At 64.3% G+C, this 41379-nt stretch carries 41 protein-coding genes; 23 read left to right on the forward strand and 18 right to left on the reverse strand.

The annotated features are described in order from the left end of the window. Positions 1 to 771: 771 nt before the first annotated feature. Entirely contained in the window at positions 772 to 1794 is a 1023-nt protein-coding gene (locus BLR85_RS18110; protein ID WP_093159915.1) for an aspartate-semialdehyde dehydrogenase, read from the forward strand. A gap of 65 nt (positions 1795 to 1859) precedes the next feature. Here the strand turns inward: BLR85_RS18110 and BLR85_RS18115 are convergent, their stop codons facing one another. After that, positions 1860 to 2543 carry a carbonic anhydrase gene (locus tag BLR85_RS18115; RefSeq protein ID WP_093159920.1) on the reverse strand — a complete coding sequence of 228 codons (684 nt, stop codon included), beginning with the start codon at positions 2541 to 2543 and terminating at the stop codon, positions 1860 to 1862. A 151-nt stretch (positions 2544 to 2694) separates the two neighbouring features. On the opposite strand from BLR85_RS18115, the gene BLR85_RS18120 reads away from it, so the two are divergent. The 3 genes from BLR85_RS18120 to BLR85_RS18130 all read left to right on the forward strand — a co-directional run bounded on the left by BLR85_RS18120 (position 2695) and on the right by BLR85_RS18130 (position 5350). After that, a complete protein-coding gene (locus tag BLR85_RS18120) occupies positions 2695 to 3075 on the forward strand; it encodes a hypothetical protein (protein WP_093159924.1) in 381 nt (126 codons plus the stop codon). A 68-nt stretch (positions 3076 to 3143) separates the two neighbouring features. Further along, positions 3144 to 4523 carry a leucyl aminopeptidase family protein gene (locus tag BLR85_RS18125; protein ID WP_093159930.1) on the forward strand — a complete coding sequence of 460 codons (1380 nt, stop codon included), beginning with the start codon at positions 3144 to 3146 and terminating at the stop codon, positions 4521 to 4523. After that, positions 4520 to 5350, forward strand: coding sequence for a C40 family peptidase (locus BLR85_RS18130; RefSeq protein WP_093159934.1), 831 nt, complete (start codon positions 4520 to 4522; stop codon positions 5348 to 5350). Before BLR85_RS18125 ends, BLR85_RS18130 begins: the two co-directional genes overlap by 4 nt. Positions 5351 to 5383: 33 nt before the next feature. Here the strand turns inward: BLR85_RS18130 and BLR85_RS18135 are convergent, their stop codons facing one another. Next, complete coding sequence (locus BLR85_RS18135) at positions 5384 to 5722, reverse strand: DUF2794 domain-containing protein (RefSeq protein ID WP_425284491.1); 339 nt, start codon at positions 5720 to 5722, stop codon at positions 5384 to 5386. A gap of 311 nt (positions 5723 to 6033) precedes the next feature. On the opposite strand from BLR85_RS18135, the gene truB reads away from it, so the two are divergent. The 7 genes from truB to BLR85_RS18170 all read left to right on the forward strand — a co-directional run bounded on the left by truB (position 6034) and on the right by BLR85_RS18170 (position 11936). Further along, the gene (gene truB, locus BLR85_RS18140; RefSeq protein ID WP_093159938.1) at positions 6034 to 6954 is read left to right on the forward strand and encodes a tRNA pseudouridine(55) synthase TruB; all 921 of its coding nucleotides are present in this window, start codon (positions 6034 to 6036) and stop codon (positions 6952 to 6954) included. Then, complete coding sequence (locus BLR85_RS18145) at positions 6951 to 7466, forward strand: DUF1643 domain-containing protein (RefSeq protein WP_093159942.1); 516 nt, start codon at positions 6951 to 6953, stop codon at positions 7464 to 7466. Before truB ends, BLR85_RS18145 begins: the two co-directional genes overlap by 4 nt. Before the next feature lie 192 nt (positions 7467 to 7658). Beyond that, on the forward strand, positions 7659 to 7928 hold the full coding sequence (gene rpsO, locus BLR85_RS18150) for a 30S ribosomal protein S15 (protein ID WP_068313150.1): 270 nt from the start codon (positions 7659 to 7661) through the stop codon (positions 7926 to 7928). Positions 7929 to 8046: 118 nt separating this feature from the next. Beyond that, positions 8047 to 9906 (forward strand): DNA mismatch repair endonuclease MutL, encoded by a 1860-nt coding sequence (mutL, locus tag BLR85_RS18155; RefSeq protein WP_093159946.1) that lies wholly within the window; start codon positions 8047 to 8049, stop codon positions 9904 to 9906. Next, positions 9903 to 11108 carry a DNA recombination protein RmuC gene (locus tag BLR85_RS18160; RefSeq protein WP_093159951.1) on the forward strand — a complete coding sequence of 402 codons (1206 nt, stop codon included), beginning with the start codon at positions 9903 to 9905 and terminating at the stop codon, positions 11106 to 11108. Before mutL ends, BLR85_RS18160 begins: the two co-directional genes overlap by 4 nt. Before the next feature lie 121 nt (positions 11109 to 11229). After that, a complete protein-coding gene (locus BLR85_RS18165) occupies positions 11230 to 11556 on the forward strand; it encodes a DUF3775 domain-containing protein (protein ID WP_093159956.1) in 327 nt (108 codons plus the stop codon). A 173-nt stretch (positions 11557 to 11729) separates the two neighbouring features. Continuing rightward, entirely contained in the window at positions 11730 to 11936 is a 207-nt protein-coding gene (locus tag BLR85_RS18170; protein ID WP_068313140.1) for a cold-shock protein, read from the forward strand. Between the two features lie 286 nt (positions 11937 to 12222). Here BLR85_RS18170 and BLR85_RS18175 read toward each other — a convergent pair whose 3' ends face one another. The 9 genes from BLR85_RS18175 to BLR85_RS18215 form a co-directional block, all read right to left on the reverse strand. Beyond that, positions 12223 to 13365 carry a saccharopine dehydrogenase C-terminal domain-containing protein gene (locus BLR85_RS18175; RefSeq protein WP_093159961.1) on the reverse strand — a complete coding sequence of 381 codons (1143 nt, stop codon included), beginning with the start codon at positions 13363 to 13365 and terminating at the stop codon, positions 12223 to 12225. An 11-nt stretch (positions 13366 to 13376) separates the two neighbouring features. Beyond that, entirely contained in the window at positions 13377 to 14432 is a 1056-nt protein-coding gene (locus BLR85_RS18180; RefSeq protein WP_093159965.1) for a saccharopine dehydrogenase, read from the reverse strand. A gap of 93 nt (positions 14433 to 14525) precedes the next feature. After that, positions 14526 to 15836, reverse strand: a complete 1311-nt coding sequence (locus BLR85_RS18185; protein ID WP_093160082.1) for a M16 family metallopeptidase — start codon at positions 15834 to 15836, stop codon at positions 14526 to 14528. Further along, positions 15836 to 17188: a M16 family metallopeptidase gene (locus BLR85_RS18190; protein WP_093159970.1), complete on the reverse strand. Its 1353-nt coding sequence runs from the start codon at positions 17186 to 17188 to the stop codon at positions 15836 to 15838. Before BLR85_RS18190 ends, BLR85_RS18185 begins: the two co-directional genes overlap by 1 nt. A gap of 89 nt (positions 17189 to 17277) precedes the next feature. After that, a complete protein-coding gene (locus BLR85_RS18195) occupies positions 17278 to 17817 on the reverse strand; it encodes a DUF3035 domain-containing protein (protein WP_093159975.1) in 540 nt (179 codons plus the stop codon). A 52-nt stretch (positions 17818 to 17869) separates the two neighbouring features. Next, positions 17870 to 18352, reverse strand: a complete 483-nt coding sequence (gene lspA / locus BLR85_RS18200) for a signal peptidase II (RefSeq protein ID WP_093159980.1) — start codon at positions 18350 to 18352, stop codon at positions 17870 to 17872. Between the two features lie 4 nt (positions 18353 to 18356). Continuing rightward, positions 18357 to 19946: a bifunctional phosphoribosylaminoimidazolecarboxamide formyltransferase/IMP cyclohydrolase gene (gene purH / locus BLR85_RS18205; RefSeq protein ID WP_093159985.1), complete on the reverse strand. Its 1590-nt coding sequence runs from the start codon at positions 19944 to 19946 to the stop codon at positions 18357 to 18359. Between the two features lie 11 nt (positions 19947 to 19957). After that, positions 19958 to 21727 carry a heparinase II/III family protein gene (locus BLR85_RS18210; protein ID WP_244520777.1) on the reverse strand — a complete coding sequence of 590 codons (1770 nt, stop codon included), beginning with the start codon at positions 21725 to 21727 and terminating at the stop codon, positions 19958 to 19960. 71 nt (positions 21728 to 21798) lie between these two features. Further along, complete coding sequence (locus BLR85_RS18215; protein ID WP_093159990.1) at positions 21799 to 23073, reverse strand: RsmB/NOP family class I SAM-dependent RNA methyltransferase; 1275 nt, start codon at positions 23071 to 23073, stop codon at positions 21799 to 21801. Between the two features lie 115 nt (positions 23074 to 23188). On the opposite strand from BLR85_RS18215, the gene BLR85_RS18220 reads away from it, so the two are divergent. Further along, positions 23189 to 23401, forward strand: coding sequence for a DUF1674 domain-containing protein (locus tag BLR85_RS18220; RefSeq protein WP_244520778.1), 213 nt, complete (start codon positions 23189 to 23191; stop codon positions 23399 to 23401). Here BLR85_RS18220 and BLR85_RS18225 read toward each other — a convergent pair. Beyond that, a complete protein-coding gene (locus BLR85_RS18225; protein WP_139188445.1) occupies positions 23398 to 24204 on the reverse strand; it encodes a GNAT family N-acetyltransferase in 807 nt (268 codons plus the stop codon). The genes BLR85_RS18220 and BLR85_RS18225 overlap by 4 nt on opposite strands. Further along, positions 24201 to 25010 carry a 4-hydroxy-tetrahydrodipicolinate reductase gene (gene dapB, locus BLR85_RS18230; protein WP_093159997.1) on the reverse strand — a complete coding sequence of 270 codons (810 nt, stop codon included), beginning with the start codon at positions 25008 to 25010 and terminating at the stop codon, positions 24201 to 24203. The genes BLR85_RS18225 and dapB overlap by 4 nt, the downstream gene beginning before the upstream one ends. A gap of 98 nt (positions 25011 to 25108) precedes the next feature. On the opposite strand from dapB, the gene rbfA reads away from it, so the two are divergent. Continuing rightward, the gene (gene rbfA, locus BLR85_RS18235) at positions 25109 to 25525 is read left to right on the forward strand and encodes a 30S ribosome-binding factor RbfA (RefSeq protein ID WP_093160000.1); all 417 of its coding nucleotides are present in this window, start codon (positions 25109 to 25111) and stop codon (positions 25523 to 25525) included. Next, complete coding sequence (locus BLR85_RS18240) at positions 25518 to 26276, forward strand: phosphodiester glycosidase family protein (protein ID WP_093160004.1); 759 nt, start codon at positions 25518 to 25520, stop codon at positions 26274 to 26276. The genes rbfA and BLR85_RS18240 overlap by 8 nt, the downstream gene beginning before the upstream one ends. A gap of 172 nt (positions 26277 to 26448) precedes the next feature. Here BLR85_RS18240 and BLR85_RS18245 read toward each other — a convergent pair whose 3' ends face one another. The 3 genes from BLR85_RS18245 to BLR85_RS18255 all read right to left on the reverse strand — a co-directional run bounded on the left by BLR85_RS18245 (position 26449) and on the right by BLR85_RS18255 (position 30911). Continuing rightward, the gene (locus BLR85_RS18245; protein ID WP_139188446.1) at positions 26449 to 27750 is read right to left on the reverse strand and encodes a glycosyl hydrolase; all 1302 of its coding nucleotides are present in this window, start codon (positions 27748 to 27750) and stop codon (positions 26449 to 26451) included. A gap of 249 nt (positions 27751 to 27999) precedes the next feature. Further along, positions 28000 to 29679: a Y-family DNA polymerase gene (locus tag BLR85_RS18250; RefSeq protein ID WP_093160014.1), complete on the reverse strand. Its 1680-nt coding sequence runs from the start codon at positions 29677 to 29679 to the stop codon at positions 28000 to 28002. A 188-nt stretch (positions 29680 to 29867) separates the two neighbouring features. Next, positions 29868 to 30911, reverse strand: a complete 1044-nt coding sequence (locus BLR85_RS18255) for an NAD(P)/FAD-dependent oxidoreductase (RefSeq protein WP_093160019.1) — start codon at positions 30909 to 30911, stop codon at positions 29868 to 29870. A 52-nt stretch (positions 30912 to 30963) separates the two neighbouring features. Here BLR85_RS18255 and mnmC2 point away from each other — a divergent pair, with 52 nt between their 5' ends. Together mnmC2 and BLR85_RS18265 are read left to right on the forward strand one after the other, a co-directional pair. Next, a complete protein-coding gene (mnmC2, locus tag BLR85_RS18260; RefSeq protein WP_093160025.1) occupies positions 30964 to 31638 on the forward strand; it encodes a tRNA (5-methylaminomethyl-2-thiouridine)(34)-methyltransferase MnmC2 in 675 nt (224 codons plus the stop codon). Continuing rightward, positions 31635 to 32504, forward strand: coding sequence for a DMT family transporter (locus BLR85_RS18265; RefSeq protein WP_093160030.1), 870 nt, complete (start codon positions 31635 to 31637; stop codon positions 32502 to 32504). Before mnmC2 ends, BLR85_RS18265 begins: the two co-directional genes overlap by 4 nt. A 116-nt stretch (positions 32505 to 32620) precedes the next feature. On the opposite strand, the gene BLR85_RS18270 is transcribed toward BLR85_RS18265, so the two are convergent. Then, entirely contained in the window at positions 32621 to 34561 is a 1941-nt protein-coding gene (locus BLR85_RS18270) for a lytic transglycosylase domain-containing protein (protein WP_093160035.1), read from the reverse strand. A 186-nt stretch (positions 34562 to 34747) separates the two neighbouring features. On the opposite strand from BLR85_RS18270, the gene dapA reads away from it, so the two are divergent. Next, positions 34748 to 35623 (forward strand): 4-hydroxy-tetrahydrodipicolinate synthase, encoded by an 876-nt coding sequence (gene dapA / locus BLR85_RS18275; RefSeq protein ID WP_093160039.1) that lies wholly within the window; start codon positions 34748 to 34750, stop codon positions 35621 to 35623. A 48-nt stretch (positions 35624 to 35671) separates the two neighbouring features. On the opposite strand, the gene BLR85_RS18280 is transcribed toward dapA, so the two are convergent. Beyond that, positions 35672 to 36610, reverse strand: coding sequence for a LysR family transcriptional regulator (locus BLR85_RS18280; RefSeq protein WP_093160044.1), 939 nt, complete (start codon positions 36608 to 36610; stop codon positions 35672 to 35674). A gap of 111 nt (positions 36611 to 36721) precedes the next feature. On the opposite strand from BLR85_RS18280, the gene BLR85_RS18285 reads away from it, so the two are divergent. The 6 genes from BLR85_RS18285 (at position 36722) to BLR85_RS18310 (ending at position 41292) form a co-directional block, all read left to right on the forward strand. Further along, positions 36722 to 37165, forward strand: a complete 444-nt coding sequence (locus BLR85_RS18285) for a cupin domain-containing protein (protein WP_093160049.1) — start codon at positions 36722 to 36724, stop codon at positions 37163 to 37165. 6 nt (positions 37166 to 37171) lie between these two features. After that, on the forward strand, positions 37172 to 37981 hold the full coding sequence (locus BLR85_RS18290; protein ID WP_093160054.1) for a glutathione S-transferase family protein: 810 nt from the start codon (positions 37172 to 37174) through the stop codon (positions 37979 to 37981). Between the two features lie 149 nt (positions 37982 to 38130). Then, on the forward strand, positions 38131 to 38604 hold the full coding sequence (gene smpB, locus BLR85_RS18295; RefSeq protein ID WP_093160059.1) for an SsrA-binding protein SmpB: 474 nt from the start codon (positions 38131 to 38133) through the stop codon (positions 38602 to 38604). 80 nt (positions 38605 to 38684) lie between these two features. Further along, positions 38685 to 39536 carry a 3-mercaptopyruvate sulfurtransferase gene (sseA, locus tag BLR85_RS18300; protein WP_093160063.1) on the forward strand — a complete coding sequence of 284 codons (852 nt, stop codon included), beginning with the start codon at positions 38685 to 38687 and terminating at the stop codon, positions 39534 to 39536. After that, positions 39533 to 40099 carry a GNAT family N-acetyltransferase gene (locus tag BLR85_RS18305; RefSeq protein WP_093160068.1) on the forward strand — a complete coding sequence of 189 codons (567 nt, stop codon included), beginning with the start codon at positions 39533 to 39535 and terminating at the stop codon, positions 40097 to 40099. Before sseA ends, BLR85_RS18305 begins: the two co-directional genes overlap by 4 nt. A gap of 8 nt (positions 40100 to 40107) precedes the next feature. Then, positions 40108 to 41292 carry an amino acid aminotransferase gene (locus BLR85_RS18310; RefSeq protein WP_093160073.1) on the forward strand — a complete coding sequence of 395 codons (1185 nt, stop codon included), beginning with the start codon at positions 40108 to 40110 and terminating at the stop codon, positions 41290 to 41292. The last annotated feature ends 87 nt before the right edge of the window (positions 41293 to 41379 follow it).

The raw sequence follows: 41379 nt of genomic DNA on the forward strand, positions 1-41379 counted from the left end.
CCGTCTCTGTTTGATGTGCTCCAGGTTTCATCAGAAACCAGAAGCCGCCAAACAGTGAAGCTGACACTCTATCATCGGGGCGAACCCGTAAGAGCGTTGGATTTGATGTGCAGTGTTGATCCATCGAATGAACCAAACCGCCCACAAATCTCTTCAGTCACCAGCAATGTCAAAGAGCAGAGAAAACAAAGCCAACCGTTGCGCCCAATCTTACTCAAGCGCGCCAGCCTGCCCATCCTATCTATGTTATTTCCACTTCGCTCATCGGCCTCTCAACCGCCCCGCTCCGTGTCCCGCCGTGCGCCTCAGCGCCGCCGGTGCAGGGGTTCTACGGATACCAACGGGGGGTCGCAAGTGCTTTTTCAAGAGAATTGCGAAATTTTTGGAAAAGTGAATAAAAACAAGCCATTAGCGGTCAAAAAAGTTTCTCTTCTGCCGATAATCCTGCCTCCGACACCGATATCAGGCCCGGATTCGCCCGTTTTTGCGTCAGATTCGGATTCGGATCCCTCCAGAATCCACGGAATCGCAGCGATGACTCGCCACTCTGTCCCGCGCCAAAGGTCGGAATCCCCGCCTCCCTACGGACGTCGATACGAACCCATCTCTGCAGGTGCTATATATAAGTAGTGTGACAGCGCGACTCAGCGTTCCGGATTCTGTGTTCCCCAGGCGCGCCACCGCAAAAGACATGGCGCCATGCAGAATCCTCCCTTCCCCCGCGTCGACCTCGCTGATATGAGGCCCGCGCACATAATAGGAGAAGGACCGATGGGTTATCGTGTCGTTGTCGCTGGTGCCACGGGAAATGTGGGCCGCGAAATGCTGAATATCCTGGCCGAGCGCCAGTTCCCCGTTGACGAGATCGTGGCTCTTGCCAGCCGAAAGTCTCTCGGCACTGAAGTCAGCTTTGGCGACAAGACTCTCAAGACCAAGGATCTCGACACGTTCGATTTCACTGGCTGGGACATGGCGCTCTTTGCTGTCGGCTCCTCCGCGACCAAGACCTACGCACCTAAGGCGGCCAAGGCAGGCTGCGTCGTGATCGACAACAGCTCGCTCTACCGCTACGAGCCGGATATTCCGCTGATCGTTCCCGAATGTAACCCCGATGCGATCGAGGGTTACAAGAACCGGAACATCATCGCGAACCCGAACTGCTCGACGGCGCAGATGGTCGTGGCGCTCAAGCCGCTGCATGACCGCGCCCGCATCAAGCGCGTCGTCGTTTCGACTTACCAATCCGTTTCCGGCGCCGGCAAGGCCGGCATCGACGAACTCTGGAACCAGACCAAGGGCATGTATGTCCCCGGCCAGGAAGTCGAGCCGTCCAAGTTTCAGAAGCAGATCGCCTTCAACGTCATTCCGCATATCGACGTCTTCATGGATGACGGCTCGACCAAGGAAGAGTGGAAGATGGTTGCCGAGACCAAGAAGATCGTCGACCCGTCCATAAAGGTCACCGCGACCTGCGTGCGCGTGCCGGTCTTCGTTGGCCACTCGGAGGCGATCAATATCGAGTTCGAAGACTTCCTCGACGAGGACGAGGCCCGCGATATCCTGCGCGAAGCGCCCGGTATCATGGTCGTCGACAAGCGCGAGGATGGCGGCTACGTCACGCCGGTTGAGTCGGTTGGCGAATTTGCGACTTATATCAGCCGGATCCGTCAAGATTCGACTATCGAGAACGGCCTGAACCTGTGGTGCGTTTCGGACAACTTGCGCAAGGGTGCGGCACTAAACGCGGTGCAGATCGCCGAACTCTTCGGCAATCGGATCCTCAAGAAGGGCTAAACCCTTCCAAGGGAATGCAATTACGGATCGGGCGGGTTTCCCCGCCCGTTTTCATTTCCGGCATCTCAAACCGGGGTGAACTCTCCCAGCTCGGGCAGATAATGCTCCAATGTCCCCGCGCCGATATCGACCCACAACCCGTGCAGCGACAGCCGCCCCGCTTCCACCGCTTCACGCACGAAAGGAAAATCCCAGAGGTTTTCAAGCGAGACTACGACGGTCTCTTTCTCCAGGGCGCGCAGCAGCTCTTCTTCTTCCTTGATATGGGCCACACGCTCGTGTCCGGGCCGCAGGATCTCGAGCCAGCGGCCGACGAAGCTTTCCTTGGACTCCAGTTCCGGCGCATGGCCCGAGCACATGTCGTGGCAGCCCTTGACGCCTCCACAATCCGAATGGCCGATCACGATCACATGTGCCACCCGCAGCACGCTGACCGCATATTCCAACGCCGCCGACGTGCCGTGCGGATCCCCGTCCGGCAGATAGGGCGGGACGACATTCGCAATGTTGCGGTGCAGGAAGATATCGCCCGTTTCGGCGCTGAAGATACCATTCACATTCACCCGGCTGTCGCAGCAGGCAATGGCCATGATGCGCGGATTCTGCCCGTCCTCGGCGAGCCGGCGATACCAGACCTTGTTCTCGGTATACTCCGTCGCGCGCCAGCCATTGTAGCGCGTGGCCAGGTAAGGCGGCAATGCGGCCGCGTGAACAGCGCTGTTGGGCTTCTTTTCACTCTCTTCGGTCATGACGTCTCTTCCTGTTGCTTCACCCTTCCTAGGGTGGGATTTTACGAAATTCGAGTGCAAATTTGGGTTCGATCCTAACCGAATGTTCAATCACGGCGCCGATGCTGCTGCCCGACCGTGGGGGCGGCGCAAACATGATGAGAGGTGTCCGGTGGCCAATTACGCGAAACTTGATCACGACGAACCCATCCGGCTCGATCCCGACAGTCTCGAAGCACTCTATCTCGAACTCGGGCCGGCCGGCGCAGAGAACGTGGTTTGCCGCGCGATGGAAGAACTCGCCCTACGGCTTTCGGACCTGCCGAAACTTCACCGCGCGGGTCGATGGGACAAGCTTTCCCGCATTGCGCGCAGCATGATCGCCATTGCCCGGCAGGTCGGGCTGACCGGCTTTGCCCGTGTCGCGGGCGACGTCGCCAAATGCGCCGTGACGGGCGACCCGATTGCGCTGAGCGCCACGCTCTCACGGCTGGAGCGTATCGGGGAGCGGTCGCTCACGGCGGTCTGGGATCTTCAGGATCCTCCGATCTGATACCCCTTGCGGGGAGACCCGGAAACGCTACCTTTCCTCCGCCCGTATACGGTCCGAGGACAACTATCATGACGCTTCGTTTTGCCGACGAATCCGCTCCATCAACGCCGCTTCATCTCGTTTCTCAAAACGAATTGGAAAGCTGGCGGGAGACGCTGGACAAAACGGCGAGCGGCTGGCTCGACCGTCTCGCCTTCGGCGCCGCGCTCGGCGAGACGGCGCTTCTGCCAACCGGCGACGGCGCGATCGCGGTAGCGGGCTACGGGACGGAGCAGGCCCGCCGGCGCGACCGGTTCCACATCGCGACGGTCGCCGGCAAATTGCCCGCCGGAACATACGAACTGTGCACGTCAATGCCACAAACCGTCTTGGAGGAATGCGCCCTGGGCTGGCTCCTCGCAGGATACAGCTTCGAGCGCTACAAGGCGAAGCCCGCACCGCAGGCCTGGTTGAAGGCCCCGACCGGCATCGACGCCACCCGCACTGAAGCCATCGCGAATGGCGAAGCGCTGACACGCGACCTGATCAACACGCCCTCCAACGACATGGGGCCGGAGGAGTTGGAACAAGCCGCCCGAGCGCTGGCCGAAATCCACGGCGCGCGCGTCTCCGTGACCTGTGGCGACGACCTGCTCTCCGAAGGCTTCCCCCTGATCCACGCCGTCGGGCGCGCCTCGCCCCGTGCGCCTCGCCTGATCGATCTCACGCATGGAACCGAAGGCCCAAGCCTCACGCTGGTCGGCAAAGGTGTCTGCTTCGACACGGGCGGACTGAACCTCAAGCCGGGCGCCTCCATGGGGCTGATGAAGAAAGATATGGGCGGGGCGGCGACCGTGCTGGGCCTCGCCAGCATGATCCTGTCGCTCGGACTGAAACTGCGGCTCCGCGTGCTGATTCCGGCGGTGGAAAACAGCGTTTCCGGCAATGCCTTCCGCCCGCAGGACGTGCTCCCCTCGCGCAAGGGGCTGAGCGTGGAGATCAACAACACCGATGCCGAAGGCCGCCTCGTTCTGGCCGACGCGCTGGCCCTGGCTTGCGAGGAGGACCCCGACTGCCTGATCTCCATGGCCACGCTCACCGGCGCCGCCCGAGTCGCCGTCGGGCCGGACATCGCACCCTTCTACTCGACCGACGAGCGCTTCGCCTCCGCGCTGGCGGCCTCTGCGGCACGCGTGGCCGATCCCGTCTGGCGGCTGCCCTTCTATGAGCCCTACGAAGCGATGATCGAGCCGGCAGTCGCCGATCTGGACAATGCGCCCAAGGGGGGCATGGCCGGTTCCATCACAGCTGCGCTCTTCCTGCGCCGCTTTGCCGAAGGGGCCCGCAGCTACAACCATTTCGACATTTATGGCTGGCAGCCCACCGCCGCCCCCGCCCGACCGGTTGGCGGCGTGGGTCAGGGCGCGCGCGCCATCCTGGAAGCCCTGCCGGAGATTCTCGGCCTATGACCGATCGCCGGCTCCTACCCGCCAACACCCGAGTCGCCGCAACGGAGCTTGTGGGCAAGCACGAAGCTCCCCGTTTCGTAGATGGCGAATGGCACCGCATCGCCCCGTCTGTCGTGGACCTCCTGACAGCGCCCGACGGCAAGCGCGAACGCCAACTCCTGCATGGCCAACGCGTTCGAGTGTTCGACATCCACGAAAGTCATGCGTTTCTGCAATCCGGGCGCGACGGCTATGTCGGCTATTGCCGCGCCGATGCGCTGACCGTCGATGCTGCACCGACACACCATGTCGCCGCCCCCGCAACCCATCTCTATTCCGCGCCCGATCTGAAATCACCGGAGACCTGCTGGCTCTCCCATGGCAGCCAGCTCACCATTGCCGGGCAAACGGGCGACTGGTCGGAGACGGATTCGGGTGGCTTCGTCTTCACTCGCCATCTCGTCGCTCAAGGGGCCGCCCCGGTCGATCCGGTCGAGACGGCGCGACTCTACTTGGGAACGCCTTATCTCTGGGGCGGCAATTCCCGTGACGGGATCGATTGCTCCGGCCTCGTTCAGGCGGCGCTTCTCTCGGCCGGCATTGCCTGCCCGGGCGACAGCGACCTGCAACAGGAGACCGTTGGGAGCTTCCTGCCGGTCGGAACACCTGCGCAACGCGGTGACCTGTTCTTCTGGAAGGGACACGTGGCCATGGCGGCCGACGCCGAAACACTCATCCACGCCAATGCGCATCACATGGCCGTCGCGCTCGAACCTCTGCACGAAGCACTCACCCGTATCGCCGCTCGCGAATTTGGCGAGTTGTTGGCGCACAAGCGCCTGGACTGAGCTTTGCCGCGTTTCGGGGAGCCCCGAAACGCCTTATTCCACCGCGCGGATCAGCTTGCGTTCCAGCACGCGCAGCACGGCCTTCAGGTCTTGCCCGCGTTTCAGGATCTGCCCATCCATGCCGATCACGCAGTACATCCCCTGTTTGTGCCGCAGCTTGGGGCGTTTCTCGATCTTGTAGAGCGGCGATTCTGCGGTACGGCGAAAGATCGAGAAGACAGCGACTTCTCTCAGGCAGGAAATGCCATAGTCGCGCCATTCCCCCGCTGCCACCATCCGCCCGTAGAGGGTAAGGATTACACCCAATTCCTTGCGATCGAAGGCCACCTGCTCGGGCAGGTGGCCGGGACGAAATGGGGTCGTGGTTTCCATGTTCATGTCGCAACCATGAATCAGTGCAGCTATCCAAATCAACCCCCGCCGCATTTCAGCCACAAAAAGACCGCGAGTCCTTCACCGTTTGCCCGCATCCGCGCCAAAAGTCGGAGTCAATCTATCCACATGTAGAGAGCTTTGGCTCAGTCCGGTGCCGCGGAGCAACAGCCCCCACCCAGTTCGCGGCACCGGAACTACATCCCTCCCCAACAATCCGAATGCAGAGGCAGTGCACGCAATGGCTCCGCCATTGACAGCAGCCCACTCCGCGCGATACCCCGCCGCCCTTAACGCACGAGAGGCATTCCATGGCACGTAGGCGCAAGGGGCGCGATATTTCCGGTTGGGTGATCGTGGACAAGCCGTCCGGCCCGACCTCCACGGCGGTCGTCAACAAGGTCCGCTGGGCTTTCGACGCAAAGAAAGCCGGTCACGCCGGCACGCTGGACCCTGCCGCGACCGGCCTTCTCGCCATCGCGCTCGGCGAAGCGACCAAGACCGTTCCCTATGTCACCGATGCGCTGAAGGCCTATCGCTTCACCATCCGGCTCGGCCAGGCCACCAATACCGACGATGCCGAGGGCGAAGTTATCGCCGAAAGCGATGCCCGCCCCTCCGATGACGCGATCCGCGCCGCGCTACCGCCATTTATCGGCGACATCATGCAGGTACCGCCGAAATACTCCGCCGTGAAGATCGACGGCGAGCGCGCCTATGCGCTGGCCCGCGACGAGGAAGATTTCGAGATCGCCGCCCGCCCGCTCTATGTTGACAGCCTCGAGATGATCTCCCGGCCCGATGCGGATCACGCCGTGCTGGAGATGGTCTGTGGAAAAGGCGGCTACGTGCGCTCCATCGCACGCGATCTCGGCGAGGCGCTTGGCTGCCGCGCCCATGTAACCGAACTACGCCGCGTCTGGTCCGGCCCGTTCGAAACCGAGGGCGCGCTGAGCTGGGAAGAACTGGAAGAAAAGGCGCGCACACCCGAACTGGACGCCCATCTGCGCCCCCTGCAGGATGGGTTGGTGGATCTGCCCATGCTCCCTTGCACGCCGGAAGGCGCCAGCCGGATGCGTAATGGCAACCCGGGCATGGTGATGGCCGCAGCCGATGTCGAATATGGCGACACCGCCTGGGCCAGCTACCAGGGCAAGCCGGTCGCCATCGGCATTTATCGCAGCGGCGAGCTGCATCCGGCCCGCGTGTTCAATCTGCCGGACGAGGCATGATCGCCCGCTCACACGTGAAAGGCGACGCACCATCCACGGCGCTCTATTCCGATTGCGAGCTCTATCGCTACGCCCTGACCCGCTGCTGGGATCAAGGCGGCAAGCGGCTGCTTTACATCATGTTGAACCCGTCCAAGGCGACGGAAGTCGCCAATGACCCGACAATCGAGCGCTGCGAACGCCGGGCCCGCGCGCTCGGTTATGGCGCCTTCCGGGCCTGCAACATCTTCGCCCTGCGCGAGACCGACCCGGCCGCCTTGCGCCGGGCTGCGGATCCGGACGGCCCTGAGAACGATGGGATCCTTGTCGAAAGCGTGAGTTGGGCTGATGATATTCTCTGCGCCTGGGGCGCCCACGGGGAACATCGCGACCGTGGTACAGAGGTTTCAGAGCTGCTTCGTCAAACCGGCCGCCCGTTGCTGTGCCTCGGACAGACCCGCGCCGGCCACCCGCGTCACCCGCTCTATATCTCCTATGGAACAAGGCCTGAGCCTTGGCCGACCGCGGTCTGACCAGCATCTCCCCGCAAGATCCAGATCCGTAACGCGGCGATTGCGGCCGTTCCATACGACCCCTTCCATTTTCCGGAATTTTCCATTACACGCGCCCATCCTTGCTCCGAATCCGGGCAAGGAGCTTCTCCAAGGGCTCTGCTGGACGACATCCCGGCTTGCGCCATGAACACCAACCAATAGGAGACCCCGATGTCGATTACTGTTGAAGAAAAGAACCGCGTCATTGCCGAATACGCAACCAAGGAAGGCGACACCGGTTCGCCCGAAGTTCAGGTTGCGATTCTGACCTCGCGGATCAACACCCTGACCGAGCACTTCAAGACCCACAAGAAGGACAACCACTCCCGCCGTGGTCTTCTGAAGCTCGTCGCCCAGCGTCGTAAGCTGCTGGACTACCTCAAGGGCAAGGAAGAGAGCCGTTACCAGGATCTCATCCAGCGCCTCGGCATCCGCCGCTAAGTTTCCCGATCCCCAAAGGTCGGACAACGCCCGTTCCGCAAGGAGCGGGCGTTTTGCTTTGCAGGACAGGCTGCATATCCTGTGGCCGAATCCCCGAGGCCATGCTAGCTCTTGTGGCATGAATGCAACCCGCCCCAACATAGGCCAAGATCGCCAACTTCCGATCATCCGGCAACTTGATGAGACGGTCATCAACCGGATCGCTGCTGGCGAAGTGGTTGAACGCCCCGCCTCCGCCGTGAAGGAACTGGTGGAGAACGCGCTCGATGCCGGTGCCACCCGAATCGAGGTGGCCTATGCCGATGGCGGGAAACGGATCATCCGGGTGAGCGACGATGGCTGCGGGATGTCCGCCAGCGACCTGCCGCTTGCGCTTTCCCGCCACGCCACCTCCAAGATCGATGGCTCCGACCTGCTCGATATCCGGTCCTTCGGCTTCCGCGGCGAGGCGTTGGCCTCGCTCGGCGCGGTCGGACGGCTCACCGTTACCAGCCGCCTGCGCCACAGTGCCGAAGCCGCACGCATTGTCGTCACCGGCGGTGCGATGGGGTCTGTTACACCCGCCGCGCTGGCGCGAGGAACGGTGGTAGAACTGCGCGACCTGTTCTACGCCACGCCGGCACGTCTCAAATTCATGCGCACTGACCGGGCCGAGGCGCAGGCGATCACCGACGTGATCAAGCGGCTGGCCATGGCCGAACCCGCAGTCTCCTTCACCTTGCGCGACATCACCGCCGATGGCGAAGGACGCATCACCTTTCGCGCCGATTCCGAGACGGGCGACCTGTTCGACGCGCTACGGGGGCGACTTTCGCGCATCCTTGGGTCCGAGTTCACCGAGAACGCGATCGTGATAGATACCGAGCGCGACGGGCTGCGACTCACCGGTTTCGCCGCGCTGCCGACCTACTCGCGTGGCTCCGCCATTGCGCAATATCTTTTCGTCAATGGCCGCCCTGTGCGGGACAAGCTGCTCACCGGCGCACTGCGCGCCGCCTACATGGATTTCCTCAGCCGGGACCGGCATCCCGCCGCGGCCCTGTTTATCGACTGTGACCCGCAGCTGGTGGATGTGAACGTCCACCCCGCCAAGGCCGAAGTGCGATTCCGCGAGCCGGGCACGGCGCGCGGGCTTATCGTCTCCGGGCTTCGCCACGCGATTGCCGATGCCGGCCATCGCGCCTCGAGCACCGTTGCCGGCGCAACGCTCGGCGCCTTTCGGCCCGAACCGAGCGGTCCACCGCGGGTCTACCAGATGGACCGGCCAAGCCCTGGCGCCCTGCGCAGCGCCTACGCGGCACAGGCCCCCCTGGTCGAACCCGAAGGCTTTGCCGAGGCCGCCTCACCCTCGGCCCGAATCGAACCGGCGCCAGAGCCTGCGCAATCCCCGGTACAGGATCTGCCGCTTGGCGCGGCCCGGGCACAGGTGCACGAGAACTATGTTATCGCCCAGACACGGGACGGCATCATCATCGTCGACCAGCATGCGGCGCATGAACGCCTCGTCTATGAACGGCTCAAGCGACAGATGGCGGAGAACGGCGTCGCGGCACAGGCGCTGCTCATTCCCGAGATCGTCGAACTGGGTGAAGGCGATTGCGCGCGGCTGATGGCTGTCTCCGACGAGTTGCGTCAACTGGGACTGACCATCGAGCCCTTCGGCGGTGGCGCCGTCGCCGTGCGCGAAACGCCGGCGATTCTCGGCGAGGTGAATGCAAAGGCACTGCTTTCCGACATTCTCGACGAAATCGCCGATCTCGGAAACTCCACCGCGCTCGGCGCCCGAATCGACGCCGTCCTGAGCCGCGTTGCCTGCCATGGCTCGATCCGCTCCGGCCGGCAGATGCGCGCCGAGGAGATGAACGCGCTCCTGCGCGAAATGGAAGCCACCCCGCATTCGGGCCAGTGCAACCACGGCCGGCCGACCTATGTCGAACTGAAGCTGGCCGATATCGAGAGGCTTTTCGGCCGGACATGATCACGATTGGCGAGACGACATTTGCGCTGGACGACCCAGCGGTGATCGCAGCGCTGCTGACGCTTTCGGTGCTGCTGTTGCTGTTCGTGCTGCTGGTGTCGGCTGTCCGCCGCGCCGGGCGGGCCGCCGATATGGCACAGCCGATGCTTCAGCATATGGACACGCTTACGGGCCGGATCCAGTTGCTGTCGGACGGCCAGCATCAGCTCGCCGGTGGCCTAACCCATGTTTCCGAGGCACAGGCGCAATCGCAGGTGCAAATGTTGCAGCTCATGGAAACCCGGCTGGCCGAAGTGACATCCAAGATGGGCGAGAGCCTGCAGGGTTCCTCCACCCGCACCGCACGTTCCCTCGGCGAGTTGCACCAGCGGCTGGAAACCATCGACCGTGCCCAGGCCAATATCGAGAAACTCTCCGGCGACGTTCTCTCGCTGCAGGACATCCTGTCGAACAAGCAGACCCGCGGTGCATTTGGCGAGATCCAACTCAAGGATATCGTCTCCAAGGCGCTTCCGGCGGACAGCTACGAATGGCAGGCGACGCTCTCCAACGGCAGGCGCGCCGATTGCCTGATCCGCCTGCCGAACCCGCCGGGGCCAATCGTGATCGACAGCAAGTTTCCGCTGGAAGCCTATGAAGCGCTGCGCAATGCCAACACGCAATGGGAACAGGCCGAGGCGACCAAGGCGATGCGCGTCGCGGTCAAGGCGCATATCAAGGCAATCTCGACCAAGTACATCATCGAGGGCGAAACCGCCGACGGCGCGTTGATGTTCCTGCCCTCAGAGGCGGTCTATGCCGAGTTGCACGCCAATTTCGGCGAACTCGTGCGTGAGGGCTTTGCCGCCCGCGTCTGGATCGTTTCACCGACGACCTGCATGGCCACACTCAACACTATGCGCGCGATTCTCAAGGACGCCCGAATGCGCGAACAGGCGGGGGCCATCCGCAAGGAACTCGGCCTGCTGCATGCCGATGTCGAACGGCTGGAGGCGCGCGTCGGCAATCTCGACAAGCATTTCTCCCAGGCCGCCAAGGATATCGGCGAAATTCGCATCAGCGCAGAGAAGGCCGGAAAACGCGCCCGCCGGTTGGACAGTTTCGATTTCGAGGAACTCGCGCCGGAAGTGGCGCCTGCACCAGTGCCGGGGCGCAGCCCGGTCCAGATTCTGCGACCCGGGCAGGAGAGCCCGGCAGACTGACCGGCCGAAGGAAATACGCCCCCAGCGGCAAGATGTTTACGGTCTCCGCTACGCTTTCTCTTGCAGTTGTCGCCCGGGCGCGTGAAAAATAAGAAAACAACATGTGAAAAGGGGGAGGGCCATGCTGGAAATCAGCACCGGAAAATTGGTGAGGATTATTGCACTGGCACGTGAATACGGCCCCGAAAACGCGCATCTGCGCGACTATATCTCCGGGTTGAACGTGGACGAGCAGGTGAACCTCGTGGCGCTTGTCTGGATTGGCCGTGACAGCTTCTCCGCAGACGAGTTGGAAGACGCGCTCGACACCGCGCGACGCGAACGCTCCGCGCCGACCGAGGACTATCTTGGCGGCATGCCGGACCTGGCGAATTTTATCGAAGATGGTATGGAAGCGCTCGGAATGAATGTCGCCCACGAGGAAGACCATCTGCGCGAACGGGACTAGCGGGCGATGCGCAAAGCCAGTTGACCGAATCTCGATTTTGGGGCATAGCCCCGCTCGCTACGTTATAAGCTATCGATCTGCATTCTCCTTCCCGGCGACTGGCATTCGATCTTGCCTGACGACGCCGAGCTGTCGCATTCTGCGGGCAGTGATACTTTTAAGGAGAACACGGAATGGCCACTGGCACCGTAAAATGGTTCAACTCCACCAAGGGCTACGGCTTCATTGCCCCGGATTCCGGCGGGAAGGACGTTTTCGTCCATATTTCTGCTGTCGAACGTTCGGGCCTGACCGGCCTCGCCGACAACCAGAAGGTCACCTACGACCTCGAATCCGGTCGGGACGGGCGCGAGAGCGCAAAGAATATCAGCCTCGCCTGATTTTCCACGATACTTTTTTCGAGAGGGGCGCGCTGCGGTGCGCCCTTTTTCGTTTCGGGGCATTGTCAGCGAATCGATCCGGTTTCATCCGTTGAAGGGGGCGCTACCCCCGCGCCTAAAGGCGCTCCCCCGGGATATTTACAGTCAGAAGAAGCCCAGTTTGTTTCCGTCTTCTTCTGACTCCAAATATCCTGGGGGCTTTGGGGTGCCCCCCAAGGGCGGTGAGAGCCGATAACCGGTACCGTACGATTCTCGGGCGACACCTCATTTCGGCTTTTACGGCCAATCACACGAGGTGATCGACGACCATCATATGCTGCGCCTGTACATCCACCGCCTCGAGCCACCGCTCGACGAGGCGCGGATCGCTCGGGGCCGCGCTGACACCGGGTGGGATCTCGCGCGCCTTGGCCGATTCGACGGCCAGCGACACGGGCTGCGAAACGAGACGAGCCATGGCACTGCCGCGCGCGTCGCCCCAGGCATCGAGAAGATAGGTCTTGTGATAGCGGACCTCTCCCTGCTGACTGACCTTGAGGGCCACGCAGAGAATCACCCGGTCCGGCTCGTCTTCATCATAGGCATATTCGGCCCAGAGCTGGTCCGACATTTCCTTGAGGCGCGCATCGCCCTGTGGCCCTTCCAGCGTCTCGAACTCTGAGAAGATCCCCGCCCAGGCCTCCGTCCAGCCATTCAGACGTAGCGTTCCACGCACGAACTGGCGCACCTTCCAGCCGTCCTCGAAGCCGTATTGCTTCATGAAGGGGAGCGAGTCGCGGTTTGGATAGACCTCGAAGCTCTCCGGTTGCGGCAGCGGCGCGTCATAGCGCGATACGGCATCCCATGGCCGCGCAATGTCGAGCACCGAGTAGTCGCGGATAGACCGCGAGGGCGAACGCAGCGCCTTGAGAACCCCCAGTGGCGACCAGCTGAACTTGTAGCGGAAGGCGTTAGGCTCCTTCGGAACACCGCCGCAATAGGAGACGAATTCATACTCGGCATCGGGCCGCACATGGCCGCCCTTGCGCATATCGGCCACCAACCAATGGGCCATGAGGTGGTCGATCCCCGGATCCAGCCCCACCTCGTTGACAAGACACACCCCGGCCTCCTTCGCCGCGCCGTCCAGCGCGGCCATTTCGGGCGAGATGTAGGAGGAAGAGACGAAATGTGCCCGCTCTTCGATGCATGTCTTGGCCAGCGGCACATGCCAGTCACCGGGCAGCATCGAGACGACCACGTCACCGGGGTTCAGCGCCTCGCGCAGTGTCGGCAGGTCGAAGGGTTCGATCCAGTCTGTAAGGTCGCCCACCGTCTCATGCGCCTTGGCGACGGTGCGGTTCCAGACACAGACCTCGTTGTTGAATTCCAGCAGCCGGCGCAAGCCGGGAATGGCACTCAAACCGGTGCCGCACCAATGGATCGTCATTTGTCTTCCCCTCAAACTTCGGCGACGTGGCGATCGAATTCGGCCTTCGCACGTCCCCAGACCCCGGATTCGAGTTTGTCGAGGCCCATAAGCGAGGGCAAGAGTTGCGTGGCGAAATCTTCGGAGCTCTCTGCCGGCAGCATGGAGGGCAAGTTATCGATGGCGGTGACATCAAGCACCGGATCGTCATGGACGCGCAATGCGGGCGCGGCCCAGTCGGTCACCCGATCATAAACCTTGATCGGAGAGAAATCGCTCGACGGGTCACAGGAAATGTCGCCGATCACCGAAAGCCTGCGCGGATCGGTCTTCGCGGAAGCCGGCACGAACACCGGCGTTCCCGTGCGGGCGAGGATGCAGTTCAGGAACAACTCATGCGCGAGAATCTCCGGGAAGGGACCGCCATGGGCGGTTTCTTCCATGTCCCAAAGGGTCGTCGCCACGCCCATTGCCTCGCAGAGATCGGCCGCGCCGGTGCCCACGCGCCCCTTGGCGCCGATGATCAGGGCAGAGGGCCGCGATGCCCCCGTGGCATCAAGCTCGGATTCCAGCTCCTCCAGCAGCGCCGGCTGCCCGGAATAGACGCCGACCGGCCCGCAGACTTCGCCCCGTTGCTGCGCGGCCCAGCATTTCAACGACACTGCAGCCCCGGCATAGCCCGCCCAATAGCCGAAAGCCGCCACCCGGCGGCCGGACTCGTCGACGAGATATTCGAGGTCGTAAAGCGCCCCGCCACCGGCCTTGAAGAGTTTCAGCAACTCGCGCCCATCCGCCTGCCCCTTATAGGCATGGCCGAACATGATGTGGCGGTGTTTGAGGGGCTGTCCGTCCAGCGGCAGCTCCTTCAGGCCAAAGATGATCGCATCGTCTGGGGCCTGCCGCCAACTGCCGGCTTCGGCAATCCCGGCACCGGCAGCGAGATAAGGGTCGAGCGGCAGGGCGCGGACCGGGCTTTCTTCCACTGTCACCCGGAACCCTGCGGCCCGCAGCGCCTTCACCCCCTCGGCGAGAATGCCAACCCGCTCTTCATTCGGCCGTTCCTCGGCGCGCACCCACAGATGTGTCATTGCAAACCTTCGTCTTCTGCGTCCTCGTGTTGGCGCGCACAAAAGAGAGGTTCCGAGGGGATTGCAAGGGGCGCGGCAGACGGCCGCGATGGCTCAGTTCGTGGCCTCCAGCCCCTCGGGCTTGCCGACCACGACGAAGTGCAACTGCTCCGGATCCACAAGTTCGGCGGCCACGCGGCGGATATCCTCCACCGTCACCGCGTTGATCTTGTCATTGCGGGTGCGCAGGTAATCGGGCGTCAGCCCGTCCATCTGCATGCCGACAAGGATATTCGCGATCCGGCCATTGCCGTCGAAGCGCAAAGGATAGGCGCCTGTGAGGTAAGTTTGGGCACGATCCAGCTCTTCCTGGCTCACGCCTTCCTCGGCCAGCCGTTTCCACTCGTCTTGCACCACGGCCACGGTCTCTGCGGCACGGGCGTTGACGGTGGAGACCATGCCCATGAACATTTCCGAGAGGTCCATCGGGTAGATATAGGCAGCAACACCGTAGGTGAGGCCACGTTTCTCCCGGACTTCCTCCATCAGACGCGAGGAGAAGCCGCCACCGCCGAGGATCTGCGCCATGATATAGGCGGGGAAGAAATCCGGATCATGCCGCTTCATGCCACGCTGGGCAAAGATCATCACCGATTGCGGGGTGTCGAAATCGACGACCGTCACGCCGCCACCGAGCGTGTAGTCGATCCGGTCGGGCATGGGCGCCCCTTCGGCCGGCAGTTCGCCCAGCAGCGTATCCAACAGGTCTGACAACTCGTCGGACGTGATGTCGCCCACGGCAGATACATAGACACGGTCGCGGGCCAGAGCGGCCGCATGGGCGGCAACGATATCGTCCCGCGTCAGCGCCGAAACGCTTTCTTCGGTCCCATCCGAGGACGTGCCGTAAGGGTGATTGCCGAAAGCCAAGGCATGGAATGTCTGCGACGCGATGGCGTCGGGGTCCGTCTTGTCGGTGTCTATGGAGGCCAAGACCTGCCCGCGCACCCGCTCCACGGCATCACCGTCGAAACGCGGACTGACAAGCGCCTGCCGCAGCAGCTCCATGGCCTCTGCGCGGTTCTCGGTCAGCACCTTGGCCGAAACCGAGAGCGAATCGTCTTGGACACGGAAACTGAATTCGGCGGCGAGGCTCTCCACGGCAATCGCAAATTCCTGCGAGTCGCGCTCGCCCGCGCCCTCTTCGAGCAATGCCGCCATCAGGTTCGTGGCCCCGCGCTTGCCTGGGGCATCAAGGCTCGTGCCCCCGCGAAAGCGCAGTTCCAGCGCGACGAAGGGGATGGAATGTTCCTCGACTAGCCAGGCGTCGATGCCGCCTGGCGTCGAGACTTCCTGGATCTCGATCTCGGCCTGCGCCGGCAGGGAGGCCAGCACGGCAAAGGCAAATGCGATCAGCGCGCGCATCATTGGGTGACCTCCTCGGCCATGACCATATCCGTCTCTTGAAGATAGCCCGTCACTGCCTTGCGTTTGTCAAAGAGCCGCGCGGCGGCGGCCTCGACATCCTCGGGCGTTACCTGTTGCAGGATCTCCGGCCAGGCCTGCACATCCTCGACCGTCAGCCCCGAGGTCAGCGCTTCGCCATAGGCGCGCGCAAGCCCTTGCAACGAATCCTTGCGGAAAATCTCGGAGGCGCGGAGCTGCATCTTCAGCCGCTCGAAACTCGCCTCGTCCACACCCTCGGTCAGGAAGGTCTCGATCACGCGGTCCATGTCGGCCTCGGCTTCCGCAAGGCTCCGCCCCGGCACTGGCATGACCAGCACCTCAAAGGTCGTCGCGTCGAGAGAAACACCGTCATACATCGCCGTGGTGTAAAGGGCGGTCTTCTCGTCGAATTCCAGCGTCTGCCCCAACAACGACGAGGCGCTGGAGCCGCCGAGAAGCTCGGAAAGGTAGATCAGCGCGGCCGCCTCTTCCTGCGAACCGGCCTTGCGCTGCGGCGCGAGATAGCTGCGCCGGACATAGGGTTGGCCAACGCGCGGGTCGCTGTAGGAAAGGCGGCGCTCGGCTAGCTGCGGCGGCTCGGTCGGGCGGACCCGCTCCGGCAGGTCTGGATTGGCGGCGATCGGGCCGAAATGTTCCTCGGCCATCACGCGCACATCTGCCGGTGTCACATCTCCGGCCACGATCAGGATCGCGTTATTGGGCGCGTAATATTCGCTGTAGAAATCGAGCGCATCCTTTCCCGAAAGCGTCTCGATCTCGTGCTTCCAGCCGATGATCGGAATGCCGTAGGGGTGGTTGAGATACTGCGCCGCGCGTCTCTGCTCGCCGAACAATGCGCCGGCGCTGTTCTCGATCCGCTGGTTGCGCTCTTCAAGGATCACGTCGCGCTCGGGCAGCACCACCTCGTCGGTCAGCACCAGACCGGTCATCCGGTCCGCCTCCATCTCCATCATCAGGTCCAGCCGGTCGGCGGCCACCCGCTGGAAATAGCCGGTGTAATCCTGGCTGGTGAACGCGTTGTCGGAGCCGCCATTGAGTTCGACCGTGGCCGAGAACTCGCCCGGCTCCAGCGTGTCGGTACCCTTGAACATCAGGTGTTCGAGGAAATGGGCGATGCCGGACTTGCCCGCCGGCTCGTCGGCGGCACCGATGCGGTACCACACCATGTTCACGGCCACGGGCGCGCGGTGATCTTCGATCACCACCACGTCCATACCGTTTTCAAGCGTGAAACTCGTGACCTCCTCGGCCAGAGCCGGCAGGGCCAGGGCGAAACTCAAAAGAAGAGCGGGCGCAATGCGTCGATCCATGGAATCCTCGTGTTTCCTATCTGGGCAAAAATACGGTCAGGCGCGGCGCAATCAACCGACCCAACGAGGATGTGACCGACAGTGGCGGATTATTCTTCGGCTTCGGGATCCGGCGGGGCGGCCGAAGTCGGAACGCCCTTGGCGCGGTATTTCCACAACACGCCATGCTGGTCCATTTCCTGGCTCTCGTAGGCGCTGTAATAAGTCGGAACGTTCAGCCAGCGCTCCAACAGGCGCCCACGGTTCTTCTTGCGGTATTCGAGATCGGCAATGGCGAGCTCCTTGCGGATCTCCGGGGTGACGCCGTAGCGGGTTGCCTGGCTGATCAGCGCGCCATCCGCCCCCAGCTTGCCGTCGGTCTCGACACTATTCGGGTTTCCACCCAGTGCAGCGACGGCTTCCGCCTTCGGGTTCACGTCCGTACGGTTGCCTTCCAGCGGCGCCGGCGGCGGAAGGGCAGTGAGATCTTCCGGCATTTCCATCGGCTTGCTCGGCAGGATCGCAAACTCGTCCGGCGTCACCTGACCACGCTGTGGATACATCATCTGAGGAGCGTTGCGTGAGCAGCCCGCCGCCAGAACGCAAAGTGCAAGCAGGCCACCTGCCCTTGCTACACTCGCTACTCGCATCCTCGCCTCCTGCACCGGTTTTTTGTTTCTTTACCGCAAGCGTGCGCCTTCGTCACGAGGGCTTTTTGCTGCGTTTCTTCTCTGTGCCGAAAATCACCAACCCGATTGCCCCGGCAAAGATGAAGACATCGGCCAGATTGAAGACATAGGGGTTGGCGATCCCGCAGCAGGACATGTTGAGAAAATCCCGCACGCCGGGAAAGATCAGCCTGTCCACCACGTTGCCCATCGCCCCGCCGATGATCAGCCCGGCAGAAAAAAATTCGATCCTGAGCTGAAAGGCGCGCCGCGCCCAGATCCAGAGCGCGGTGCAAAGAAGGACGGACAGACCAATCAGGAGCCAAGGCTGCGCGCCCGAACTGTCGGAGAACAGGCCGAAATTGATGCCCGTGTTCATCCCCTTGCGGAAGACGAGCAGCGGCGGAGCGATCTCGATCCGGTCCACCATCTCTCGGCTGAACATCCCGAAGACGTGAAACTTGGACCATTGATCGAGCAGGAAGGCGGCCACCGCCGCCAGCCAGAGAAGCCGCATGCGCTCAGTGCCGGAAATGGCGCACGCCCGAGAAGACCATGGCGATGCCGGCCTCGTCGGCCGCCGCGATCACCTGGTCGTCGCGCATGGAGCCGCCCGGCTGGATCACCGCCGTCGCCCCCGCCTCGGCTGCGGTCAGCAGACCGTCGGGGAAGGGGAAGAAAGCGTCGGACGCCACGACGGAACCCTTGGTCAGCGGCTCTGACAGGCCCAGCTCGGCCGCCATGTCCTCGGATTTGCGCGCCGCAATCCGGGTCGAATCGACCCGGCTCATCTGGCCCGCGCCGACGCCGACCGTGGCGCCGCCCTTGACGTAGACGATGGCGTTGGACTTCACGTGTTTGGCCACTTTCCACGCGAAGAGCAGGTCTTTCAGCTCCTCTTCGCTCGGCGCGCGCTTGGTCACCACCTTCAGGTCCTCAAGCGAAACATGGCCGGTATCCTTGTCCTGCACGAGGTAGCCGCCCGAAACCTGCCGGATGGTCTGTGCCACCGCGCGCGGATCCGGCAGACCGCCGGTTTCCAGCAGGCGGAGGTTCTTCTTCTTGGCAAAGATCTCTGCGGCCTCCGGGTCGATCTGCGGCGCGATAACGACCTCGGTGAAAATTTCCGAGATGATCCTGGCCGTTTCCACGTCCAATGCCTGGTTCAGCGCGATGATGCCGCCGAAGGCCGAGGTGCGGTCGCAATCGAAGGCCCGCGAATAGGCCTCCTTCAGGGTTGCGCCACGGGCCACGCCACAAGGGTTGGCGTGCTTGATGATAGCAACGGCAGGGCCGTCCGCCGGGTCGAACTCCGCCACCAGCTCGAAGGCGGCGTCGGTGTCGTTGATATTGTTGTAGGAAAGCTCCTTGCCCTGAAGCTGCTTCGCGGTCGCCACGCCCGGACGATCCGATCCGTCCTTGTAGAAGGCGGCCTTCTGGTGCGGGTTCTCGCCATAGCGCATGGTCTGGGCCAGCGTTCCGGCCACCGCGCGACGACGCGGGAACTCCACGCCTATGGCCTGCGCCATCCAGTTCGAGACCGCGGCATCATAGGCAGCGGTGCGGGCATAGGCGGTCTGGGCCAGCTTCTTTCGGAATTTCGGGCAGGTCGCGCCATCATGCTGGTCCATGTCGCCCAGCAGCTTGTCGTAATCCTCGACATCGACCACGACCGAGACGAAGGCGTGGTTCTTGGCGGCGGCACGAATCATCGCGGGGCCGCCAATGTCGATATTCTCGATGCAGGTGTCATAGTCGGCACCCTTCGCGACGGTCGCCTCGAACGGGTAGAGGTTCACCACCAGCAGGTCGATCTCGACGATGCCGTGCTCGGTCATCGCGGCGACATGCTCGTCGTTGTCGCGCAGCGCCAGGAGCCCGCCATGCACCTTGGGGTGCAGCGTCTTCACGCGGCCATCCATCATTTCCGGGAAGCCCGTCACCTCTGAGACGTCTATCACCTCAAGGCCCGCCTGGCGCAGCGTATGCGCAGTGCCTCCGGTCGAGAGCAACTCCACGCCCCGGGCGGCCAGCGCGCGACCAAGGTCCACGAACCCCTCCTTGTCAGACACGGATAACAGCGCGCGGCGGATCGGACGATTCTCGGACATGGCAGCTTTCCTCAGATTTCTTCGTCTTTCAGATGTTCGTCGTCATTGCGTATGACGTCACGGATCGCCTGCGGGGTATCCTGTGCCTTCGCCAACGTCCAGTCGATCCGGCTTGCTCCGTCCAGAACCCGCCCAGAAAGCACGATCTGCCTGCTCGCGCGCGGCTTCAGGCGGCCGGGTTCGAGATAGACGCTCGGCTCCAGCGACAGATCGGCCGGCCCGGTATAGCGCAGCACCCAGATTTCGCCGCTGACCAGCGCCATGGAAACCGCGCTTCCGCCCATATCGAGCGTTGCGTCCACGTCCGGGTGCAGATGGAATCGGATCGAATAGGGCACGCCCTGAAGCTGCGCCTCGGTCATGTGGCGTTCGAATGTCTCCTGGTCGGTTTCGGTCATCGCACCGAGCGTATCCACACCTTCCAGCGTGCGGCCATCGCGCGTCAGCGTCAGCTCGCGCACATGGGTCAGGCCATGGGTGGCCACATAGCCGTCATGGCCAGCCAGAACATGCAGCGCCTCCGGGTTGGCGGTCTGTTGCACCCGGACCTCGGTCGGCAGGTCGTGCAGGATCTCGCCGCGTTTGCCGCGCCCGAGCCCGACAACCCCCAGCCGCGACGAGGAAAACCCGTCGATGCACAGCGTGGAATGGCTTGGCGTGGCACGCCCCGCCCGCCGCCATGTCTCACCGAAGGTCGCACCAGGGCCGCAATTGACGATCACGGGGCGGCGCCCCGATGTCAGCTCGAAGGCAAGCGTCGAGGCATGGGCATTGACGGAAGCCTCGCCCGAGGGTGGAAGGGCCGCATCGATGATCACCGAGCTGCGCCCCGCGGCCAACCGGGCAAAGCCCATCGCCAGCCCCTCATGCGTCTCCGGACGGATGCCCGAGGCCGCCAAAGCATTATCGAGCCGTCCCTCCATCCCGCGCGAGCCGCCATGGAATCGTGCCAGCGCGCCATCGGCATGGCGCAGCGCGCGCAGCGTCGGTGCCATGCGCAGAACGGCATTTTCCAGCGGCTTCTTCGGTCGCTTGCCGATATCCATCATCGCCTGCGCCGCCCAGATCAGCAGCGAGAAGACCTCCAGCAATTCCTCCGGGTTGCGCGTCGGCAACCCGCCCTCGGCATCGATGCGGGCCTCGCATTCCTTCGAGAGCGCCTTGATCGCAGGAGCAGCGAAACGCTCCTGCCCGGTCAGGGACAGGCTGGCATAGATCAGCCCGGCCAGCGCCTCGAAACGCGGTAGCCCCGGCGCGGCGACCTGCCAGCGGCGGCCGAGAAAGGTCGTCTGTGCCGCGAGCGCACCGAAAAATACCCGCGACTGCTCCGGGTTACGCCCCTGCAGCAGGAACAGCGCGTGGCTGATCCAGCGGATCAGCCGACGTCCAACCAGATCGGGCGTCCAACCCGGGCCAGCACCGCGCCCGTAGCGCGCGATCCATTCCCAGGTCCATTCCTGCCCCTTGGCCCGCGCCTTCGCGTCGCCAACGGCGGCGAGGTCGTCCAGCCAGCGAAAGCCGTGCAACTCCGCCTCGAATCGCGGCGAGGGCATGTCGAGATCCCACATCGAGGCGCCGGGCGCCTCCGCGAGATGACCGGCAAACAGGAAATTGCCCGCCGCAAGCTGACGCCCCTTGGAAAAGCCGCCGATCATGCGCGGCTCGGGCCGGGAAACGAAGCCGGTAGCCGGCTGCGTGCGTGCCGCGCGCCGGGCGTGCAGGCGGTTCATCAGGCGAACGCGCCGCTCCTGCCAGCTGGGTGTTCCCTCAACATGTTCCATGGCAGCGGCGGCGGCCCCCTTGATCCTGTATGCATCCCCGGCGCGGAGCATAGGCGCGGCGGGCGGGAGTGTCAGGCCTTGCGCAGCGCCGCGATGAAGAATCCGTCCAGACCGCCGCGTTCGGGCCACATCTCCGGCGTCGTTCGCAGCGCTCCGGGCGCGGCCTGCCAATCCGGCTCAAACCCGGCCAGGGCATCGATGGCCGCCTGATCCGGCGAAAGCACCGGATGACGTTCCAACATGGCCTCAAGCTGCTTCTCGCCCTCTTCCGGCAGCAGGCTGCAGGTACAGAAGACAAGCCGCCCGCCGGGGGAGAGCAACGCGACCGCGCGGTCGATCATTTGCGCCTGCAGGGCAAAAAGCGGTTTGACCCCCGCGCCGTCCTTGGCAAAGGGCAGGTCCGGGTGGCGCCGGATCGTTCCGGTGGCCGAACAGGGCGCATCGAACAGGATCGCGTCGAAAGGTGCTTCCGGCTGCCATTCGAGCGCGTCGGCTCCTACGACATTGGCCGTCAGGCCGGTCCGGGCGAGGTTCTCGTGCAGCCGTTCGAGGCGGGCCTCGGAGATGTCGAGCGCGGTCACGTCGGCCCCGCTCGCCGCGAGTTGAAGCGTCTTGCCCCCCGGCGCGGCACAGAGATCCAGCACGCGCTCGCCCGGTTTCGCGGCCAGAAGGCGCGCGGGCAGCGCGGCGGCGGCGTCCTGCACCCACCAATCGCCGGTCTCGAAGCCCGGCAGCGCGGAAACCTGCCCCGCCTTGGCCAGCCGCAGCGTTCCAGTGGGGAGCATCTCGCCATCGGGCAACGTCGCACTTTCGGATTTCGGTGTCAGGTCGAGCGGCGGGGTGGCTTCGAAGGCGGCCTCCATCCGGGAAACCCGGGCATTGCCATAGGTCGCCCCGAGCCGCCCGCGCAGCCAGTTCGGCAAGCGCTGCGGCTGGGTCTTGTCCCAGCCCCCCTGCCCGTTCTCGACGACCCGGCGCAGCACGGCATTGACCATGGGCGCGGCCTTGGCATGTTCGCGCTTGGCCAGCGTCACCGCGGCATTGACCACGCCATGCGGCGCCTCGCCCTCGGCAAGAAGCTCGACCACGGCCAGCCGCAGGAGCGCCTGGATGCCGGGGCGTGGCGGACGTTGCAGAAAGGGTTTCATCGCCGCGTCGGCACGTCCCGCGAGCCGCAGCGTGGTCCGCGCCAGCCGCGCGGCGCGGGCGCGGATCTCCGCCGGTTTCTCGGCAAAATGCGGGTGCTGCTCCAGCTCGGCGAGCAGCATCTTCTCCTCCCAGACGCCCTGGAGCAGGTCCAGCGCCAGCTGTCGCGGCGCGGTGCCGCTCGGTTGCCCTTCGCCCATGCGACGGCCCTTCCCATTGATCCTTGATCCGCGGGAGGTATATCACCCATGGATCAGCGACAAGGACAAGCGCATGAGTGACGACAGCCAGGAGCCGGTCGAGGCCCCGCAGGAAATCGACCCCGTTGCCGCCGCCGAGGCAGAGGCCGAGCGCCGCAAGGCGCTGCCGCCCGCGGCATTGCGTGCGCTGGAAGAGGCCGAGGAACGCCGGGCCAAGGCAGAGGCCGAGGCAGCCGAGATGCCCACCGAACTGGGTGGCCGCATCAAGGGGCTTGAGCCCGTCCGTTATGGCGACTGGGAGAAGAAGGGCCTGGCGATCGACTTCTAGGTGGCTTTCGCACCGTCCGGTGGGCGGATCACCGCGAGAAGCTGTTCGCTCAGCGTGAAGCCACAACGGCGATAGATCCGCCCGGCGTTCCCTTCCGTGTATGCAACAATGACGGGCGTAGAGGCTGGGGCACGTCTCCTTGCCCAATTCAGCCCGACGGACACAAGGGCAGCGCAGATACCGCGCCGCCTGTGGCTCTCGCGCGTCTCCACGTCCTGAAACCGCGCGGTGCCCTCGCCTTCGAAAATGCCAAGGTCGCCCACGAGCTGTGCCCCGTCGAAAGCGCCGAACCAGCAGCCCCGCCCCCCGGCCACCTGCTTGCGATGGTTCGCAAAGCGTTTGCGGACAAATGGGGCGTGGATTTCAGGCAGATGTCCAGCCTCGATGCCGGTCTCGATCTGCAGCGCTATGACCTGTTCCCAGTCCTCCGGTGTCTCTATGGGGCGGATCTCGATGCCTGGTGGGACCGGCGCAGGATTTGACAGTCCTTCAAGGGTGAGCACGTCGGAGCGGTCGATCTCGAAACCCAACGCGGTAAAACGCTCAAGGGCTGGCGCGTTGGAGAGCGCCGGAGCATCCCAGACGATCGTGACATGTCGTGAGGTCGGAAAGTCCTTCCGGAAACGCGCGATCTGCGCGTCCGGCTCGATCCGGTCGTCACGAAAGATCACCATGTTGCCGAACCAGAAATCCGGCTCGGACGGTGTGCGTACAACGACCCTGTCCAGGTGTTCCTCAACGACCGACAGCCCGCGCAACACCATAAGGTCGCTGCGCAGGCCGTGGCTACGGAGCGGACTCACAGCCCGAGAACGTCCAGCATGGAGTAGTGACCCGGCATCTTGTCCTGCCCCCAGAGCGCGGCCTTGAGCGCGCCGCGGGCAAAGAGCGCGCGGTCCGAGGCAATGTGGCGCAGAACGATCCGCTCGCCGGCCCCGGCAAAGATCACGTCATGCTCGCCGATAATATCGCCGCCGCGAATCGCCGAGTATCCAATGGAGCCGGGCGCCCGCGCCCCGGTGATGCCATCGCGCGCGGCGACGTAACTTTCCTTGAAGTCCAGCCCGCGCCCTTCTGCGGCCGCTTCGCCCAGCATCAGCGCGGTGCCCGAAGGCGCGTCGACCTTGTGGCGGTGATGTGCCTCGACCACCTCGATGTCGAACTCCTCGTCGAGAGCGGCCGCCACTTGCTTTGTGAGTTGCGTCAGCAGGTTCACCCCGAGGCTCATGTTGCCCGCCCGCACGATCACGGCATGGCGCGCGGCGGCGTCCAGCTTCTCGATATCCGTGTCCGTCATGCCCGTGGTGCCGATCACATGCACCGCCCGCGCCTGCGCCGCGATCACCGAGAGGTCCACCGTGACCTGCGGCGTGGTGAAATCGATAACCCCCTGCGCACCGGCCATCGCCTCCAGTGGGTCATCGGTGACATAGAGCCCGGTGGGTTGGCTGCCCATCGCCGCGCCAAGATCCTGGCCGATCCAGTCATGGCCAGCGCGTTCCACCGCCCCCACCAGCTTCATCTTCGGGTGCGCCGTGACCTCGCGGACGAGCATCTGCCCCATCCGTCCCGACGCGCCCATGACCACGATCCCCGGTATATTGCTCATCTGCCTGTCTCCTGAAACTTGCGCCCGGTTTAGCCGAGTGCCGCGTCACGCGCAAAGCCCCGCTTGCGCAGAAGGCCACGGGGGCCTAGTTGGAAGGCATGGCTAAGAACAAGTTCCATAACGGGTCCGGCCCGTCGCAACGTCAGCTCCGCGTGGGCGAATTGATCCGCCGCAGGCTGGCCGATGTGCTCAACCATGGCGACGTGCACGACCCGGACCTGAACCGGATGTCGATCACCGTTGCCGAGGTGCGCACCTCACCAGATCTGAAGATCGCCACCGCCTACGTGATGCCGCTGGGCGGCGACCGGGCGGACGAGGCGATGGAAGCGCTGATTCGCAACCGCCACGAGCTGCGCAAGATCGTGGCCAAGGGGCTGACGCTGAAATACGCGCCGCAACTGCGCTTCGTGCTGGACGACACCTATGACCGTATGGACGATACGCGGCGGATGTTCTCCGAAGAACGCGTGCAGCGCGATATTGCCGCGACTCACGAGGATGACGATGCCTAGTGAGCCATTGCGGCGTCTGGGAGCGGCCCTGGCCTTGCTCTGCGCCGGCACGCTTGCGGCCACGGCCGAGCCCGATTGCCGCAAGATCGCCCATGACGGCAACCGCTATACCGTCTGCACCCTGCGGGCCGACCAGGACGAGATCCGGCTTTTTCACAGCGATGCGGAGGGGAACCTTTTTGGCAGTTTCTCCAGCATCGACGCCGCCCTGGCCGCTGAGGGCAAGCAGCTCTCCTTTGCCATGAATGCCGGCATGTATCACGAAGACCGCAGCCCGGTCGGCCTCTATCTCGAACGCGGCACACAAAGCGGCCCGCTGGTGACGCGTGACGGGCCGGGCAATTTCGGCTTGCTGCCCAACGGCATCTTCTGCATCCGGGAACACTCGGCGCAGGTCATCGAAAGCCGCCGTTATGCGGAGAACCCGCCAGACTGCCGCTATGCCACGCAATCCGGCCCGATGCTGGTGGTCGATGGCGCGCTACATCCACGCTTCCTGTCCGACGGGACCAGCCGCTACATCCGCAACGGGGTCGGCGTCGCAGCGGACGGCGTGACCGTGCATTTCGCCATCTCGGACAACCGGGTGAATTTCGACAGCTTCGGACGGTTTTTCCGCGACGAGCTGAATACCCCGAACGCGCTCTATTTCGACGGCAAGGTCTCGCGCCTTCACGCGCCGTCGATTGGCCGCTCAGATAGCGGTTTCCCGCTGGGACCGATCGTTGGGACGGTGGCACCGGTCGAGTGAACCAACGGGCCAATTTGCCGGAATTCAATTGCCCGCGAAGATACCTCGGTTCAAGCGTCCTCCGACGACACCACGGTACCCGCAACCCGTAATCGGAATTATTCGGATAACCAGGATTCCGTCATTTCTGCCGTCATCAGGACCGCGCAGCCCGACGACGACGGACGCGCGGCTAGGCCGGGGCAGCGAACTGCACGATCAGCGGGTGATCCGAAAGAGTGAGCGGCACCGCCTCGGGCTGGCCTGCGATCTGGATAGGCTCGGTACCCACGGTCGGGTCGAAAATGCGCAGGCTTTTGGGTGGCCTTGCGAAATGCAACACCGTTTCCGTGGTGCCCCGGAGCATCTCGCCCCAGATGACATACTGGAACACCCCATCGCTGCGTTGCAGAAGCAGGTCGTGCACAACCGGGGTCTGCCCTTCCAGGAAGAGATCGACCTCGCGTAACGCCTCGTTCGCGGCTTGAGGGGAGGCATCGGCCAGGATGACAGTCAGGTTTCGCAGGTACTGCGCGGCAAGGCGCGGGCTGTAGTCCGGCGCAAAGAAGCCAAAGGCCTGGTTGCCCTCCTCGTCGGTCCTGTCGCGCAGGATATAGACCGATGTATGGGCATAGCCCCGCGCGAACTGCGCGAGATAGATGTTCATCAGGTGTAAACCATGCAGCGTCTCGGGCACCTTGTCCGACAGCTTGACGCCGGTTTCCGTGGTGACCCGGGGCAGGTCCTCCAGTTCACGATCCGAATAGCCTCTGAATCCCTTGCGCCAGGTCCGTCCGAAATTGCCGAACAACCCGTCGACGCGGGAGGCTCGTGAAGGGTCGGCCGCATCCCAGACCTTGTTGTCGGCCAGGCCCGGCGAATTCGAGTGATAAATGTAGTTATGCACATTGGCGAAATCGGCATAGCACGTCCCCCCCGGCATCAGCGTACCCGCGCCCGTCGGAATCTCCAGGAATTGCAGGCCGACATTGTCCGTCTGCGCGCCGGGCTCGGAGATCGTCCAGACGGGATAGTCGCGAAGCTCGGGATGCGTCTTGACGGCACTGTAGAGATCGCGCTGTAGCCGGGCCACAGGCAGCCAGCTGGCCCGACCTCCACCCTTCTGGCCCTGGTAGGTCACGCCCCAGTTATTCGGCTCGTTATTCCCCTCGAAGGCAAGCAACGCCCCATTCCGCGCCAGCACAAGCCCGGTTTCGATCAGTTTTTCCAGATCACTGCTGCCGCTGACGAGGCCCCAGTTCAACAGGGCACCCGTTTGCCGGTGGAGTTCGATCATGGTCTCGATCGTGTTCGGGCCATTCGTGCTCAACCCTTCGATCCCGGCACGCACCCAGCGGAACCCGCAGTAGCGCACCATTTCGATGGTCTTTTCGAGCGGCTGACCGCGATCCGGAAAGGTCGTGACGATGCCGATGCTGTCGAGGAAGCTGCGCGTGGGGCGTGCGCGCAACGTCTCAAAGGGGGACGCGCCCATGATGCGAGAGGCTGCGAGCCCCGTTCCAGACGCGGCAAGCATTGCCAGCACAGCGCGTCTGTTCGCAAATCGGTTTCCTGAACGTTCTATGGTCGTGCTCCCGTTGTGACGCCGTTCGACTATATCGCCTGTCCAGACCCGCCGCCACTTCGCGGCTCGGGACCTGTCTACGGCGCAGATGACTGCCCTTTCGACCCTGGCGCCTTTGGCTTTCTGGGGCTTCTTGTTCTTTCTTGGGCAGGCCGCGTTTCACGCGAAACTCCCCTGGCAAAACCACCCCGCCGACATCGACCCGCCATGGGCATAGAACAGCCACAGCCGTTCGCCGCTGCCCACCTCCACTCGCCAGTAATCGCGCGTGCCGGAGCGCCATTCCGGCTCGTCCAGCCACCATTCCGGTGCGATCCGCTCCGGACCGGTCGCGCCGATGATCTCGAAATACCGCCGACGCCAGCGGAAGCTCTCCGGCGGGCGCACCGGCTGGCTCGGCGCGGCCTCCACATGAACCGGCTCGGGGCGGAAGAGCAGCAGCGGACGCGCGAGGGCCGGGCACGCCGTCCAGTCCCGCGCGGGCTCCGACCAGGCCGCGGCCAGCACCTTGCTGCCCTTTTCCGGGATATGGCTGTCGGCCGGGTGCAGCCGGGTGATCGCCTCCAGCCCGACCCGCGCCCCGAGCCGCCCGATCAGGTCGTCAAGCGCCGCCCCCGCCCCGGCCCGGCCGCGCCGCGCCACCCCGTCGGCGGCCGCGCCGAGATGGCCGCGATGCTGCGTGGCATGAACCGGCTCGGTCACATGCGCCTCCAAGCGGAGCACGTCGATACCCGGCCCCGCCTCGATCTCGCCGAGCTTCATTGCCAGAAGCGGACGCAGCCGCTCCGGGTCGGCAGAGGGGCGGGCGAGCCCCACCTCCACCGGCTGCATCGTGTGATCGCAGCGGAACGCCTGCAGCCGCACGCGCCGCGCGCCGCGCCCCCGGGCGCGCAGCCGCTCCGACAACGCAGGCAGCAGCCGATCCAGCCCGGCGCGCACATCCTCCTCCAACCCGATCGGCTCAGGCAGGGTGAGGCGGACGGCGAAATGATCCGGCGGGCGCTCGGGCGAGACCGGCTCCGGCACCAGCCCGAGCGCCTGGTCGAGCCGCAGTACCAATTCCTGCCCGAAGCGCCGGGCCAACCCCGCGCGTGGCTGCCCGGCCAGGTCTTCCACCCGCCGCAAGCCCAAACGGGTGAGTTGGACCACGACCTCCGGCGCGAGCCGCAGCGCGGCCACCGGCAGCGGCGCCAAGGCGGTGCGCGTATGCCCCGGCGGGGCGATCCGCGACAGCGCTTCCCCGGCCGATTGCAGCCTGGGCGCCGCGCCGCCGCGCTCCCAGTGGCGCCGCTTCACCGCGCGCGCGCGGGTCGCCCGCGCCTCCTGATCGATCGCATCTCCCGAACGGCCCGCCGACACGTCGCGCCCGGCATAGCGCGCCAACGCCCAGGCCGCGCCCACCGTGTCGGCAATCCCACCATGGGCGGTGACCCCGAAATCCCCACATTCCGCCTCGGCCTGCGCCAGCAGGGCTTCCTCCCCACCAAAAAGATGCGCGCAACCCGTGATATCCACCATGAGCGAGGCCGCCTGCCCCTCCGACACCCAGGGCGAGAACTTGCCCGCCCAGCGGCGCAGCACGGTCAGGAAGGCGGCCTCCGCCTGTGGGTTGGAGAGCCGGGTGAGCAGGTCGGGACACATTGCCTGCGCATCGCGCAGCGGCTGGCCCTCCACCAGCCCGGCCTGCGATGACTCGACGGAGAGCGCGTGCAGAATCTGCATGTTCCCAACATCCCGCACCACGGCAAAGGGACCCGCCAACGTACCCGCGTCAAGGCGCAGCACGCGCTCCGCCGCAAGACGGGGGAACCACAGGGACAAGATACGCTTGGTGGGCATGTTCGGGAATCGGAATGGCTAATGTTCGCTATTTGTTCCAGAAATACCACGGTCCGACCCGGAGTCGAGTCACGGCTGATCAGCCCAGCCCGGAAATCCGACTGGCCATCATCTTTCGACAAGTATCCTGGGGGTTTGGGGGCAAAGCCCCCAATTCCCAAACGCAGACAAACGCGCCTCCCGACGGTTCAGAGATTGTCCTCGACCCGGAACCCCTCCGGGATCGCATCCTTCCCCTCGAGGATCAGATCTGCCATCACCTGCGCCACCTTTGCCGCCATGCCGAAGCCGATCTTGAAACCGCCATTGGCCACGAAATGCGCGTCGCGGTCCGGCCAGGCGCCGAGGATCGGCGCGCGGGAGCGGGAGCGGGGGCGAAGGCCGGCCCAGCGGGCGATGATCGGCGCGTCGGCCAGCGCCGGGCAGGCCGCCTTGGCGCGTCCCACCACATCATCAATCTGGGAATCCGTGCTGAACGGGTCGTCATACTCGCGCTCGGTGGTCGAACCGATGGCAAAGGTCCCGTCAACATGCGGGATGCCGTGCGTGGAATCGGCGAGATATTGTGGTGCATCAGGCCGGTCGAGCTTCAGAAGCGCCGCCTGCCCCTTGATCGGCGCGCCAATCGTCTTGCCCGTCTCGGCGCTCAGGTCGGACAGGCCCTCGACGCCCGTCGCCCAGAGAAGCGCGCCCTCGTTTTCGGCCTCGCCAATCACCAGCTCGCCACCCGCGCTCTGGAAGGCGGCGGCCAGCGCCGCGCCGGCCTTGCGCGGGTGCAGCCGCGCGGTCAGCGTATCGTGGATCAGCCAGCCGGTCGGTGTGACCGGCGCCCAATCGCCGAATTCCTCGGCCCGGACCACGTTCCAGACCGCCTTGCCCTGCCAGAGCGTTTCTGCCTCCACCGCACGCTCGCGGGCGCGGGTCAGCCCCTCTTCGTCCAGGATCTGCTGCAAACGACCAGTTCGCGCGTAGCCCGGATCCTCTCCGGAGGCCTGCGACACATCGCGCCAGAACTCTTCCGCCATGATCAGGCTTTCGAACTGGAAGGCCTTCTTGGCGTTCCAGCGTTCCGGCACATGCGGCGCCAATGCGCCGACAAGGCCACCAGAACAGCCCGCGAACACGCCTTTGGTGTCGATCACGCGGATTTTCGCGCCGCGGCGCACCATTTCCCAGGCGCATGCCATCCCGAAGATGCCCGCGCCGCGTATAGTTACGTCGATCCTTGCCAAGGTCTCACCTCTTGCCCATTGTCCGCGCGTTTGAGGCCGGGATCTAGGACAGATGACAGACGAGGACCAGAGCAACTGCGTGATCTGGCAAAGCGGAGACGTTCCCGTCTCGCCGCGTTTCGACGATCCCTATTACTCGCTGGAAAACGGGCTGGCCGAGACACACCATGTCTTTCTTGACGGCAATGACCTGCCCGCGCGGCTGCGCCCGGGCTTTCAGGTGGCCGAACTTGGCGTCGGAACCGGGCTCAACCTGCTGGCGCTGGCGCTGTGTGCGCAGACGGCCGGGGTGGAGGGCGTTCGGTATACCGGGTTCGAGGCCTATCCATTGCCCAAAGAGGATCTGAAGCGCGCGCTTGCGCCCTTTCAGGAAGTGGCTCCACTTGCCTGGGCGCTGCTCGATGCGTGGAACCCGGCCGGGTTCGAGGCCCGGATTGGCCCGCTCACGGCACGTATGATCGTGGGCGATGCGCGGCAACGCCTGCCGGAATGGGAGGGCGCCGCCGATGCGTGGTTTCTCGACGGGTTCGCGCCGGCGAAGAACCCGGAACTGTGGGAAAGCGATCTCATGACGGAGGTCGGGGCGCATACGGCGGCAGGCGGCAGTTTTGCCACCTATACTGCGGCGGGCGACGTGCGACGCGCCCTCGCCGCGGCGGGCTTCGAAGTGCAACGCCTCCCCGGCTTCGGCCGCAAACGTCACATGAGCGTGGGAAGGCGGCCATGAGCCAGGAACAGAACAACCGGCTCGGCATCCTGCTTATGGTCAGCGCCTGTTTTGTCTTTGCGATCCAGGACGGGATCTCGCGCCACCTGGCGGCGGAGTACAACGTCTTCATGGTGGTGATGATCCGCTACTGGTTCTTTGCCGCCTTCGTGATGACGGTGACCGCACGGCAGGAAGGCAGCCTGCGTGCTTCGGCAAGGACGGCACAGCCCCTCCTGCAAGTCACGCGAGGCCTTTTGCTGACGGCCGAGATCCTCATCATGATCACCGCCTACGTGCATCTGGGGTTGGTCGAAAGTCTTGCGATCTTTGCCGGGTATCCGCTGATCGTGGCGGCGCTGTCGGGGCCGGTGTTGGGCGAGAAGGTCGGCTGGCCGCGTTGGGCGGCGATCGGGATCGGTTTTGTCGGGATCCTCGTGATCCTGAAACCTGGATTCGGTGTATTTTCCCCCGCTGCGATCCTCGCGCTGATCTCGACGGCGCTTTTCGCGATCTACAGCGTGCTGACCCGGCTGGCCGCGCGCAAGGACAAGGCGTTGACCAGTTTCTTCTGGACCGGCACGGTCGGTGCGGTGGTGATGACGGCGATCGGTGTCTTCCACTGGGAGCCGATGATTGCACCGGATTGGGGATGGATGGCGGCGCTCTGTGTGACCGGCGCGCTCGGGCATTACCTGTTGATCCGCTGCTACGAGGTCGCCGAGGCGAGCGCTGTGCAGCCCTTCACCTATCTGCACCTGGCCTTCGGGGCCACGCTTGGCGTCGTCGTTTTCGGGGAAGCCCTGCGCAACAACGTCCTGGTTGGCACGTTGATCGTCGTTTCGGCGGGGATTTTCACCCTGCTGCGCGAGCGGCGAAAGCGCTGAACGTGCCAGGGGGGCTCCCGCCCACGGCGCCGCGCGCAAGCGCTTGGCCGCGGTTGGGGGTTGCCGCGCCTGCGGCGCGGCGGTGGCGCTCAGCGCCGTTCCGGTATTGCTGGCAGTCAGCCCTTGCGCAAAAGCTCGATCATCTCGACTGAGGGCATGACGCCGTTCAGGCGCGCGCGATAGACCATGATCGACTCCGTCACCCGCATCACGTAATTTCGGGTTTCGCGGAACGGGATCATCTCGATCCAGTCGATCACGTCCACCTCCTCACCGCGCGGATCGCCCCGCGCCTCGACCCAGTCGACCGAGCGGCCCGGCCCGGCATTGTAGCCCGCCGAGACCAGCACCGGCGCGGGGCCGAACACCTCGATAAGACCGGCGAGATAGGACGTCCCGAGCGTCACGTTATAGGCCGGGTCCTCGGTCAGCGCGTCGCGGTCATAGGGGATCTTCAACTCGCCAGCGACATCCTTGGCCGTGCCCGGCATGACCTGCATCAGGCCGCGCGCTCCGGCGGGGCTGATCACCACCGGGTCGAACTCGCTTTCACGCCGGGCGATGGCGAGGGCGAATTCCTTTGGCACCGGCAGATCGCGCTCCATGAGCGGGCTGAGCGGGAAATAGGCCGCAGGCAGAACGACCCGGTTCGCCGCCGCGCGCTTTGCGATCATCAGGGCGATATGGGGCTGTTCCAGCGACAGCATGAGCGCCCCCAGAGTTCCGGCGCGCTCGCGGTCCAATGACTCGGTCAGGTGGGTCAGGAAGCGCTCGGCCAGCCCCAGATCCCCGGCATCGAGCAGCAACAGGCCGGCAACCAGCACGGAATTTCCACGCAGGTCGCTTTCGGCCAGCGGCGGGAAGCTCTCCGAGCCGTCCAGCGTCGGGTCCATCGGCAAGCCGGCCGCCTCGGCTGCGAGCAGGCCGTAGAAGCTCGTCTGATGCTGCGCGCCGTCGGCATAGGCGAGCTTGGCGGCCTCTGCATCTTCCATCGCCGCATAGGCGCGGCCCTTCCAGTAGCCGGCGCGACCGAGGCTGATGGGGGTCTCCACAGCGGTATCGAAACTGGCAAAATGCGTCAGCGCTTGTTCCGGATCGTTCAGGAAGCGCAGCGCGATGAAGCCCGAGAGCCATTCCAGATCGGCAAAGGCGGAGCCCTCGACAAGGAAATGCCGGCTCGCCAGCGTGTAGGCCATCTCGGCCTCGCCGTCGCGCAGCGCCCGCCGGGCGTAGATACGCCGCCAGTTTGACCATTCTTCGGGGCGGCCAAGGGCTTCAAGCGAGGTGGACCGGGCCGCCAGCAACGCCATCGCCTCGGCGTGGCGCCCCTTTCGTGCCCGCCAGATGAATCGCTCGTAGGCAAGGCCCGGGTCGTCCTGCAGCTTGTCAGGGACGGCTTCGATCCGGGCATCCACCCCCGGCTCGCGCGCAGCCAGCGTCAGCCGAGCCTCGGCGAGCTTGTCCCAGCCCTCCGGCGCCCGCGCGATGTTGCGCCGCGCCGCCGACACCTGCCCGCGCCAGAGCAGGTCGTCCAGCCGGGCAGCGTGGTGATCGGCCAGCGTGTCACGGAAACGCTCCAGAAGCGCGTCCTCGGTTTCGGCAGTCATGGTCCGGCTATGCCATGCCAGAACCGCCGTCGCCTTGGCCTCGCCCGGTTCGTCGAGCGCGATATAGGCATCAACCAGCCGCAGCACGCCGGTCCCCGTGTTCGGCAGGTCGCCGTCGAAGTAATCGACAACCTCCTGCGGTGCGGCGTCCTCGGGGATGGAGCCCTCGCCCCTTGTGCGTAGCAGGTCCAACCCCGGCCAATCGGCCCGTCGGGCAAGGAAATCGCGATAGGCGTCGAACTCCGCCTGCCCGCCCTTGCGCAGCCGGTGCCATTCGATGATGTCGCGCCCCTCGTCGCCGGCAGGGCGCACGGAAACAGTGGCCGCACGCCAGTTCTCCGTACGGACATGTTCAAGCGCTTCGGCAAGCGCCTGACCCTGTTCCGTGGGTGCGGCAAGGCTCGAAAAGGGTATACAGACTAGCAGGGCGAGTCCGACAAGAAGGCGCATATTGTGGGTCTGATCGCAGTTAACCGGGAAAACCTGCAACAAGACTAGCTCACGCACACGCAACCGCAACTCACAAACTTGGCAAGGCGATTTCCTGCCTATAGGGTCCGCCGCGATTTACGTACACGACTCGGCCCGTCCCGGGCCACCAGACGCGCCGCGTGGCGCGGGAAACGGAGAAAGATCATGTTCAAAGGCTCACTTCCCGCTCTGGTCACGCCGTTCAAGAAAGGCGCGGTGGATTTCGAGACTCTCGATTCGCTGGTTGAATGGCATGTCGAACAGGGCTCCAACGGCCTCGTCCCGGTGGGCACCACCGGCGAGAGCCCGACACTGACCCATGCAGAGCACCGCGATGTCGTCGAGCGGGTGATCAAGGCCGCCGCCGGTCGCATCCCGGTGATTGCCGGCGCGGGCTCGAACAATACCGCCGAAGGGATCGGACTGATCCGTCATGCGGCCGAGGCGGGCGCCGATGCGGCGCTGATCGTCACTCCTTACTACAACAAGCCGACCCAGGCCGGGCTCTACGAGCATTTCAAGGCGCTGCACGATTGCTGCGACCTGCCGATCATCATCTACAACATCCCTGGCCGCTCGGTCGTGGACATGTCGCCCGCGACCATGGGCAAGCTGGCGGAGTTGCCGCGGATCATCGGCGTCAAGGACGCCACCGGCGACATCACCCGCGTGAGCAGGCAGCGCGAGACCTGCGGCAAGGACTTCGTTCAACTCTCGGGCGAGGACGCCTCCGCGCTCGGCTTCAATGCCCATGGCGGGGTTGGCTGTATCTCGGTCACCGCGAACGTGGCGCCGAAGCTCTGCGCCGAGTTTCAGGCGGCAACGCTCGCCGGGGACTATGCCAAGGCGCTCGAATACCAGGACCTTCTGATGCCGCTGCACACGGCGATCTTCCTGGAACCCGGGCTGGCCGGGGCCAAGTACGGGCTGTCGTTGCTGGGCAAGTGCACGGAGGATGTACGCCTGCCGCTGGTCGGGCTGACCGACGGCACCAAGGCCGAGATTCGCGCCGCGATGGTCCATGCCGGCCTGATCGACTGACACGAGGCATCACGGCGGGCCCGACGAACGGCCCGCCGTCCACCACCGTCAGGGCGCGGCCATTGTGTCCAGCGGCTTCAGCAGATCGAAGATCTGATCACGGACCCATGACGCCATCGGGTTTGCGTCCGATCGGCGGTGCCAAATCGCCACGATCCGGGCCGGGACGATCTCGAAAGGCGGCCGGAAGATCTTCAGCCCGAGACCGCTGGCAAGCCGGTTGGCCAGTTGCTCCGGCACCAGCGCGATCAGGTCGCTTTCGCTGACAACGCGGCACACCCCGGAAAAGACCGGCAGCGTCATCGCCACTTGCCTTTGCCTGCCGACCCGCGCCAGCGCGGAATCGCCCATGGCGGCGAACTTTCCCTCGGGCGAGAAGAGAACATGCGACATCGCGCAGAACCGGTCGATGGGCAGTTCGGCGCCCTGTGGCACCCCCGCGATCCTGGGATTGGTCGCGCGCGCGATGACGACGAAGGACGAGCGGAACAACGCCTTGCGATTGATCCAGGCGGGCAGGTCGGTGTCGGGGATCAGGGCAAGATCGGCACCGTACTGCTCGACGCTCCTGACATAGTCGTCCGGCACCAGCTCGACCAGTTGCGCCCGGACATTCGGCGCCGTCCGGTTGAGCCGGTCGCCGAGGGCCGGCATTAGCAATTCGGCGAAGAAATCGCTGGCGGCGATCTTGAAACGCCCCGACGCCAGCGCGGGATCGAAACTCTCTGGCGGCGTCAGAAGGTGTTCGAGCCGGTTGAACTCCTCCCCAAGCCCTTCCCGGATCGAAGCGGCGTAATCGGTCGGGACGAGGCGGTTCCCATGCCGGACAAACAACTCATCGCCAAGCGCGTGGCGCAACCGCGACAAGGCGTTTGACACGGCTGGCTGCGACAGGCCCAGCCGCTCCGCGGCCTTCACCGTCGACCCCTCCCTCAGGACCGCGTCCAGCACACGGAGCAGGTTCAGATCGAAGGTCGCGAAATTCATGACAGCAATAGCCTTTATACAAAGCATTCATTGGATTGTTACCGTGGCCGCCTGCTAAGATCGAGTCAACGAAAGCGCGTTCATTTCACCCAAGCGAAGAGGAGCGAAACGTTGAAGGATCTGGAGATAAATGACGCCCCGCTCGAATGGCTTGGCGTGTCCCACAAGACCATCCTGAGCCCCGAACAGACTGGTGGCGCCATGTCGATCGTGGAGTCCGTATCACCCCCGGAAAGCGGCCCGCCGCGCCATATCCACCATAACGAGGACGAGACATTCGTCGTCCTTTCGGGTGCCTGCAAGATCTGGGTCGAGGGGAAGGAAGCGACAATCGCGGCCGGCGAAACCGCGTTCATCCCGCGCGGAAAAGAGCACAGTTTCAAGGTGATCGGGTCCGCCCCCTGCCGGAAGCTGATCATCCTGACGCCCAGCGGTTTCGAAGGGTTCTTCTCGGACATGGCCGCCGGCCAGTTCCGCATTCCCGAGGATATGCCGGCGATCGAGGAATCCGCACACCGCCACAACCTGACCTTTACCGGCCCCCCGCTGGACTGACACTGGATGACCGCGAGACCCATCGTCTACCACATCCCGGTCTGCCCGTTCTCGCAACGGCTGGAGATCCTGCTGGCCCTCAGGGGACAGCGGGATGCAGTGGAATTTCGGGTCGTGGACGTCACTCGGCCGCGTGCGCCCGAACTTCTGGCCAAGACCCGGGGCAGCACGGCGCTGCCGATGCTGGAAATGCCCGATGGCAGAATTCTCAAGGAAAGCCTCGTGATCCTGCGGTTTCTCGACGAGGCGATCGCAGGCGCACCACTCCGGCGCAGCGACCCTTTCGAACATGCCGTCGAATCCATGCTGATCGCCCTTGAAGGCGCCTTCACCATGGCCGGCTACCTCTATGTCATGAACCAGGATCGCGCCCTGCGCGCGCAGCACAACGAGAAGCTCCTGGCGCTCTACCGCGATATCAACGGCTTCCTGATGGAGCACCGCCCGGAGGGGCCCTACCTGTTCGACGCGTTCGGACTGGCCGAGGCCGTCTTTACACCGATTTTCAAGCGCTTCTGGTTTCTGGATTACTATGAGGATTTCGCCCTGCCCGAGGGTGCCGAATACGACCGTGTCCGGGCCTGGAAGACGGCCTGCATGTCCCATCCGGCGACCGGGCAGGTGACCCGTGAAGAGATCGTCAAGCTTTACTACGATTACGCGCTCGGCGCAGGCAACGGCGCGCTCGTCGATGGCCGAAGCGTTTCAAGCTTCACCTTCGAGCCCTGTTGGCGGACCCGCCCCTGGCCTCCCAGCGACAAATACGCGGGAACGTTGCCCGATGACGCCTTGGGACTGGTCGCCGATGATCGCTAGGCTTGGGTGACAGCCGCGGGTCGGGTTCGTGACCGAAACGGGAGCCTCGCCCAGGGCGGTCGGCCTGGACTTACAGTCCGCCAGAAACCGACAGGACGCCGCAACGCTTCTCTTGGAACTCCCGGCCAAAGAGCCTATATCCCGCCTCTATGGCCAAACCGAAGGACAATCCGAATTACAAGGTGATCGCCGAGAACCGGCGTGCCCGCTACGACTATGCCATCGAGGATGACATCGAATGCGGCATCATCCTGACCGGGTCCGAGGTCAAGAGCCTGCGCACGACCTCGGCCAATATCGCCGAGAGCTATGCGGCGGTGGAAAACGGCGAGCTGTGGCTTGTGAACAGCTATATCGCGCCTTACGACCGCGCGATGTTCGGCCATGAAGAGCGGCGGCGGCGCAAGCTGCTGGTTTCGCGCAAGGAACTCAGCCGGTTGTGGAACGAGACACAGCGCAAGGGCATGACGCTCGTGCCGCTTGTGCTTTATTTCAACCACAAGGGCATGGCGAAGATCAAGATCGGCATCGCCAAGGGCAAGCAGAACCAGGACAAGCGCGCCACCGAGGCCAAGCGCGACTGGAACCGCCAGAAACAGCGCCTTCTTCGGCACGGAGAATAGCGCCGCCGGGCGGGTTACCCTTGCACCCGCCCCTATCCCGGCTTAGCAATTTTGGACGAGAGCCGAGCTGGGAGGCCGATATGGACAATAGCGACCCGAAAACGCTTGTCAGCACCGAGTGGCTGGACGCCCATTTGCACAATCCAGACCTGCGGGTGATGGATGCATCGTGGTATCTGCCGGCTATGGGGCGTGACGCGCGCGCCGAGTACGAAGCAGGCCACATTCCCGGCGCCCGGTTCTTCGATATCGACGAGATTTCGGACCTGCGCTCCAGCCTTCCGCACATGGTGCCGCCGCCGGAGAAATTCATCTCCCGCATGCGCAAGCTGGGCGTTGGCGACGGGCATCAGATCGTCGTCTATGACGGGATGGGGATCTACTCCGCTCCGCGGGTCTGGTGGTTGTTCCGCCTGATGGGCCACTCCGACATTGCCGTGCTCGATGGCGGTTTCGCCAAGTGGAAGGCGGAGGGCCGGCAGATCGAAGACATGCCGCCGATGATCCGCGAACGCCACATCACGGTCCGCCGCCAGTCCCACATGGTCAAGGACGTGACGCAGGTGTCCCTCGCAGCCAAGCTGGGCGACTGGCAGATCCTCGACGCCCGCCCCGAGGGGCGCTTCAAGGGGGAAGAGCCCGAACCGCGGCCCGGCCTTGCGGCCGGCCACATCCCCGGTTCGATCAACATCCCCTGGGCGTCGCTGTCGAATGACGACGGGACGATGAAATCCACCGACGCCCTGCGCCGCATCCTGACCGGCGCCGGGGTCGACCTCGACAAGCCCGCCATTACCACCTGTGGCTCCGGTGTGTCTGCCGCAGTCATTTCGCTGGCACTCACACGGCTCGGCCACACCCAGAACGCGCTGTATGACGGGTCATGGGCGGAATGGGGCGCCTATTCCGATCTGAAGGTCGCAACCGGATGAGCATTACCCCGGCCGGCACCGAGATCCACTACACCGTCACCTGGCTGGAAATGACCGAGCGGCCTTCCCATGGCTGGCCGCACGAACCAACAGGCGAGCCCGCCTCGCTGCTCAAGGCCGACACCCCGCCCGCGTGGTACTTTCTCATGCTCTACGACGCTGTAGGCCGGGACTATGCCTGGGAAGACATGCATGACAAGACCGAGGACGAGTTGGCCGACTGGCTGGCCCACCCGGAAACCTCGCTCTACACGCTGATGCGCAAGGGCTGGCCGCATGGGTTCTTCATGCTGGACCACAGAAAGCCGAGCATCTGCCACCTGGCCTATTTCGGGCTGGTACCGCAGGCCATCGGCCGGGGCCTTGGCCGGTTCCTGCTGCAGAATGCAGTGCTGACGGCCTGGGCCCTGCCGGGTGTCGAAAAGCTCACGGTGAACACCAACACGCTCGATCATCCCCGCGCGCTGCAGACCTACCAGCGCTGCGGTTTTGAGCCGGTTCTGCGCACCGAGCATCGGCGTGTCCTGAAACGGGACATCGACGCCAGCCGCATCCCCGACTGAGGATTTCCATGTTCGAAAACCACAAGGCTCCGGAAGCCGACAAGATTCTTCGGGTGATGAAGCTGTTCGCGGATGATCCGAGAGCGGATAAGATCGACCTCGGTGTTGGCGTTTATCGCACGCCTGAGGGCCTTACACCTGTCATGGGCGCCGTGAAGGCAGCCGAGCGCAGGCTGCTGGAAGAGCAGGCAACCAAGGGTTATGTGGCGCTCGCCGGCGACCCGGGCTTTCATGCAGCCTTGCGGCAACTGACCTTCGGCGACTCCGCTGCCGCCGATCGCATCGCCTGTCTGGCCACGCCGGGTGGAACCGGCGCCGTGCGGCAGGCCTTCGAGCTGCTCAAGGCGCAGAACCCGCATGTAACGGTTCATACATCGGCGCCGACATGGCCCAATCACGAGGCCATCCTCGACACGCTGGGCATCCGCTGGCAGCCCTATCGTTACTACGACGCGGCGACCGGCGGTCTGGACCGGGACGGGATGCTTGCCGATCTGGCGGCGGTCAAACGTGGCGACGTGGTACTGTTGCATGGGTGTTGCCACAACCCGACCGGAGCGGATCTGGACCTTTCCGATTGGCAGGCGATTGCGGATAGCCTGTCGCGGACAGGCGCGGTGCCGATGGTGGATCTCGCCTACCAGGGCTTCGGGAACAGCCTTGACGAAGACGTTGCCGGACTGCGGCTGCTCGCCGCTGCCATGCCGGAAATGCTGTTGACCGTGTCCTCTTCGAAGAACTTCGGCCTCTACCGTGACAGGGTCGGCCTGCTGCTTGTCCTCACCGAAACCCCGGCCATCACGCAGGCGGTTCAGGGCACGCTGGCCTGGCTCAACCGGCAATCCTATGCCTTTCCGCCCGATCACGGAGCCCGTGTCGTAACCGAGATCCTTTCCGACGCGTCCCTGCGGGCCGATTGGACGGCTGAACTGACCGAAATGCGCGACCGCGTCATCGCGATGCGCGAAGCACTCGCCAAGGCCCTGCGCCTGGAAACGCAATCGGATCGCTTCGATTATCTCCTGTCTCAGAAGGGGATGTTTTCGCGCCTTCCGGCCAGTGAGGATCAGGTCGCTCAGCTCCGCCGCGAACATGGCGTCTACATGATCGGGGATGGCCGCATCAACATGGCGGGCCTGATTGAAGAGACGGTTCGCCCCGCCGCAAGCGCGATTGCGCGGGTTCTGACCTAGAGCGTGTCGCGGCCTATCTGATTCAGGCTTCCCAGATTGGTTGTGATGTGATTCCCTTCTGTTGAGGCAGATATAGGGGTCTCAGAT

The organism is Aliiruegeria lutimaris (assembly GCF_900099935.1).
Classification (GTDB): domain Bacteria; phylum Pseudomonadota; class Alphaproteobacteria; order Rhodobacterales; family Rhodobacteraceae; genus Tropicimonas; species Tropicimonas lutimaris.

Coding starts and splice junctions, on each gene's coding strand:
- BLR85_RS18110 (WP_093159915.1), top strand. CDS start 772: ATGGGTTATCGTGTCGTTGTCGCTGGTGCCACGGGAAATGTGGGCCGC.
- BLR85_RS18115 (WP_093159920.1), bottom strand. CDS start 2,543: ATGACCGAAGAGAGTGAAAAGAAGCCCAACAGCGCTGTTCACGCGGCC.
- BLR85_RS18125 (WP_093159930.1), top strand. CDS start 3,144: ATGACGCTTCGTTTTGCCGACGAATCCGCTCCATCAACGCCGCTTCAT.
- BLR85_RS18130 (WP_093159934.1), top strand. CDS start 4,520: ATGACCGATCGCCGGCTCCTACCCGCCAACACCCGAGTCGCCGCAACG.
- BLR85_RS18135 (WP_425284491.1), bottom strand. CDS start 5,722: ATGGAAACCACGACCCCATTTCGTCCCGGCCACCTGCCCGAGCAGGTG.
- truB (WP_093159938.1), top strand. CDS start 6,034: ATGGCACGTAGGCGCAAGGGGCGCGATATTTCCGGTTGGGTGATCGTG.
- BLR85_RS18145 (WP_093159942.1), top strand. CDS start 6,951: ATGATCGCCCGCTCACACGTGAAAGGCGACGCACCATCCACGGCGCTC.
- rpsO (WP_068313150.1), top strand. CDS start 7,659: ATGTCGATTACTGTTGAAGAAAAGAACCGCGTCATTGCCGAATACGCA.
- mutL (WP_093159946.1), top strand. CDS start 8,047: ATGAATGCAACCCGCCCCAACATAGGCCAAGATCGCCAACTTCCGATC.
- BLR85_RS18160 (WP_093159951.1), top strand. CDS start 9,903: ATGATCACGATTGGCGAGACGACATTTGCGCTGGACGACCCAGCGGTG.
- BLR85_RS18165 (WP_093159956.1), top strand. CDS start 11,230: ATGCTGGAAATCAGCACCGGAAAATTGGTGAGGATTATTGCACTGGCA.
- BLR85_RS18170 (WP_068313140.1), top strand. CDS start 11,730: ATGGCCACTGGCACCGTAAAATGGTTCAACTCCACCAAGGGCTACGGC.
- BLR85_RS18175 (WP_093159961.1), bottom strand. CDS start 13,365: ATGACGATCCATTGGTGCGGCACCGGTTTGAGTGCCATTCCCGGCTTG.
- BLR85_RS18180 (WP_093159965.1), bottom strand. CDS start 14,432: ATGACACATCTGTGGGTGCGCGCCGAGGAACGGCCGAATGAAGAGCGG.
- BLR85_RS18185 (WP_093160082.1), bottom strand. CDS start 15,836: ATGCGCGCGCTGATCGCATTTGCCTTTGCCGTGCTGGCCTCCCTGCCG.
- BLR85_RS18190 (WP_093159970.1), bottom strand. CDS start 17,188: ATGGATCGACGCATTGCGCCCGCTCTTCTTTTGAGTTTCGCCCTGGCC.
- BLR85_RS18195 (WP_093159975.1), bottom strand. CDS start 17,817: ATGCGAGTAGCGAGTGTAGCAAGGGCAGGTGGCCTGCTTGCACTTTGC.
- lspA (WP_093159980.1), bottom strand. CDS start 18,352: ATGCGGCTTCTCTGGCTGGCGGCGGTGGCCGCCTTCCTGCTCGATCAA.
- purH (WP_093159985.1), bottom strand. CDS start 19,946: ATGTCCGAGAATCGTCCGATCCGCCGCGCGCTGTTATCCGTGTCTGAC.
- BLR85_RS18210 (WP_244520777.1), bottom strand. CDS start 21,727: ATGGAACATGTTGAGGGAACACCCAGCTGGCAGGAGCGGCGCGTTCGC.
- BLR85_RS18215 (WP_093159990.1), bottom strand. CDS start 23,073: ATGGGCGAAGGGCAACCGAGCGGCACCGCGCCGCGACAGCTGGCGCTG.
- dapB (WP_093159997.1), bottom strand. CDS start 25,010: ATGAGCAATATACCGGGGATCGTGGTCATGGGCGCGTCGGGACGGATG.
- rbfA (WP_093160000.1), top strand. CDS start 25,109: ATGGCTAAGAACAAGTTCCATAACGGGTCCGGCCCGTCGCAACGTCAG.
- BLR85_RS18240 (WP_093160004.1), top strand. CDS start 25,518: ATGCCTAGTGAGCCATTGCGGCGTCTGGGAGCGGCCCTGGCCTTGCTC.
- BLR85_RS18245 (WP_139188446.1), bottom strand. CDS start 27,750: ATGGGCGCGTCCCCCTTTGAGACGTTGCGCGCACGCCCCACGCGCAGC.
- BLR85_RS18250 (WP_093160014.1), bottom strand. CDS start 29,679: ATGCCCACCAAGCGTATCTTGTCCCTGTGGTTCCCCCGTCTTGCGGCG.
- mnmC2 (WP_093160025.1), top strand. CDS start 30,964: ATGACAGACGAGGACCAGAGCAACTGCGTGATCTGGCAAAGCGGAGAC.
- BLR85_RS18265 (WP_093160030.1), top strand. CDS start 31,635: ATGAGCCAGGAACAGAACAACCGGCTCGGCATCCTGCTTATGGTCAGC.
- BLR85_RS18270 (WP_093160035.1), bottom strand. CDS start 34,561: ATGCGCCTTCTTGTCGGACTCGCCCTGCTAGTCTGTATACCCTTTTCG.
- dapA (WP_093160039.1), top strand. CDS start 34,748: ATGTTCAAAGGCTCACTTCCCGCTCTGGTCACGCCGTTCAAGAAAGGC.
- BLR85_RS18280 (WP_093160044.1), bottom strand. CDS start 36,610: ATGAATTTCGCGACCTTCGATCTGAACCTGCTCCGTGTGCTGGACGCG.
- BLR85_RS18290 (WP_093160054.1), top strand. CDS start 37,172: ATGACCGCGAGACCCATCGTCTACCACATCCCGGTCTGCCCGTTCTCG.
- smpB (WP_093160059.1), top strand. CDS start 38,131: ATGGCCAAACCGAAGGACAATCCGAATTACAAGGTGATCGCCGAGAAC.
- sseA (WP_093160063.1), top strand. CDS start 38,685: ATGGACAATAGCGACCCGAAAACGCTTGTCAGCACCGAGTGGCTGGAC.
- BLR85_RS18305 (WP_093160068.1), top strand. CDS start 39,533: ATGAGCATTACCCCGGCCGGCACCGAGATCCACTACACCGTCACCTGG.
- BLR85_RS18310 (WP_093160073.1), top strand. CDS start 40,108: ATGTTCGAAAACCACAAGGCTCCGGAAGCCGACAAGATTCTTCGGGTG.